Source organism: Rhodovibrio salinarum DSM 9154 (assembly GCF_000515255.1).
Taxonomy (GTDB): Bacteria; Pseudomonadota; Alphaproteobacteria; order Kiloniellales; family Rhodovibrionaceae; genus Rhodovibrio; species Rhodovibrio salinarum.
On the sequence record NZ_KI911559.1, the window covers coordinates 4,019,764 to 4,077,434 of the forward strand.

General features: G+C 62.2%; 51 protein-coding genes and 1 pseudogene (2 of these 52 only partly in view). 21 read left to right on the forward strand and 31 right to left on the reverse strand.

The genetic code is table 11. The features are described 5' to 3' along the window. Both tnpA and tnpB read left to right on the forward strand, forming a co-directional pair. Positions 1-60, forward strand: partial view of an IS66-like element accessory protein TnpA gene (gene tnpA, locus RHOSA_RS0118715; protein ID WP_200371924.1) — the final stretch only. 306 nt of this gene lie to the left of the window's left edge; only the last 60 of its 366 coding nucleotides appear in the window; the start codon falls outside the window, past its left edge; its stop codon occupies positions 58-60. A gap of 11 nt (positions 61-71) precedes the next feature. After that, positions 72-428: an IS66 family insertion sequence element accessory protein TnpB gene (tnpB, locus tag RHOSA_RS23655; protein WP_200371923.1), complete on the forward strand. Its 357-nt coding sequence runs from the start codon at positions 72-74 to the stop codon at positions 426-428. A 99-nt stretch (positions 429-527) separates the two neighbouring features. On the opposite strand, the gene RHOSA_RS0118725 is transcribed toward tnpB, so the two are convergent. From RHOSA_RS0118725 to RHOSA_RS0118735, 5 genes are all read right to left on the reverse strand, one after another. Then, on the reverse strand, positions 528-1,610 hold the full coding sequence (locus RHOSA_RS0118725) for an IS5 family transposase (RefSeq protein WP_027289866.1): 1,083 nt from the start codon (positions 1,608-1,610) through the stop codon (positions 528-530). A gap of 250 nt (positions 1,611-1,860) precedes the next feature. Continuing rightward, a complete protein-coding gene (locus RHOSA_RS24930) occupies positions 1,861-3,183 on the reverse strand; it encodes a lipid II flippase MurJ (protein WP_081728840.1) in 1,323 nt (440 codons plus the stop codon). Continuing rightward, on the reverse strand, positions 3,180-3,863 hold the full coding sequence (locus tag RHOSA_RS25310) for a hypothetical protein (RefSeq protein ID WP_156092832.1): 684 nt from the start codon (positions 3,861-3,863) through the stop codon (positions 3,180-3,182). The genes RHOSA_RS24930 and RHOSA_RS25310 overlap by 4 nt, the downstream gene beginning before the upstream one ends. Positions 3,864-4,215: 352 nt before the next feature. Continuing rightward, positions 4,216-4,962 (reverse strand): sulfotransferase domain-containing protein, encoded by a 747-nt coding sequence (locus tag RHOSA_RS24935; RefSeq protein WP_081728841.1) that lies wholly within the window; start codon positions 4,960-4,962, stop codon positions 4,216-4,218. Between the two features lie 210 nt (positions 4,963-5,172). Further along, complete coding sequence (locus RHOSA_RS0118735) at positions 5,173-6,231, reverse strand: polysaccharide biosynthesis protein (protein ID WP_322786844.1); 1,059 nt, start codon at positions 6,229-6,231, stop codon at positions 5,173-5,175. A gap of 355 nt (positions 6,232-6,586) precedes the next feature. Here RHOSA_RS0118735 and RHOSA_RS0118740 point away from each other — a divergent pair, with 355 nt between their 5' ends. The 3 genes from RHOSA_RS0118740 (at position 6,587) to RHOSA_RS0118750 (ending at position 10,224) form a co-directional block, all read left to right on the forward strand. Next, complete coding sequence (locus RHOSA_RS0118740) at positions 6,587-7,708, forward strand: polysaccharide biosynthesis C-terminal domain-containing protein (RefSeq protein ID WP_027289868.1); 1,122 nt, start codon at positions 6,587-6,589, stop codon at positions 7,706-7,708. Between the two features lie 134 nt (positions 7,709-7,842). Continuing rightward, a complete protein-coding gene (wecB, locus tag RHOSA_RS0118745) occupies positions 7,843-8,988 on the forward strand; it encodes a non-hydrolyzing UDP-N-acetylglucosamine 2-epimerase (protein WP_027289869.1) in 1,146 nt (381 codons plus the stop codon). A gap of 9 nt (positions 8,989-8,997) precedes the next feature. After that, positions 8,998-10,224 (forward strand): glycosyltransferase family 4 protein, encoded by a 1,227-nt coding sequence (locus tag RHOSA_RS0118750; protein ID WP_027289870.1) that lies wholly within the window; start codon positions 8,998-9,000, stop codon positions 10,222-10,224. Between the two features lie 321 nt (positions 10,225-10,545). On the opposite strand, the gene RHOSA_RS26090 is transcribed toward RHOSA_RS0118750, so the two are convergent. Further along, positions 10,546-10,650, reverse strand: coding sequence for a transposase (locus tag RHOSA_RS26090; RefSeq protein WP_081728842.1), 105 nt, complete (start codon positions 10,648-10,650; stop codon positions 10,546-10,548). Between the two features lie 162 nt (positions 10,651-10,812). Here RHOSA_RS26090 and RHOSA_RS0118765 point away from each other — a divergent pair. Next, positions 10,813-11,912 (forward strand): IS3 family transposase gene (locus RHOSA_RS0118765; protein WP_437123680.1). Its coding sequence is split into 2 segments (ribosomal slippage): positions 10,813-11,074 and positions 11,074-11,912, totalling 1,101 coding nucleotides; the frame shifts between segments, so codons are not numbered across the junction. 132 nt (positions 11,913-12,044) lie between these two features. Here RHOSA_RS0118765 and RHOSA_RS24505 read toward each other — a convergent pair. Further along, a complete protein-coding gene (locus RHOSA_RS24505; RefSeq protein WP_081728843.1) occupies positions 12,045-12,908 on the reverse strand; it encodes a sulfotransferase family protein in 864 nt (287 codons plus the stop codon). Positions 12,909-13,458: 550 nt separating this feature from the next. Here RHOSA_RS24505 and RHOSA_RS23670 point away from each other — a divergent pair. Further along, on the forward strand, positions 13,459-14,139 hold the full coding sequence (locus RHOSA_RS23670) for a sugar transferase (RefSeq protein WP_051432338.1): 681 nt from the start codon (positions 13,459-13,461) through the stop codon (positions 14,137-14,139). A gap of 47 nt (positions 14,140-14,186) precedes the next feature. On the opposite strand, the gene RHOSA_RS0118780 is transcribed toward RHOSA_RS23670, so the two are convergent. The 3 genes from RHOSA_RS0118780 to RHOSA_RS0118790 form a co-directional block, all read right to left on the reverse strand. Next, positions 14,187-15,359 (reverse strand): DegT/DnrJ/EryC1/StrS family aminotransferase, encoded by a 1,173-nt coding sequence (locus tag RHOSA_RS0118780; protein ID WP_027289873.1) that lies wholly within the window; start codon positions 15,357-15,359, stop codon positions 14,187-14,189. Between the two features lie 279 nt (positions 15,360-15,638). Next, a complete protein-coding gene (locus RHOSA_RS23675; RefSeq protein ID WP_051432339.1) occupies positions 15,639-17,612 on the reverse strand; it encodes a nucleoside-diphosphate sugar epimerase/dehydratase in 1,974 nt (657 codons plus the stop codon). 402 nt (positions 17,613-18,014) lie between these two features. Further along, entirely contained in the window at positions 18,015-19,100 is a 1,086-nt protein-coding gene (locus RHOSA_RS0118790; RefSeq protein WP_156092836.1) for a site-specific integrase, read from the reverse strand. A gap of 267 nt (positions 19,101-19,367) precedes the next feature. Here RHOSA_RS0118790 and RHOSA_RS0118795 point away from each other — a divergent pair, with 267 nt between their 5' ends. Both RHOSA_RS0118795 and RHOSA_RS0118800 read left to right on the forward strand, forming a co-directional pair. Continuing rightward, positions 19,368-19,709: a hypothetical protein gene (locus RHOSA_RS0118795; protein WP_027289875.1), complete on the forward strand. Its 342-nt coding sequence runs from the start codon at positions 19,368-19,370 to the stop codon at positions 19,707-19,709. Beyond that, complete coding sequence (locus tag RHOSA_RS0118800) at positions 19,706-20,782, forward strand: hypothetical protein (protein ID WP_027289876.1); 1,077 nt, start codon at positions 19,706-19,708, stop codon at positions 20,780-20,782. The genes RHOSA_RS0118795 and RHOSA_RS0118800 overlap by 4 nt, the downstream gene beginning before the upstream one ends. Positions 20,783-21,033: 251 nt before the next feature. Here the strand turns inward: RHOSA_RS0118800 and RHOSA_RS0118805 are convergent, their stop codons facing one another. The 7 genes and pseudogenes from RHOSA_RS0118805 to RHOSA_RS24950 all read right to left on the reverse strand — a co-directional run bounded on the left by RHOSA_RS0118805 (position 21,034) and on the right by RHOSA_RS24950 (position 29,104). Next, positions 21,034-22,116: an IS5 family transposase gene (locus tag RHOSA_RS0118805; protein WP_027289866.1), complete on the reverse strand. Its 1,083-nt coding sequence runs from the start codon at positions 22,114-22,116 to the stop codon at positions 21,034-21,036. Between the two features lie 109 nt (positions 22,117-22,225). Then, entirely contained in the window at positions 22,226-23,311 is a 1,086-nt protein-coding gene (locus RHOSA_RS24945; protein ID WP_081728845.1) for an EpsG family protein, read from the reverse strand. A gap of 310 nt (positions 23,312-23,621) precedes the next feature. Beyond that, positions 23,622-24,176 (reverse strand): annotated as a pseudogene (locus tag RHOSA_RS23680) (transposase); the annotation flags it as partial. A 187-nt stretch (positions 24,177-24,363) separates the two neighbouring features. After that, positions 24,364-25,392 (reverse strand): GumC domain-containing protein, encoded by a 1,029-nt coding sequence (locus RHOSA_RS0118815; RefSeq protein WP_027289877.1) that lies wholly within the window; start codon positions 25,390-25,392, stop codon positions 24,364-24,366. A 143-nt stretch (positions 25,393-25,535) separates the two neighbouring features. Continuing rightward, a complete protein-coding gene (locus tag RHOSA_RS0118820; RefSeq protein WP_027289878.1) occupies positions 25,536-26,843 on the reverse strand; it encodes an O-antigen ligase family protein in 1,308 nt (435 codons plus the stop codon). Further along, entirely contained in the window at positions 26,810-27,964 is a 1,155-nt protein-coding gene (locus RHOSA_RS0118825) for a glycosyltransferase family protein (protein ID WP_156092838.1), read from the reverse strand. The genes RHOSA_RS0118820 and RHOSA_RS0118825 overlap by 34 nt, the downstream gene beginning before the upstream one ends. Before the next feature lie 117 nt (positions 27,965-28,081). Beyond that, entirely contained in the window at positions 28,082-29,104 is a 1,023-nt protein-coding gene (locus tag RHOSA_RS24950) for a phosphotransferase (protein WP_081728964.1), read from the reverse strand. Between the two features lie 381 nt (positions 29,105-29,485). On the opposite strand from RHOSA_RS24950, the gene RHOSA_RS23685 reads away from it, so the two are divergent. Further along, entirely contained in the window at positions 29,486-30,319 is an 834-nt protein-coding gene (locus RHOSA_RS23685) for a glycosyltransferase family 9 protein (RefSeq protein ID WP_169816660.1), read from the forward strand. A 63-nt stretch (positions 30,320-30,382) separates the two neighbouring features. Further along, on the forward strand, positions 30,383-31,303 hold the full coding sequence (locus tag RHOSA_RS0118845) for a glycosyltransferase family protein (protein ID WP_027289882.1): 921 nt from the start codon (positions 30,383-30,385) through the stop codon (positions 31,301-31,303). A 25-nt stretch (positions 31,304-31,328) separates the two neighbouring features. Here the strand turns inward: RHOSA_RS0118845 and RHOSA_RS25315 are convergent, their stop codons facing one another. Beyond that, positions 31,329-31,604 carry an FkbM family methyltransferase gene (locus tag RHOSA_RS25315; RefSeq protein WP_156092842.1) on the reverse strand — a complete coding sequence of 92 codons (276 nt, stop codon included), beginning with the start codon at positions 31,602-31,604 and terminating at the stop codon, positions 31,329-31,331. An 88-nt stretch (positions 31,605-31,692) separates the two neighbouring features. Between RHOSA_RS25315 and RHOSA_RS0118855 the strand changes: the two genes are divergently transcribed. Then, the gene (locus RHOSA_RS0118855) at positions 31,693-33,075 is read left to right on the forward strand and encodes an IS1380 family transposase (RefSeq protein WP_027289740.1); all 1,383 of its coding nucleotides are present in this window, start codon (positions 31,693-31,695) and stop codon (positions 33,073-33,075) included. Positions 33,076-33,183: 108 nt separating this feature from the next. Here the strand turns inward: RHOSA_RS0118855 and RHOSA_RS25320 are convergent, their stop codons facing one another. From RHOSA_RS25320 to RHOSA_RS0118875, 3 genes are all read right to left on the reverse strand, one after another. After that, positions 33,184-33,783: a class I SAM-dependent methyltransferase gene (locus RHOSA_RS25320; RefSeq protein ID WP_027289883.1), complete on the reverse strand. Its 600-nt coding sequence runs from the start codon at positions 33,781-33,783 to the stop codon at positions 33,184-33,186. A 63-nt stretch (positions 33,784-33,846) separates the two neighbouring features. After that, on the reverse strand, positions 33,847-34,551 hold the full coding sequence (locus tag RHOSA_RS25325; RefSeq protein ID WP_156092844.1) for a sulfotransferase family protein: 705 nt from the start codon (positions 34,549-34,551) through the stop codon (positions 33,847-33,849). 204 nt (positions 34,552-34,755) lie between these two features. After that, a complete protein-coding gene (locus tag RHOSA_RS0118875; protein ID WP_027289885.1) occupies positions 34,756-35,670 on the reverse strand; it encodes an NAD(P)-dependent oxidoreductase in 915 nt (304 codons plus the stop codon). Between the two features lie 179 nt (positions 35,671-35,849). Here RHOSA_RS0118875 and RHOSA_RS0118880 point away from each other — a divergent pair, with 179 nt between their 5' ends. After that, positions 35,850-36,614, forward strand: a complete 765-nt coding sequence (locus tag RHOSA_RS0118880) for a glycosyltransferase family 2 protein (protein ID WP_027289886.1) — start codon at positions 35,850-35,852, stop codon at positions 36,612-36,614. A gap of 101 nt (positions 36,615-36,715) precedes the next feature. Here RHOSA_RS0118880 and RHOSA_RS23690 read toward each other — a convergent pair whose 3' ends face one another. The 4 genes from RHOSA_RS23690 to RHOSA_RS0118900 all read right to left on the reverse strand — a co-directional run bounded on the left by RHOSA_RS23690 (position 36,716) and on the right by RHOSA_RS0118900 (position 41,640). After that, positions 36,716-38,923: an LPS-assembly protein LptD gene (locus RHOSA_RS23690; RefSeq protein ID WP_169816661.1), complete on the reverse strand. Its 2,208-nt coding sequence runs from the start codon at positions 38,921-38,923 to the stop codon at positions 36,716-36,718. 76 nt (positions 38,924-38,999) lie between these two features. Further along, positions 39,000-40,145, reverse strand: coding sequence for an LPS export ABC transporter permease LptG (gene lptG / locus RHOSA_RS0118890; RefSeq protein ID WP_051432342.1), 1,146 nt, complete (start codon positions 40,143-40,145; stop codon positions 39,000-39,002). Next, the gene (gene lptF, locus RHOSA_RS23695) at positions 40,142-41,269 is read right to left on the reverse strand and encodes an LPS export ABC transporter permease LptF (protein ID WP_051432343.1); all 1,128 of its coding nucleotides are present in this window, start codon (positions 41,267-41,269) and stop codon (positions 40,142-40,144) included. Before lptF ends, lptG begins: the two co-directional genes overlap by 4 nt. Positions 41,270-41,391: 122 nt before the next feature. Beyond that, on the reverse strand, positions 41,392-41,640 hold the full coding sequence (locus tag RHOSA_RS0118900) for a ParB N-terminal domain-containing protein (protein WP_027289888.1): 249 nt from the start codon (positions 41,638-41,640) through the stop codon (positions 41,392-41,394). A 396-nt stretch (positions 41,641-42,036) separates the two neighbouring features. Here RHOSA_RS0118900 and RHOSA_RS23700 point away from each other — a divergent pair, with 396 nt between their 5' ends. From RHOSA_RS23700 to RHOSA_RS0118935, 7 genes are all read left to right on the forward strand, one after another. Further along, on the forward strand, positions 42,037-43,887 hold the full coding sequence (locus tag RHOSA_RS23700) for a type I secretion system permease/ATPase (protein ID WP_081728848.1): 1,851 nt from the start codon (positions 42,037-42,039) through the stop codon (positions 43,885-43,887). Positions 43,888-43,892: 5 nt separating this feature from the next. Next, positions 43,893-45,260: an HlyD family type I secretion periplasmic adaptor subunit gene (locus RHOSA_RS23705; RefSeq protein ID WP_051432344.1), complete on the forward strand. Its 1,368-nt coding sequence runs from the start codon at positions 43,893-43,895 to the stop codon at positions 45,258-45,260. A 204-nt stretch (positions 45,261-45,464) separates the two neighbouring features. Next, complete coding sequence (locus RHOSA_RS0118915) at positions 45,465-46,448, forward strand: NAD-dependent epimerase/dehydratase family protein (protein ID WP_027289889.1); 984 nt, start codon at positions 45,465-45,467, stop codon at positions 46,446-46,448. A 286-nt stretch (positions 46,449-46,734) separates the two neighbouring features. Next, on the forward strand, positions 46,735-47,370 hold the full coding sequence (locus RHOSA_RS24955) for a DUF6119 family protein (RefSeq protein ID WP_169816662.1): 636 nt from the start codon (positions 46,735-46,737) through the stop codon (positions 47,368-47,370). Positions 47,371-47,427: 57 nt separating this feature from the next. Further along, on the forward strand, positions 47,428-48,810 hold the full coding sequence (locus RHOSA_RS0118925) for an IS1380 family transposase (RefSeq protein ID WP_027289740.1): 1,383 nt from the start codon (positions 47,428-47,430) through the stop codon (positions 48,808-48,810). 103 nt (positions 48,811-48,913) lie between these two features. Next, positions 48,914-50,038, forward strand: coding sequence for a TIGR04141 family sporadically distributed protein (locus RHOSA_RS24960; protein WP_322786845.1), 1,125 nt, complete (start codon positions 48,914-48,916; stop codon positions 50,036-50,038). 259 nt (positions 50,039-50,297) lie between these two features. Continuing rightward, on the forward strand, positions 50,298-51,653 hold the full coding sequence (locus RHOSA_RS0118935; RefSeq protein WP_051432345.1) for a nucleotide sugar dehydrogenase: 1,356 nt from the start codon (positions 50,298-50,300) through the stop codon (positions 51,651-51,653). 28 nt (positions 51,654-51,681) lie between these two features. On the opposite strand, the gene RHOSA_RS0118940 is transcribed toward RHOSA_RS0118935, so the two are convergent. The 6 genes from RHOSA_RS0118940 to glmM form a co-directional block, all read right to left on the reverse strand. After that, positions 51,682-52,104, reverse strand: coding sequence for a hypothetical protein (locus RHOSA_RS0118940; RefSeq protein WP_027289892.1), 423 nt, complete (start codon positions 52,102-52,104; stop codon positions 51,682-51,684). A gap of 165 nt (positions 52,105-52,269) precedes the next feature. Next, positions 52,270-52,539 (reverse strand): hypothetical protein, encoded by a 270-nt coding sequence (locus RHOSA_RS0118945; RefSeq protein ID WP_027289893.1) that lies wholly within the window; start codon positions 52,537-52,539, stop codon positions 52,270-52,272. A 162-nt stretch (positions 52,540-52,701) separates the two neighbouring features. Beyond that, on the reverse strand, positions 52,702-53,709 hold the full coding sequence (galE, locus tag RHOSA_RS0118950) for a UDP-glucose 4-epimerase GalE (protein WP_037256667.1): 1,008 nt from the start codon (positions 53,707-53,709) through the stop codon (positions 52,702-52,704). 591 nt (positions 53,710-54,300) lie between these two features. Then, on the reverse strand, positions 54,301-54,504 hold the full coding sequence (locus RHOSA_RS24510) for a hypothetical protein (RefSeq protein WP_027289895.1): 204 nt from the start codon (positions 54,502-54,504) through the stop codon (positions 54,301-54,303). Positions 54,505-54,722: 218 nt separating this feature from the next. Then, entirely contained in the window at positions 54,723-55,637 is a 915-nt protein-coding gene (locus RHOSA_RS0118960; protein WP_027289896.1) for a S1C family serine protease, read from the reverse strand. Continuing rightward, positions 55,634-57,040: a phosphoglucosamine mutase gene (gene glmM, locus RHOSA_RS0118965; RefSeq protein ID WP_027289897.1), complete on the reverse strand. Its 1,407-nt coding sequence runs from the start codon at positions 57,038-57,040 to the stop codon at positions 55,634-55,636. The genes RHOSA_RS0118960 and glmM overlap by 4 nt, the downstream gene beginning before the upstream one ends. Positions 57,041-57,222: 182 nt before the next feature. Here glmM and RHOSA_RS23715 point away from each other — a divergent pair, with 182 nt between their 5' ends. Beyond that, a protein-coding gene (locus tag RHOSA_RS23715; RefSeq protein ID WP_156092846.1) for a polysaccharide deacetylase family protein crosses the window boundary here: on the forward strand, positions 57,223-57,671 show its start. The gene runs 607 nt beyond the window's last position; only the first 449 of its 1,056 coding nucleotides appear in the window; the start codon lies at positions 57,223-57,225; the stop codon falls past the right edge of the window.

Here is a 57,671-nt window from a genome sequence, read left to right on the forward strand (position 1 = left end):
GGCCCGGATGTCGATGCCGAGGCGCTGCGGCGCGTGCTGGCCGTGGTGGACGGACGATGATCCCGGTTCCGATGGACGTGAAGGTCTGGCTGGCCGGCGGGGTCACGGACATGCGCCGCGGCATGAACGGCCTGACCCGGCAGCTCCAGGAAGGGCTCGGTCGGGATCCGCACGCCGGGGATCTGTTCTGCTTTCGCGGGCGCACGGGTTCGCTTTTGAAGATCGTCTGGCACGACGGGGTGGGCCTGTCGCTCTACAGCAAGCGCCTCGAGCACGGCCGCTTTATCGTAAGCGCCCTGTACGCCCCATTGGCCCTGGGCGTTGACGCGCGGCCGCTGAACTCCGAGCGCATACGACGCCACCGAGAACTGTGGCCAACAAACATTGCAAATGGACACCTCCGGAAACCGGCTCCCCGGCGCGCCTGATGCGATGATCGCGGCTGCGTAGATTTGCTGGGTGCGCTGCCGGCGGGGGTTTTGGTTCGGCTTCGGTTCAACGGTCAGGCGTCTTGCCAGGATCGGCCGTCATGCGGTCGCACTTCGCCTGTCAAGCCAGCACCATCGCTTCATGTTGTAGACCATGTTGGCGAGTGTGATCGCGGCCTCGGCGCGGGCGAGGCCGATGGTGCGGATCACCAGCCTCATCGGCCCCTTCTGGTGGGCGAACGGATGCTCGATGGCCGCGCGCACCGCTGACTTCCTGGCGTTGGCCTTGGCCATCTGTCGTGGCATGGGCTTGCCCTTCGGCTTGCGCCGATGGATCCGGCTGACTTTGCCGATCCCGGCGAGGTAGCTCTCGTTCTCCACCGACCGGTAGGCGCTGTCTGCCCAGACGTCCGATGCCGTGTTGGTCGTATCGATCAGGCCCTCGCGCAAGCGGGCGCCGTCATGCGCGGCGGCATCCGTGACCTTCTGCCGGCGGATGATGCCGTGCCGGCGGTCCATGGAGATGTGCGACTTATAGCCAAAGGTCGGGATCGCGATGTCGATCCGCGGCGTGCCGTCCTCGGCTGGCTTGGCCTTGGAGACCTTCACCGTCCAGCGCGCATCGACGTCCTTCTGCCGCGCCTTTGCGGGCTTCTCCGGCCAGATCTCGCGAGCGCGCTTGCCCGCCTTGATCGCGGCCTTCTCCCCGTCGGTGTTGCGCTGGCGTGGGGCGGCGACGAGCGTCGCGTCGATGATCTGACCCGACATCGGCAGGTAACCCGCCTCCGTGATCGCTTTGTCCAGGCGCGCGAACAACGCGTCGAGGGCACCGGCGGCAATCAGTAGCTCGCGGAAATCCCAGAGCGTGTTGGCGTCCGGTACAACGTCGCCAGGTCCCAGCCGGCAGAAGCGCATCCAGCTCAGCCGGTCGCGCACCAGGTACTCGGTCTGGTCCAGCGACAGGCCATGAAGCGCCTGGAGCACAAGCATCCGGAACTTCAGCACGATATCGAATGGCGGGCGGCCGCCCTTGCTCACATCGCGCGGCCCAACGGCGGCCTTCAAATCAGGGCGAAAAAGCTCGAAGTCGACGGTCGCACTGAGCTTCTCCAGCGGATCACCACGCGCCGATAGCTGCCGCAAGCGATCCTCGACGTCCCAGAAACCCGGCTGTCCCGCCATTCATTGCCCCTGAACCTTATCCAGCCTCAGGAGCCATGGAATCACGCCCAGCGCTTCCGCGCCAGCGGGTTTCCGGAGGTGTCCACCTTACGGCGCAAGGACTTCCATGGAAGGCGGCCCTGAGCGGCCGCTTACTCCTGAACCTGGAGCAGCCAGCCATGCCGTGCTCAGGCGGCTGGAGAAAACCGACGATCAAATGGTCCGTAGGAGGCGCTTACCTTACGCCGGTGGTGCGCTCGCGCCGCTTACCTTACACCGGCCTGCAGCGCTGGTGGGAAAGCCGGGCTAACACGCCGAATAACGACAGCATCATACAACATTCCGCCACAAGTAGGCTGAGCGGCAGACTGGCTGCCCCAAACCCAGCCTCCAATAGGGCCGCGAGCGCCACAGCCTTAATTATAAACTTAACCACTGCCACACCCAATAAATAGCCCTGCATGTCTCGAAGAATCACGATTTGAGTTAAGATCAAAGAGCACACCAGAGGGCCAAGTGCTAGTGCGTGCAAAGATAATATTTCAGCTGTTAATATCGTATCACTCTCTGTGAATGCACCACGCTCTAATACGCAACTAACTACTGGCCTCGCCAAAAACGTCAAGCTGAGACCAATAAGTACAGCGCACGCGCAGATGCCAAAAATTGCTAATTTAAATTGTCTTGGAATATTCGGATGCATACCTGATCTCGAAATATTTTTCGCGATTTTTGGAGCGAGAACAATATTACTTGAAGTTGCTAATATTGCAGCAGCTGCCATCAAAATTGCGTAACTATACTCAACAGCAGCCAAGGTTCCTGGATGCATTGTACTCGCCACTGCGCGATCAATCATCCGCCCACCGGAAAGGAACAACTGGGTGACAATTACCGACATAACCGCCGCTGGGATTGTATACATCTCGTCCAACGATGGTCTCTTAAAAAATGTCAGGGCTATACGCCTACGATCGGTTGGAGCTAGTGCAAGCGCATGCAAAACAAGAACCGCCAGCCCTCCGGCGACGGCCCCTGACGCTGCGAAACTGATGGCCGTTTCGCCGGCTGCGGTTATCAGAGCGATCATCACGATGCCGAAAGCAGCAGACCGAACAAACGTGCTACTGGCGCCGGGCCATACGCGCCCTCGCACACTCATTAGCGCCCGCAAGGGCAAAGCCATGATGACAAAAAGGCTCATAACCCAACAAATCCGCCCGATCATCACAAGGAGTTCGCGCTGCGCTCCGCTGATGCCTGGAGCCAACAGCAAGGCCTGAGCAGGCATCGACACAATCCCCAGGAGCGTCACACCTGTCGCTATAAGCCCTCCTCCCCAAACTACCTGCCGCAGACCTGACATGAACGATCCACGTCGCATCGGAACTAAATTTCTAATGAGTACCGAAACCACAGATACCGCTATGGATTCCGACAAGATGCTCGGCAATGCAAACGCTACCCGAAATATTTCTACTTCGCGTGACGTACCGAAATAATATGCAATAAGGATTTCCCTAAAAAATCCGGCAACCAATCCCATAGTTACCAGGATCGGAACGAAAAAGCTTTTCTTTATCCGCACACTCATTCGCGAATCAAAGCCATAGTCGCGCGCACCCCTCTCACGGCCATACCGGTGACCGGGAGCGTATTTACCGGACTTTCCAACAACGGCAGCTTAAGCATACCAAATTGAAAATATTTTTTAGGAAGACAATCTTTCTCAAATTTTATTACGGGACTCACGAAATTTGTGATAGCGTCAACGTAGTACAGAGCAGCATTTGGAGTGCATTGACTTGGGCACATCTCTGCTACAGACGCAAAAACCCAACCACTATTTAGGGCTGCTGAAAAAAATATAGGTCCATTCACCTTCGATAAAACATGTGTATCTCGACTTTTTCTGTCATACCTATAAATATAATTCTGCTCATACTCCGCGTCGGTTCCAAAATATATAGAGTCGGGAGAAAATTCCAGACTTATAGCCCGCCATGCCTCTGTGCCAGAGCCTATCGTTTCAAAATTTTTAAAATCGCTGTCAAACGCCACGATCCGGCACTCTAAACCGATATCACCAGTGGCCACGAACGCCCGTTCAGTATATGGGTCCCAGTTAATCGAATGTATGTGACGGATTTCACCTGGGGGAAATCTGTAAACAATCTCCACATTTAATTCTCCAGGCCTGACACGATATACATTGACCGCTTCTCGTGCATGATTTGAAAAATATTCGCCGAAAACAATGCTCCCGTCAGGCATCCTCGCACATCCGCCACGAAGCACTTTCGTAGCTCTTTCCCGACCGTTTATAAAATGCACATGGTTATTTTGAATCCAACCAACGCACGAGCCAAAACTAAAAAAAACACGTCCATCCGATAATGGCAAGACGTTGTAAAAGGTTTCTCGCGACAGCCGTCGGAGCAACTGAGTCGATCCCAACAATCGACGGAGTGCTGGCCTTGGAACTACAGCAATTCGTCTAGAAGGCCCAAAAATTGTGTTACTATGAAACAAACATCGACCCGTGGACCAAAAATATCCGGATGGCCCGATGAATTCACATGTTTCAAACGGCCACTCCTTGTGGTAAGTGACTGATGGGATCAAGTCAATCATGAGCGCCCCTCAACATCCTCTCGCCAAACACTCTTTTTATTTCTTGCAACTCGTCATCCGTCAAATGATCTCGCCATATACCAATCGCGCCTTTGTGACCTGACACATGCTGCGGATGGAGCATAAGCTCTTCATCAGCAAAATTTGCTTTACGCCCAAGAACGAAATTTATACGTCGGCGGAGGTGTTCGAAAGGCACTTTCCGTTTACGTGACCGGCTATATGCCTCTTCAATATTTAACTCCTTCTCGATGTCTTGTACAATGTTCGGATCTAAGTGGACATTTAAAAAATTAGCTACATTCTTGATTGCCAATGGTAGTGAGTTAAGAAGTTCTTCATAATTTTGGACTAGTATTTCTGATTGTGGTCGCGTCATCAACCATTCCTCAAGGTCCAAGGACTCAGAAACTCGGCGTAACGCATGCTTGAAGGAAAATTTAAATTTTATTTTTAGAGACGCGACAACATCGCGAATATCGCGATGTACATATAGAAACTTCACGCTTTTAGTCTCGTCCGCAATATCGCGTGCCATCCCAGATGGCAGGTGCGTTTTTATTATGTATATTTGATCCGACAACGCCATTTGACGAAGTTCTTCCCCGGCCTTGCGCCAATCCTCCTGGCTACGCCATGGGACACGTTGACCGCTTTGAACTTCACAAACAACTCTAGACGCAATATTAAACTGAAGCGTTGAGCCAGACCTCGGCATTCCACAGCAGATCACTAACATTGGGTTCGTCCGTTCGCAGTAATATTTTTTACATTTCCACAGACATAGGTACTGCCTGCAAATCGAATTTAGAAGTGCACCGCTAACTCATGTGAATTTTGGCTACCCCTTCCCTGCAAACGATTGGTTACGCACATTCGGCGACCATTACCTCTTAACTTTTTGGGGTTTGACGGCATTCCAAAGCAGGTCGCCCCCATGTTGGTTTGATTAGAGTCGGAGATCGCGGCAGAGTTCCGGGATCTCACGTAGGACTGCCACGGCCTCATCAACGTCTAACTGCTCGGTGTTGTGCGAATGGTAGTCGTCCGGATGAGCGCCCTTCGTCACCCCTTCGTCGAAGAATGTCGTGTAGTTGAGGTCTCGCTCGTCCATCCCGATCCGCAAAAACTCGCCCATGTCCTCCGACCGCAACATTTCCTCTCCGGTGGCCAAGGTCTCGTACAGCTTCTCCCCGTGGCGGGTCCCGATGTACTTGAGCTCGGTCTCCGCGCCCGCCAGCTGCTGTAAGGCCCTCGCTAAGGTCTCGATGGTGCACGCCGGAGCTTTGCGGATGAACAGGTCGCCCGGCTGGGCGTTCTCGAACGCGAAGTCGACCAGCCGCACCGCATTCTCCAAGGATAACAGGAAACGCGTCATCTTGGGGTTCGTGATCGTCAATGGCTTGTTCTCGTTGAGCAGACGCACGAACAACGGCATCACCGATCCGCGCGAATACAGGACGTTGCCATAGCGCACACAGCACACGACCGTATCGGTGTGCCGGTATTCGCGCGCGGCCGCGATCGCCGTCTTCTCCATCAGCGCCTTGGACATGCCCATCGCGTTGATCGGGTAGACGGCCTTGTCCGTGGACAAGCACACGACCCGTTTCACTCCTTGCGCCACGCTCGCTTCGATCACGTTCTGAGAACCCAGCACGTTCGTCTGCACTGCCTCGGTCGGAAAGAACTCGCAGCTGGGCACCTGCTTAAGCGCGGCGGCGTGGAACACGTAGTCGACGCCCTCGACCGCCCGCGCGACGCGTTCGCGGTCGCGGACGTCGCCCAGCATGAACTTGAGCGCGGGATGCGCCCATTCGCGCCGGCGTTCGTCCTGTTTGGCTTCGTCCCGGCTAAGTATGCGGATCTCCCCGCAACCCTCGTCGATCAGGTGCCGGGTCATAGCACCGCCGAACGAACCCGTGCCACCAGTAATCAACACCACTTTATCCGCCATAGATCCGCCGCGCACGTCGGACGCCCGGGCGATTGGGCCACGTTCTGCCAACTTCAGAGTTCTCCGTTCCGCCATGTCCGTAAGCGTTCGTCTCCCCGCGGGTGGCTAACGGCCGCCTGCTGAGCACTTCTCCCAGGAAGTACGGTCGTTCGCAACCGTACCGACCCGCTCAGCGCGCGGGATGCAGAACACACCGACGCACCATGCAGGCCGCTGCGCGCAACGCCGGCACGCTATCTGGCGGTTGCATCTCCTAAAGCACATGTCGCCTTGCCAACAACCACCATGATCGGCAGCTTGGGCTCGCCGCCATCTCGGGGTAGGGTTCCCTTGGCGCGATGTCCACCGTACCAACGCTCCCGAACGCGCGCCCATGCGCCAAAATCGACAAGGCAACGATTACTAAATGGCAGAACAGTACGCCCCCCTGCGGATCGGAATCACTGGCGCGCGCGGCATGCTGGGCTGGCAGGCATACTGTCGGTTGAGCGCGTTGTCACACGTGGACGTCCGTACCGCCGACCGCAGCACGTTCGCCAGCGCCGACGCCCTGGCGGCGTTCTGCGCCGATCTAGATGCCGTGCTGCACTTTGCCTGCCGGATTCGCGGCACGTCAGACGAGATCGCCTCTGAAAATGAGCAGATCACTGGCCAGTTGATTGCTGGGTTAGAACGCGCCGGCAGCCAGGCCCACGTCATTCTTGCGTCGTCGACCCAGGAAGCAACGGACACCCCGTACGGCGCGGCGAAACGGCGCGCTGGGGAACAGTTGGCCGCCTGGGCGGAGCGCGGCGGTGGTGCGCTGACGACGATGGTCCTGCCCAACGTCTTCGGCGAAGGCGGGCGGCCGTTTCACAACTCCGTCGTCCACACCTTCTGCCATCAGCTCGCTCAAGGTAAAGAGCCCGAGGTCAATCGCACAGGCGAGATTTCGCTTATCGACGCAGGCACGGTCGTCGAGACGATTCTGCAGCAAGTCCGGCGCGGCGAACGCAGCCGGATGGAGCTGCCGGGCCGCGCGCTTACGGTCGGCGAGCTGTACGACAAATTGCACAGTTTCGCCCAGCTGTACCGCGACCAGGCGATCATCCCAGACGTGCGCGATGATCTAGACCTGTGCCTGTTCAACACATTGCGATACTTCCTGTTTCCCCAGGCATATCCGATCAATCCGCCGCTGCGCACCGACGAGCGCGGCACCCTGTTCGAGGCCGTGAAGGAGTTGAACGGCGGGCAGTGCTTCCTATCCACTACCGAGCCGGGTGTCACACGCGGCGATCACTACCATTTCGACAAGATCGAACGTTTTCTAGTTATCGATGGCGAGGCGATCATCCGCATCCGCCGCGTCGGCGACGACGATGTCACCACCTTTCACGTCAGCGGCAGCCGGCCGCAATTCGTCGACATGCCCACCCTGCACACCCACCACATCGTGAACGTCGGCGGCCGTCCGCTCACAACGATGTTCTGGAGCCACGAGCTGTTCGACCCGAACCGGCCGGACACCTATGCCTGTCCCGTGTAGAAAGTCATGTATGAAGGTCGCTCAAAGCTCTTGAAGGTGCATCAGGATTCGGCTGAAAGGGGGCGTTACCGGTTCGGCTCCCGCGCCCGCCTAGGGCCGCGTGCTGCAATCTCGCCACGCAGAAAGACAAAGCCATGAAGGTTATGACCATTGTGGGGACACGCCCGGAGATCATCCGGCTGTCCCGTGTGATCGCGCGACTCGAGGCGGCCGTCGACCACGTTCTGGTGCACACCGGGCAGAACTACGACCGCGAACTCAATGAAATCTTCTTCGAAGACCTCGCAATCAATCCCCCCAAGCACATCATGGGAATCTCGCCCGACAGCCTCGGGGCGGCGTTGGGCGACGTGATGCGTCACACCGAACGTATCCTACTGGCTGAGCAACCGGACGCTTTGCTGATCCTCGGCGACACGAACAGCGCGCTGTCCGCCATTGTGGCAAAGCGCATGCGCGTCCCAGTCTACCACATGGAAGCCGGCAATCGCTGCTTCGACCTCAATGTTCCCGAGGAAACCAACCGCCGGATCGTCGACCATACGGCGGATTTCAACTTGGTCTATACCGAGCACGCTCGCCGGCATCTTTTGTCCGAAGGCATGGCGCACCGGCGCATCTACCTGACCGGCTCCCCGATGCGCGAGGTTTTGAACCACTACCGCGGCCAGATCGACGGCTCGAACGTGCTCGAGCAACTGGGACTGCACCACCAAGAATACTTCATCGTCAGCGTACACCGGGAAGAGAACGTCGACGACCCAGCCAACCTGGACCGGATCCTGCAAGCGCTAGAGCAATTGCAGGCCCATTTCGGCAAACAGATCATCGTCTCAACACATCCGCGCACGCGTAGCCGACTCGATGCCTGCAATCGGCCGCTGCCCGAAAGCGTGCAGTTCATGAAGCCGTTCGGCTTCTTCGCTTACAACGCCCTGCAGATGCACGCGTTCTGCGCCATCTCGGACAGCGGAACGATCGCTGAAGAATCCGCGATCCTCGGCTTCCCGGCAATCACCGTGCGCAACGCCATGGAGCGCCCGGAAGCGCTGGACACCGGAAGTATCTTGCTTACGGGCCTTAACCCAGAAGGGGTGCTGAACGGCGTCCGCGCGGTCACTGAGCAGCACCGCGAAAGCGTGCCTGTCGACGACATCCCCGAGGACTACAAGATCGCCAACACCTCCCAGCGCGTGGTGAATCTGATCATCGGCACCGCCCACCTTAGCAACCACTGGAACAACGTCCGAGTCCCACAGACTTGGCGGCAGCAAAGCTGACCACCGGACATGCATATCCTCGCGATCTACCAGCACTACTGGCCAGACACCGCACCATACGGCACGATGCTACGCTGTATCCTGGGTCGGCTGGCCGCGGACGGCCACGATGTCACGGTCGTCACCGCCCAGCCGAACTACGCCGGCACCGGCGACGTGCGGGCCGCACCGCCGACTGAGTTGCTAGACGGAGTCGCGGTGCGCCGGATCGCCTTGCCCTGGCGCGCGCGGCGCGGGACGCTCGCACGGCTGACAAAGATTCTGGTGTTCCAGGCGCGCGCCTGCGCCTTGGTCTTGGCTGCGCCTAAGCCGGACGTCGTGTGGGTCAACACCACGCCACCGGTAGTGCAGGGGCTGATGGGTCAACTCCTCGCACGGCTTCGCGGCGGCGCGCTTCTCTACCACTGCCAGGACATTCACCCGGAACTTCTGGTCCACGCGGGATACCTGCGCAACCGATTCCTGATCCACGCCTTACGCCGACTCGACCAGTACACCTGCAGGCGCGCCGACACTGTTGTGACCTTGTCGTGCGACATGGCCCGGACGCTGGCCAAACGGTCGGACCGCCGCGGGCCGCCTGGGAATCTCTCAGTCATCAACAACTTCTGGCTTCAGGGCTTCATGCCAGACGCCGACGTGCCTGCGGACCTGCGCGAAAAGAGCGACCGATTCAGGTTCCTGTTCGCCGGCAACCTTGGGCATTTCCAGAATCTCGAACTGGTCGTGGATGCCTTCGCGCGCCTGGCCAAGCGCCGCCATGACGTGGAACTCGTATTCGTGGGCAGCGGGGCGGCTGAGAGGAAACTGCAAGCACGCGCCGGCGCTCTGCTCGGCGACCGGATCCGCTTCCTCGGTCGCCATTCCCCTGAAGCCACCCTGGCTGCCATGGACAGAGCGGACATGGGCATCGTCTCGCTGGCGCCTGGGATCTACCGCTGCGCCTACCCGAGCAAGACGAGCAGCTACCTCTCGCGCGGGCTGCCGGTCTTGGTCGTGGTCGAGGAGGAGAGCGCGCTGGCGGAGGAGATCCGCGCGCAGCGTGTCGGCGCAATCCCGGACGCGCTCGACGCAGCGGGGCTGAGTGCGACGATGGACGCCAGCGCTGCGGGTGCCCTCGCTTTGAAGAGCCGAAGCGAGATCAAGTCCTATGCGACATCCCATTTCGCGCCCGAGCGAGTGCTGGAACACTGGAGCGACCTTGTGCACAACTTCGACCGAGCGACAGCGCGTTGACATACCCTAGCCCGCATTTCTCACCAGCGGTGCCGACCTGTCGCCGCGGCTGGCGGTCAATGGTTGCCGCGTGATCGGGCACGACACAGGCGCGCCGGATCACACAGCCGCCCTCAACCGCAGCCCAAAGCCACGACTCATGAGCCCTGGTGAGAAAACCGGGCTAGTGCTGCTGTGTGGCGTCAGTCCGGCTCAATCGCGGCGGTACTGTTGAACTCGGGCAATGCGCGGTCGTCACGAGGCCTGAGCTGACTGTTCAACTTGGGTCTCACGAAAGTCCCAGAGCGTGTTTGCATCCGGCACCGCGTCGCCCGGCCCGAGTCAGCAGAAGCGCATCCAGCTCAGCCGGTCACGCACCAGGTAAGCGGTCTGATCCAGCGACAGACCGTGCAGGGCCTGTAGCACCAGCATCCGAAACTTCAGCACCAGCTCGAATGGGGGCCTTGCTCATATCGCCCGGCCCGACGGCAGCCTTCAGATCAGGGCGAAACAGCTCGAAGTCGACCGTTGACCTGCAGCCCGGAACTTGGACCGCGCGGAGTGAGAAAATTCTCGGTTAGCTTATTGGGCTGAACCGAGGAGGGTTGGATGAAGCGGTCGAAGTTCACCGAGGCGCAGATGGCGTCGATCCTGCGGCAGGTTGAGGAGGGGACGTCGGTCGAGGAGGTCTGCCGCAAGGCCGGGATCTCGATCCAGACGTTTTACCGCTGGCGCAAGAAGTACGGCGGATTGATGCCGTCGGAGATGAAGCGCCTGAAGCAGCTGGAGGAGGAGAACCAGCGACTCAAGCGGCTGGTGGCGGACCTGTCGCTGGACCGAGACATGCTGCAGGACGTGATTCGCCGAAAGCTCTGAGGCCTGCGCGTCGCCGCGCGGTGGTGGATTATCTCCGCGCGGTCTGGCAGGTGAGCGCGCGCCGGGCGTGCGCGGTCATGCAGGCCGCCCGCTCGAGCTATTGCTACCAGGCCAGACGGGACACGCAGGCCGCACTCAGACGGCGGATCCGGGAGATTGCGGAGACGCGGGTGCGCTACGGCTACCGGCGGATCCACGTTCTGCTGCGGCGGGAGGGCTGGCAGGTGAACGCCAAGCGAGTGTATCGGCTGTACCGGCAGGAGGGCCTGCAGCTGCGCAACAAGACACCGAAGCGCAAGGTGTCGGCGAAGCTGCGTGAGGATCGTCAGGTCGCCACGGCGCCCAATCAGGTCTGGGCGATGGACTTCCTGTCGGACGCGTTGTTCGATGGCACGCGGATCCGGGTGCTGACGGTGATCGACGCGTTCACCCGGGTATCGCCGGCGATCGACGTGCGGGTCAGCTACCGCGGCGCCGACGTCGTCGCCACGCTGCAGCGGGTCTGTCGGATCCATGGCAAGCCGAAGCAGATCAGGGTCGACAACGGGCCCGAGTTCGTCTCGAAGGACCTGGACCTCTGGGTCTATCTGAACGGCGTGGAGCTGGATTTCTCCCGGCCCGGCAAGCCGACGGACAACGCGTTCGTCGAGAGCTTCAACGGGAAGTTCCGGGCCGAGTGCCTGAACCAGGCTTGGTTTCTGAGTCTGGAGGATGCACGCTCGACCTGTGAGGCGTGGCGGATCGAGTACAACGAGCTCCGTCCGCACAGCGCCATCGGCCAGAAAACCCCGGCCGACATGGCGCGCGCCTCAGGGCAGGCATGCCTGCCCTGAGGCATCCGGAGCCGAGATTTCTCGCCTCGGCTGGTCCAGCATCGGGGGCAAGCTCAGTCACCGCTCTCATACCGGTATCTTCGGGATGACGATATGACCGAAGGCCCTGATAGCCTTGGCCAATCAATTGGGTCATCCCAGATAGCCATGCCGGGCAAGCTCCGGTTCGAGGATCGGCCACAGACGCGCGCGGGTGGCCTCATCGAAGGCTTCTTGCCATTTACCCCCAGTATCTCGCCGGATGTCCTCGCGGTAGCGCCGCAGCACGGGCTCCGGGTCGGTGATTCCAATCGCAGTGCACAGACGGACAATCTCTGTCTCATCCCCGACGATGTCCTCGTAGTACGCGGTCAGCTGCCGTGCTTCGGGGATCATTGACAGGCCGTCGTCGGCGGCACGCACTGTGCAAGCCCATTGGCGGGCACACACGCTCGCCAAGTCGGCACTTGCCAAGTCCTGCTCGATCCCTGGATAACGGGGCCCCCAGATTCTCGCGCCACGGCCCTGGGCGAGCCCGACAACGAAGTTGCCGGCGAACCGGGTTAGATACCGCACGTTGCTGGTGGACGTGAATGCCAGCTTGCGGACGAGATAGCCGAAATCCGGTGGCGACTGCCACAAGCGATAAGCCGATTCGGTCACGTCGCGGCCGTCGCGCACCAGGTTCACGAACTGCGCTTCGGGGAAGATTTCGTCCACGAAAGGAACCCGCAGCGGATTGGCGACCGTCTTCTCGACCATCAGTCTTACCGTCGGCGCGGCCGCGCCGTCGGACTTGCGCGCAAGTCGCGTGATCTCGTCGCGAATCTGCCCGATCTCGGAGCGCGACAGCTGGCCGGGTTGCAAGGCATCGTCCGGGTGCGCCTCCTGGCCGCGACGCCAGACGAAGTTGATATCGTAAGGCACGGCGACACACTCCGGCGACGCTGCTAGCAGGTCGCGTAGGATCTTAGTGCCCGACCGAGCGGCGCCGAGGATTATAACGGGTTCATACATTCGAACCGCACTCCTTCAAGCGATCGCCTGGGTGGCGTGCCGCGGCGCATCAACGGTTGTCGGCACTTGATCTCCTAACCGCCGCGTGGCTTGATCCGGGTGAAATCTGGGTAGGGGGTTTAGCTGCTCTCGACACCGGTATCAACCAGCGGGTCGGGTTATGCGCCGATGCCGATGCGCGCCGCGGCCAGGCCCTACCAACCTGCGCTCCACCGTCGAGCCCCCCAGCCAACACCACTCTGCCGCGGGACTTTGACGGCGACACGCATGCCTTAGGCCAAGCACAAACAGAACGACGCGGGCGCACGGACGCCGCGATTGGAACGTAAACTCGATATGAGAAGTTTTGTTGCCTACCCACCGAGCCCGGCCGGCGCCCCTTTCTGCAAGGTGCCGCGTCCTGTCGCCCCAGATCAAGAGACGCCTGCCACCCGCCGCGCGGTACGACGCCTCATGACGCGGGTACCTGGTACAGGGCCTTGAGCGCGGGCACAGCCCGACGTCACCGTTAAGCATCGCATAGCCGAGGCCAATGCTAGGAGAGCGCGTGTTGACGAAACGTCTGTTCGATATTTTGTTCGCGGGTGCTGCGATGATCGCCGCAACCCCCTTGCTTTTGCTTGCCTATGTGGGCATCCGGCTATCCTCGCAAGGCCCGGTCGTCTTCCCGGCGCAACGCACCGGGAAAGACGGCACGGTGTTTACGATGCCCAAATTCCGGACCATGCGCATCAACGATCGAAAACGCTCAGTGATCACAGCGCCGCGAGATAGCCGCGTCTTCCCCTTCGGAACGTTTCTGAGAAAAACCAAGATCGACGAACTGCCGCAGTTCTGGGCCGTTCTGGCAGGGCGCATGTCGATCGTCGGACCGCGGCCGGAAGACCCCAAGATCGTCGACAACCATTACACCGACTGGATGCTGGAAACCCTGCGCGTCAAACCGGGCATCACCAGTCCTGGCGCCCTCTTCGCCTATGCTTATCAGGACTACTTCCTGGAACAGACGACCCCCTATGAAAGCTACGTTGAGGCGTTGCTGCCGAGGAAGCTCTCGTTGGAGCGGGTTTACGTCGATCGCGTCGGGTTTGCCTACGACATGATGGTGATCGCGCGGACCCTCGTCACCATCCTGCAGATGCTGACCGGGCGGCACATCTTGGGGACTCCGCCGGAGAGCGAGGCAGCCCGTCACTGGCTGCCATCTGACATGCCGCTGCTCCCGAGGTAACGTTCTGCGTATGCGGGTGGGCTGATCGCTTGCAACTCACGACTTCCTCAAGCCTTCAACAGCAGCTTGCGAACAGTCACTATCACGCGCTCGACCTGGCTGTCGGTCATGCTGCTATATAGCGGCAGGCTGACGCAGGATCGAAAGACCGAGTCGCTGTGCGGGAACATCTCTGGGGTAAGACTGTACTTGTCGCTCCAGTAGGTGTGACGATGCAGTGGAATGTAGTGGACGCTGCAGCCGATCCCTGCCTCGCTCATAAGCTCGATAAAGCGATCGCGGTCAACCGCCGCCTCAGTGGCCAGGCGCACATTGTATAGGTGCCAGGAATGCAGACCGTTCGCCTCGGGTTGCGGCGGCCGGACTAGCGGTAGATCCGCGAAGGCCCGATCATAGCGTTCGGCGACGGCGCGACGTTTCTCAAGGAGTTCCCAGGCACGGCGCAACTGAACCAGCGCGAGCGCGGCGGCGACGTCTGGCAGGTTATATTTGTAACCTACCGCCAGGATGTCGTAACGCCAAGACGGCTTGGTCGCCGAAAAGCGATTGAAGGCATCGCGGTCTATGCCGTGCAGCCGCATGAGGCGCGCGCGCCTGGCAATCTCGGGGTTACGAGTCACCAGCATGCCACCTTCGCCCGCTGCAAGTGTCTTGTTTGCATAGAAGCTGAAAACGCTCGCCTCGCTGTCCAGCGCCCCAACAAGCCGCCCATCGAGCTTGGTGGGGAAGGCGTGCGCCGCATCCTCGACCACAGCCAAGCCATTGCGCTTAGCGAAGCGTGAGAGTGCCTCCATGTCGCAGCCAAGACCGCCAAAGTGGACGGGCACGATCGCGCGAGTCCGCGGCGTGATTGCGGCCTCGACACAGGCAGGGTCGATGCAGACCGTTTCGGGGTCGATGTCCACAAACACCGGCGTGGCGCCGAGGTAGCAGATTGCTTCAGCGGTCGCGGTAAAAGTGTGGGTGGTGGTAATCACCTCGTCGCCGGCACCCACCCCGACCGCTTCGAGCGCGAGGTGCAGCCCCGCGGTCGCGCTATTGACTGCGACCGCCTCAACGTCGCCGCCAAGGAAGTCCGCAAACTCAGCTTCCAGGGTCCTCGCTTTGGGGCCCGTGGTCAACCAACCCGAGCGAAGCGAATGAACGACCTCTTCGATCTCGGCCTCAGTGATGTCTGGGCGATAGAAATAAATGAAAGCATCGTCCGTCTGTACTGACATGACAACCTATCCAGTTTAACTCGCGACGGCATTAACCCAAGCACCACGTGATGCGCTCGGCTTGCGCGGGCGGATCAGTTCCATCGGTCCGAAAACATTCTACGAGGCTGCGTCACTATCAACGCCCACTGACCACTTAGCTGCCCGTTTTCCATCGTTTTTTCGCGAACCCGGCTCTTTCTGTAAATTCGGCGCTGAGCTTGCCGATATTTTAGCAGTAACTTCCACTCACATCGAGGAACCAATACGCTATTCAATTTAGCCGCTCGCACCAAAGCTTCACCACCTCACGACGTCACGTTGCTGCGCAGTACTGGCCCTCTGCTGGCTTCGCCTAAACTCCGGGACTTGGCGATGCACCCCCTCAATCACCTCGGCAACCGCCCCGCAAAGTGCCAGATTCTCAAGTTCCTCGATGGCCTTATGTAAAACTTCCACGTTCGCCGTCCGCGCCGCCGCAAGGCGAAGACCGCTGTAAGCTGTCTGAACCGTCGGCTCACCGTGATGGAACAACTCCTCGTGGAGCTTTTCTCCCGCCCGCACACCGGTGAACTCGATCCGGATGTCCTTGTCCGGTCGGAGTCCGGCCAGCCGGATCATCTGCCGGGCCAGATCGACAATCTTCACGGGCTCGCCCATGTCCAGGACGTAGACCTTGCCCACATCGTCGCCATCGTCACGCAGCTGGCTCAGGCTGGCGGCCTGCAGGACCAGTTGGACGGCCTCGCGGACGGTCATGAAGTAGCGGGTCATCTCGGGATGCGTGACCGTCACTGGCCCGCCGCGCTGGATCTGGCGGGTGAACAGCGGCACCACCGACCCGGCCGAGCCGAGCACGTTGCCGAAGCGCACCGTCGTGAACCGGGTCGTTGTCCCACCATTCTGCTTCGCCCGTTCCCGCTCGGCCACGTCGCAGGCCTGGGCGTAGCACTCCGCCAATCGCTTGGTCGCACCCATCACGCTCGTCGGATTGATCGCCTTATCGGTGGAGATCAGCACCATCGCCGCGACGCCGTGGCCGCAGCAGCTGTCGGCGACGTTGCGCGTGCCGATGACGTTGGTGAGCGCCGCCTCGGGAGGGTTATCCTCTGCCAGCGGGACGTGCTTGATGGCAGCCGCGTGCAACACGACTTCAGGCTGCTCTGCCGCGAAGACGCCGTCGACCGCCGCCCGGCTCCGCACATCCGCGAGGACGCTGCGCCGGTCGGTCTCAGGGAACGACTCTGCGAGCTCATGACCTACGTTATAGAGCAGCGTCTCCGAGTGATCCAAAAGCACCAACCGCCCGGCACCGAACTCACAGGCCTGCCGGGCAAGTTCGCTGCCGATCGATCCGCCCGCCCCGGTGACCAGCACGCGTCGCCCGGCAATGAACGCGCGCATCGCGTTCCGGTCCAACGTCGCTTGCGGGCGCTGCAGCAGGTCTTCCAGCGCGACCGGCCGGAGCTCGACCTTGCCCCTACCGTCGGTGCGGCTGTCCCGGAAGTCGGTCAGGTTGGGCAGGCGCGACAGCTGGGCCCCGTGCGCCTCAGCCTTGTCCAGCAGCTGCCGCAGAACCTCGGGCGTCATACCGCGCGTCTGGATGAAGCGCTGCGGGGCCCGGCCGCGCCGGGCGAGGGCGGCGACGACGCGGTCGACGTCGGCCAGATCGCCCATGACCGGGACGCCCCGGATGCGCCGGCCGACGCGCGTGCCTTTCTCGTCGACGATGCCAACAACTTCGTATGGACTGTCGGGATCCCGGGTCGTGTCCCGGATAAACAGGTCAGCAGCGTCGCCGGCGCCTACGAGCAGGACCGGCACCCGGTTGGACGCGCCCCACTCGAGGACGTGCTGGAACCCGCGATCGCGAAACACGCGGTAGATCATGCGGGGCCCGGCGAGCATCACCACGAGCAGCAGCCAGGCGATCACGAGGACCGACCGCGGCATCGCGTCGAGCCGGGTCATGAGGAAGGTGATCGGCAGGAAAATGAGAAGCGACAGCGTGACGGCCTTGACGATGGCGATCACGTCCTGGACCGAGGCGTAGCGCCAGATGCCGCGGTAAAGCCCCATGAACCAGAAGACGCCAGCACAGACGGCCGTGAAGATCCCCACGACCAGCCAGAACTCGGGATCGCGCAGATAAGCGGTAACGCCGTCGCCCAGCCGCAGCGCGAAGGCCAGCACGCACGCGAGCGCCGCCATCACCGCGTCGTGCACGAATGCGACCGCGGCCCGGCGGTAGCGCGCGGCGAACACCCCCCTCATGATACCTAACCCTCCTGCCAGCCCGGCGTCTTGTGGCCTCCGTCAGCCCACAGCCGGATTTTGTATCGCTGATCGACGGTCCCCATTCATTCTGTTACCGCAGACGCCCACCTGCTGCAAAGTGGGAACGCTGTGACCGTCTTGCGCGCGGCCTTTAATACCTAACGATGAACGACCGGGGCATCTGCCGAGCCCCCTTGGGCAGGCGGTTCGACGAGCCGCGGCCGGCACAGCGCGGTCACGCCTGCCTCACGAGAATCAAGCCGGATGCCGGGTAGTCGCCAACGCGATAACAGGTCTGGGGTAAAGGTCACCGGGGCCGCCCGCCAAGATCCTCAGCGCATCCGCATGCCGGCGGCTAACCCCCGACCTCGGGCCGACCCTGCACCGTCAGACGGCAGGTCATGTCGGCGGTCCGGCCGGCGCCGGCGCTTCGGGTTCCGATACGGGCATGGCGTCGGGGCTGTGTTCGGCACCCGGTTCCGGCGTATCTTCGGGCCATAGCACGGCCTCTGGTAAGGGCCCCTGATCTGGCGCGCCACCGTAAACAAGCGTGCTCTCGACCGTTCTGTGGCCAAGCGTCCGCCGGGCGACCTCGGTGCCGGCCTGGACCCGCAATCGGGCGGCTACAACATGGCGAAGGGTGTAGGGCGTCACCTCACCTCCCTTGACAGGTCCAAACACGGCCTCCGCCGCCGCCTTCAGATCCCGCCGCAGCCGATCCTCGGGACAGGCGACCGTGATGGTCGATCGGGCCTGCCACAACCTTTTCGCCAGATGACACATGGCGGGCTGCTCGGCGTGCAAAGGCACCCGGATCTCCTGCCGAGCCGTCCCCTTGTTCCGCGCCGGGTCATGCTTCGTGCCGGGCACCCCGAAGACCAACGCCGGCTGCGCTTTCGTGCCCGCCAGGCGGACGGCCACGCCCTGCGCCAGGGCCGCTGGCCGCGCGCCCGTAATCTCGAGGACAGCAAGCGCGTCCGGTGACCATTGATGTCGAATAGCGGTTCTCAGCAGGTCGCCCCGCCGATACCGCCGGGCCCGTGCGAGCCAACGGGCCGCAGCCCTGCCTGTTCCAGCGCTGTCTGCCCCTGCCCGCCCCGGCCGGCCCGCCGGCCGATTCCCGGCCCCGTACCGCAAGAGGATGGATACGGCTGCTTGGACGCGATCGGCTTCTCGGTTCAGAACCACGGGATCGGCTTCGTAGGCAGCGCCACCAAGATCCGTGAGGGCGCATGCGGCGGCGTAGACGGTCGCCGCGCACGCTTCGTTGAAGCGCGACCGGGATCTGGCCAGGTCCCGCGGACTGAGTCCGTTCTCCGCCATGACGTTCAACGTGGCCCTATAGGTCCGCTGCGTCTGCGGGTTATGGCCGACATCAAGGACGCGGTGGGCCAAGCTGAGGGCCCGGACAAAATCGTAGGGATCCACGGGCAGGGTATCGTTCGTCATCTGAGCCTCCAGGCTGTTCTTGGTTCCGTCCTTCAAGGAGGCACAAGAAGCTGCAAACGCCAAATTCCAGGCGTGCGTTGCCGGACACCCTATTGTCGCTTTCTGTGCTAAGCGCGTATCGGTCCAAATCGACGTCAACAATTTATCAGAACAAATTCCTGATAGCCTCTTGCGCAGCCGGATCAAAAGTGGTCGGCGGCCGGCTCCATCTCTTTCCAATCTGTCCTATAGCGACTAACCACTTGCCCATACAGCTCATATTGCTATGTGGATCCTAGCACCAACGGCAGGCGGAGATCCGGCATGGACGACCGGCAGGCGATCGAGGTGCTGTCGCGGATCTACCCCCGGTCGAGACGGGTAGATGACCGACGGGGGGCGCTGCGAAGGGCCGTCGACGCGAAGCGCGGCTTGATCCTGCAGATGCACGTTCACGGCTGCTCGCGCTCGGAAATTATCCAGCAGCTTTACCGAGAGGGTGTTCAGCGGTCCGACGGCACGCCGCTGTCGCCCAGCCAGCTGAGCTCCCTCACCACACGCTGCCGGATCCTCCACGGCGAACCCGATCCAGCCGCGCCGGGCACGACGGATCCCGTGGACCCGGCTGCTCCAAGTCGACGGCGGGGAGAGGAGGCCACCGCATGAAGGCACCAGCACCCACATACGTCGCCCTCGACACCTCGACCGAAGAGCAGGATCAGCCGCTGCGGCGGCCGCCGACCAAGCAGGAGGTCACAGTGATGGCCAGCGCCCTTGAGACCGAGGGGCTCGAAGAGCCGCTCACCGGTTTCCTCGAAGGCGAGAAGGTCAGAATCATCGACGGACGCGTTCGTCTCCGGGCGCTGTCAAAGCTGGACACGGCGGGCCGCCTGCCGCTGCCCCACGGCACCGGCCGAACCTGTATCGCCGTCCGTGTGCTCAATCCGGACGCCGCCTATCATATCGCCGCTCGCGCGAACGTCCGGATCCGGCCGCCCACTTCGAGCGAGCGCATCCGCCTGGCCCAGGTGCTGGCGGCCGACCCTTCTTACAAACAGTTTGTAGAAACTCCCGAGACCGGGCGGCCGCCCGGTCCGACCCGGGCGATCGCCAACCTATTCTCGCTGACCACCGAAGGCGCTCGGCTGATCCGCCGGACGGCAGGGGCGGTTCCGCCGTTCGGGGTCTGCCAGCTCATGGCCACGAGCTGCGACCGGGACAGCTCGCTCAAGCGGATCGGTCAAGCAGTCAAAGCTGGTACCGACGTCGACACGGCGGTGGCGGCGGAGCTGCAAGGCAATACCATGGACAGCCATGGCAATCGCGATACGGGAGCGGAGCAGCTCACCCCTGTAACCGCGGCTTCGCACGCGCCGCTGCATGACGCTGACGCCGTGCGCGAGTTCGCCATCACGCTACGTCAGCGGCTTTCACCATCCGACCGGAACCGGTTCGTCCGGGCCCTCAACGGCCGTGAGCGCCCGGGCGAGCCGCGCAGCGGAGCGCTGGTCTCACGTCAAGAGGTTGAGCGGGTGCGTCGCCGCATACGTCACGCGATGACGGATCCCAACCTCGATATGACCCACGGCGCCCTGGCGGATCTGGCGCATTGCGGCGAGGCCTCGATCAGCGAGATCGTAAATGCGAACGGGCGCAAGCGGCGGGAACTGATCACCGACGTGGACGCTGCGCTGGACAGGATCGGCCGGCCTTACGATCCGCCCGACCCGGATGCTTAGCCAACGCGAACAGGGTCACCTCTCCACAAATGTCGTCCGGTGCGGCCTGCCGCAGCTATCTTGTATTACGAGAGTCTCTCGGAACCTCGGGAGGCTTCAACGCCTGCGTCGAAAGTGGACACCTCCGGAAACCGGCTCCCCGGCGCGCCTGATGCGATGATCGCGGCTGCGTAGATTTGCTGGGTGCGCTGTCGGCGGGGGTTTTGGTTCGGCTTCGGTTCAACGGTCAGGCGTCTTGCCAGGATCGGCCGTCATGCGGTCGCACTTCGCCTGTCAAGCCAGCACCATCGCTTCATGTTGTAGACCATGTTGGCGAGTGTGATCGCGGCCTCGGCGCGGGCGAGGCCGATGGTGCGGATCACCAGCCTCATCGGCCCCTTCTGGTGGGCGAACGGATGCTCGATGGCCGCGCGCACCGCTGACTTCCTGGCGTTGGCCTTGGCCATCTGTCGTGGCATGGGCTTGCCCTTCGGCTTGCGCCGATGGATCCGGCTGACTTTGCCGATCCCGGCGAGGTAGCTCTCGTTCTCCACCGACCGGTAGGCGCTGTCTGCCCAGACGTCCGATGCCGTGTTGGTCGTATCGATCAGGCCCTCGCGCAAGCGGGCGCCGTCATGCGCGGCGGCATCCGTGACCTTCTGCCGGCGGATGATGCCGTGCCGGCGGTCCATGGAGATGTGCGACTTATAGCCAAAGGTCGGGATCGCGATGTCGATCCGCGGCGTGCCGTCCTCGGCTGGCTTGGCCTTGGAGACCTTCACCGTCCAGCGCGCATCGACGTCCTTCTGCCGCGCCTTTGCGGGCTTCTCCGGCCAGATCTCGCGAGCGCGCTTGCCCGCCTTGATCGCGGCCTTCTCCCCGTCGGTGTTGCGCTGGCGTGGGGCGGCGACGAGCGTCGCGTCGATGATCTGACCCGACATCGGCAGGTAACCCGCCTCCGTGATCGCTTTGTCCAGGCGCGCGAACAACGCGTCGAGGGCACCGGCGGCAATCAGTAGCTCGCGGAAATCCCAGAGCGTGTTGGCGTCCGGTACAACGTCGCCAGGTCCCAGCCGGCAGAAGCGCATCCAGCTCAGCCGGTCGCGCACCAGGTACTCGGTCTGGTCCAGCGACAGGCCATGAAGCGCCTGGAGCACAAGCATCCGGAACTTCAGCACGATATCGAATGGCGGGCGGCCGCCCTTGCTCACATCGCGCGGCCCAACGGCGGCCTTCAAATCAGGGCGAAAAAGCTCGAAGTCGACGGTCGCACTGAGCTTCTCCAGCGGATCACCACGCGCCGATAGCTGCCGCAAGCGATCCTCGACGTCCCAGAAACCCGGCTGTCCCGCCATTCATTGCCCCTGAACCTTATCCAGCCTCAGGAGCCATGGAATCACGCCCAGCGCTTCCGCGCCAGCGGGTTTCCGGAGGTGTCCGAATTGATTATGATGAGCGCGAACCTCATAACAAGGCTACAAAATCTAATAAGCACTCAAATACATAATTCTTATATGGAATGTACATATATGCAATATCTCTGTGAAGCCAAGCGATATAGTATATAATGCTCATAATGGAGACGACAACTACGGCCCCCTTGGAAAAATCAATTTTGTTCGAAGGATTTCTTAGCATGGCAATAACAAGGGCCGGGACTAAAAAGTATAAAGCACGGTTACGAATTACTCCGATATCGATGAAAGCGATAACGAAAATTGAAAAAAATAACGGAGCGCGTAATAAATTGAGCGAAACCGTATATTTTGATGATGTATTTAGAATTTGCACTGTTGTATATGTAATAGACAATATGCAGAATGTAATTAGGAAAAATGTTTCTGCGTCAAATGGGGCTGACGGACGTGCCAGATATATAGAAACCCGCCCAAGATACTCGGTGTATGAGCTATAATTCAATGCAATGAGCAGCATTTTTAAAATTACTGATATTGCTAAATAAATTAAAGGAGTTTGATCCCGGCGGATGGGTACGAAACAAACAGCCAGTATCCCAATATATAAAATCGCAGAAATTTGAAATAATGGGGCCATCAAAAATAATATTAGTGATGTTTTTATTTTATTTTGGTTCCAAAGTATAAATGCTATAATGCATAGCGACAGGGCCAATGCTTGTCTAGTCACACCAAAAAACACTGGAAACAAAAGAAAGTTTAATACTATAAGATAAAAAAGTCCAACATTTCTTCTTGGTATAAATTTTTCTGCATAGTAAAGCGCAATTACCATCGATATATTTGCTGTCCATAATATTACATTAGGATTTTTAAATATATAAGAAGCCATTTCCGCAATTATTATGTATCCTGGCTCTAAAAACCTGTCGACACCCACATCACCCGTCTCTCTTAACGATTCATGTATGCCAACATACAGTTGCCAATCAGTTCCGGTTTCGAGCTTAAATACAACGATTATTGCAAAGGTGAGGCGAAAAAAAATAATCCAGAAATTTCTCTGGCTTGAATAAAATGTAGCTCCAGCAAAAAAAATCAAAGTAGCTTCAAGAGCTATGTAAAAAGACATTTTGCTCTCATGTTAAATTGGGTGCCGTGGCGTGGTGTCACAGAGGTGGCGATTGGCATGGCGCCGCGATTAGCTGCGGCTACAACGCGGCGAGGGATAGCGGCTAGTCGGAGCCTTCAGGCTGGCATAGCGTCTCGATCATTTCCACTGTAAGGTGAACACCTCTGGAAACCGGCTCTCCAGCCGGGCCTGACGTGATGGTCGCAGCTGCGTAGATGGTCGCAGCTGCGTAGGTGTGCTGGGTGCGCTGTCGGCGGGGGTTTTGGTTCGGCTTCGGTTCAACGGTCAGGCGTCTTGCCAGGATCGGCCGTCATGCGGTCGCACTTCGCCTGTCAAGCCAGCACCATCGCTTCATGTTGTAGACCATGTTGGCGAGTGTGATCGCGGCCTCGGCGCGGGCGAGGCCGATGGTGCGGATCACCAGCCTCATCGGCCCCTTCTGGTGGGCGAACGGATGCTCGATGGCCGCGCGCACCGCTGACTTCCTGGCGTTGGCCTTGGCCATCTGTCGTGGCATGGGCTTGCCCTTCGGCTTGCGCCGATGGATCCGGCTGACTTTGCCGATCCCGGCGAGGTAGCTCTCGTTCTCCACCGACCGGTAGGCGCTGTCTGCCCAGACGTCCGATGCCGTGTTGGTCGTATCGATCAGGCCCTCGCGCAAGCGGGCGCCGTCATGCGCGGCGGCATCCGTGACCTTCTGCCGGCGGATGATGCCGTGCCGGCGGTCCATGGAGATGTGCGACTTATAGCCAAAGGTCGGGATCGCGATGTCGATCCGCGGCGTGCCGTCCTCGGCTGGCTTGGCCTTGGAGACCTTCACCGTCCAGCGCGCATCGACGTCCTTCTGCCGCGCCTTTGCGGGCTTCCGGAGGTGTCCGAATTTCCGCCCGCACAGCGCCATCGGCCAGAAAACCCAGCCTGAGCTGGCGCGCACCCAAGGGCCGGCATGCCTGCCTTGAGGCCTACGGAGCCGAGATTTGGTTGATCGACAGGTCCGAAATCCGGGCGCAGATTCGCCATGAGACAGGGGGTCTGCAACTCCCCTTGTATCCCTAGCTACGCGCCGGGCGGTAGGCTCGCGCTGCGGATACGAACTCGGCGAAAAATGCAGCTAGTATCCCGGCGACCAAGCCAAGAATGCCCCCCAACACGCAAATTACGGGCCACGGTGTACCCGTTGGTTTGTCACTACGCTTAAGCGGCACCACCACGCTTGTTCCGGTGAACTCGGCCATACGAGTTTCCAGGACCTCAGCCTTACCTTCGGCAACCTCCAGACGGCGCTCCAACGACGCGATCTCGTCCTGAATTTCATCACGTTGCGCTGGTAACGCGATCTTCCGCCGTTTGCGCAAGGCGCTCAAATCCTGCCTGGCTCGACGCAATTCATTGGCGATGAGCATAATAGACATAGCCTGTGAGACGTTCGGCTGCCCCCCGAACACTTCCAGTCGAGCCGCATCGGTGCGCTTAATAAGTTCCTGGATATCCTCTATTTCTTCTTCAATCAGCACCTCTTCGACCGAAACCCGATTAAATTCATTTTGTCGCGTCTCAAGAAGATCTCGGATGTTCGCGGCCTCATTTTGCGCCTCGACCACCAAATACTGCAAACGGTGACGGACGCTTTCTTGAGCCGCATCATGCGCAGCGATTAGTCGGTCAGTCGCATTCGACATCAGCTGCTCATAGGCGCTGACATACGGCTCCGAAACTTCCACGTTCATACGAACCAGCCGGGTATTATCTACAGCCTGTGCCGAGATAGACGGGTCCAGATTTGTTTGTAACTCGTTGCTCTCAGTGAGTTCGCCCTGGACCGCAGGTATATAAAGATTTTCGAGTTCGTTCGCCACACGCTCTTCCTCTTGCAATCTACCTAATAAATTATTCAAATCCGAAACTGGGCCGACCTCTACGTCCCCAATCTCGATCGTTTGTGAAAGACGATAAGTCGTCGGGCGCATGACGACGACGATCACACTGGTTACGAGCGCAAGAGCGAAAACCGTCAGAACAATCCAGCGACGGCGCACCAGGACGTTCCAAACATCAAACAGAGAAATCTCATCATCAGCCATACGCGGCTCTGCTCCGGCTCTCCTGGGATCCTGGGCACCACTGTCATTGGCCATAGGCCGCTCCTAACTCGCAGATAGGCAGAATTTCGGCAAGCCGGCTAATTCGAAAGCAGCCGACCACGTGGTGGGATCTTGATGCGACATCAGAGGGCCTCTCCGGAAAACGTCACGGCACTGGTACGGGCCGAGGCCTTTTCAGGAAGTGCCCATTGGCGCGCGCTAATGGCTGAAACGATGATCACCGGAAGCCAGAAGATCAACCAGTCACGGTTGAGCATCACCACTACCGTCTTCGTATGAAACAGAACGACCGTCAGGCCAAAAGTCAGGATTGCCAAAGCTAGACCCGATCCGCCCCGTGTCGCGTCGCGTGCTGCCTGCCAGGCGACATACGTGCAGAGTCCGACAAAAAGGCCACCGCCTACGAACCCAACGTAGTAGAATATTCCGATAAAGCCGTTGTGCGGCGAGTTCAAGGTTTTGCCGTCGCCGACAAAACCTCGCGTGTCCGCACCTCCAGCACCCAGGATAAGATGATCCGGAATCCGCCGGATCGCATCGGCCCAAAGTTCGAGCCGGTTAGCCGGCCCCCTGGCGATCCAGTCTGCGAAGTCGACAAGGCCGCCGATTTGAACGGCCGCACTGGCGATGGCGGCCACACCGAGAAGGCCGATCACAATGCGTAGGCTCTTGGTAGCACCGAGCGCAACTGCGGCCACGAGCAGCCCAAGGGCCGGCGCCCGACTCTCGGCGAGCAGAAGGTAGACCACGCAAACCGCGAATGCGCCCCAAGCTGCAGATGCCGTCAGGCGGGAACGGGTCTCGATGGCTAAAACCATCGCCACCACAGCGGCGAAACCGTAGATATCCGCCCCATTGCCGGCGTGATCGGCCCAGCCGAGTCCTTCCAGACGCCCGGCCGCCGAGTAGCCAGCCCCTGGAACGGCGACGAGCACGAAGGTCACAACCGCACAGATAGCGGCCGTGAAAACCACGGCATACGTGATCCGCACCTCGGGAAACCGGTCCCGCACCGCGAGCATGGTACAGGCGGTGAGGAACAGGGCGAGCGCGCCAGCGGTGCGGATGGCGTCGAACGCGCTCTCGAGCGTCAGCGTTGCGGACCACGCCACACTGACGGCCCAAAGCACGCAAAGAGCCATGCCGAGCCGCCATGTCCAGGCCCCCGCCACGGCCACCAAAACCCGCCGGCGCAGGTACAGCAGCATCGGCAGCAGGGCAAACAGGTAGAACAGATTGCGATGGGGACCCTTGTCCAGCACGTAGAACGCCGCGAAAACGACCGGAAGCACGACGGCGAAATAGCGGTCCAGCACCTCAAGGTCGCCGTGCACAGCCCGGCGGATGGCATCCCGGACTTGCCAGGCACGCGCGCGCAGCACGCTTGGTTTCGCGCTCATGTCAGCGGTTTTGCCGGTTCGGTCGGCCATTCATAGTCTTCCGTGTAGGGCATGCCGAACGTCGCTTCGCTCACGTAGCGGGCCAGCCGGCTGACGTTGAACAGTTGGTGGATGCGCTGACGCCCGGCCGCTGCCACCCGTCGACGCGCATCGTCGTTTTCGCAGAACCACTGGATCCGCTGCGCGAGCTCGTCCTCGTCATCGTAGAACGCGAGTTCGTCTTCCCCAAACAACTCGCCGAAGCTCGTGGCACGGTTGACGAACGTCAGGAGGCCGCAGCCGGCGTAGTGCGCCATCCGGTCACTGGAGTACAGATAGTGATGGCTGATCCGGCTCAGGTTGAGGCCCATGCGGGATCGGGCGATCGCGTCCATGTAGCGTTGCCCCCGTACCGGGGGATAATCCAAGCCGCGCACCTCGAACCGCACATCCAGCAGCCGTTCCTTCAAGCGCGTCGCGACGGCGACCCGGATGTCCTCGCCGGTTTCCGGGTCGCGCACGGATTGGCGCCCCATGAAGGCGAAGAACACATCGACGGGCAGAGCGTCGACCGGCTGTTCGTCCTGGCGCAGCACTTCGACGGACGGATCGACCGGGTTTGGTACGTGGTGAACCGCAGCCCGGCCGCCGGCGAACTTGCGCAGCTTCTCGCCCGCGGTCGTGCTGAAGATCGCATCCACGCTGTTCGTGCGGTTCATGATCCGCGTGTGGTTGTCATGTTTGAAGTCGTGGATCGGATCTACGTTGTTATACGCGATACGCACGTCCGGGAGCAGTCGCCGAATCTCATCAAGCGTATCATTGCCGATAATCTCGCAATGCCCGAGGAAAATCAGGTCGGGCTGAAAGTTACGCGCCGTTTCGACCAGTGCCTGATTGGCTGGCTTCCGGCCGAATTTACGGCTGTGCATGATCGTGGCATAGCGTGCTTCCTGCCGATCATTGAAAACGTGCACCGCATGTCCGTTCCGGACGAACCCCGCCAAGAACTTTTGCTTGGTCATGAAAAAATGATCGCCGCGGTCGGCGCCAAAGACATCGCCGACGAGAAGCACCTTCATCGAAGCGGTAATCCCTACATGCATCAGACTCGGCGGGCGTATAGCACACGCCCTGTCGCTCCGCCACACGCTGTCGGGGCTCGCGGTCACGCCTCCGATGCGACACGAGCGCCAAGCTGAACACCATGCCTGCGAAGACCATCACGCCCCGTATTTGCAAGCAAACGCGCTGTCGGCCCATGCATGGCCGGCAGGGCCATCCCGGGATCAGTCCATCGCCTGCCAGCTCTGGCGCGCAACAGGCCGAACATTCCGTTCGGTGCCAGCCAGGACTTGCGCAAGCCGCAGCGCCACCGTGTCAGCGAGGCTGAGGTCGCTGGTTTGAAAACGCGCTACCATCTTCCGGGCCCCTGTCTGCAGCGCCTTTATCCTCGGGTATTTCAGCCAAAGCCGAAGCAGGTCGTAGCCAACCAGCATCTCTCCGGCCGTTTCCCAATCGAGCAGGACGAGCCCGGTGCGCGACACGGCGATGTTGGAGGGTAACAGGTCCCCGTGACCGAAGATCGTCACGACACTTGGATTGGCCTGCACGAGGGCACGCGCGCGTTCCAGGATCGGGTCGGGTCGGGCGTCGCCAGCGATGGCGGCCGCCACCTTCACCCCCAGGGCCTCGGTCAAGGGCACCCGACGCGTCTCTTGTGCCTCGGCCAGTTGCATCAACGGCTCGACCAACCCGGATGCGATCAAACGCGCATCCCGACGGGGTGTAAAACGACGCCCATGGATCAGATCTTCCACCAAGAAGATGTAGGTATCGTCCGCCGAACTCCAGTGGACCGGGGGGAACCCCACCCCCGTGCCGGGCAGGATGGATTGGCGCACATGCAGTTCTCGCTCGGTTCCGGCGCCGTACCGACTGTCGCGGACCACAAGCTTGCTCGAAGTCGCCGCGGACAGGTCGAACGTCCGAACCCGCCCGCCGCTGGCCGCAACCTGGAGCGCGTCAGCTTCGATCCGGAGATCGACGCCATGCCCGCTGAGCGCGCCGGCGACGAGCCGCGGAGCCCGTTCGGCGGCGAGACCGGGAATGCTGCGGGAGACGAACGGGCCCAGCGCAAGCCGGGCGATCAGGCCGCGCCGAACGAGCCATGGTCCTTGCCGGACAAAGCGGCGTTCAGGGCCGGGTGTCCAAGACGCCAACGCCGTCAGGATGCGATCGGACCCGGAAGGATCGCGGGCGCCTACGCTTCCGCCGTTGCGCTCCTTACCATGACCGTCGACTCCGTTCATTTCGCTTTCCATCCATAACGGTGACGCGCTGCCCGCTCACGCGCACGTTCGCGACGAAGTGATGTGTCCGCGAGTACCGGACCTGGCTCACGGGAGCAACCTACCCAGTGGCTGGGCCCGGAAGCGAACACGCCGGCGCCGCTTCGCTTGCGCATTCCGTCCATCCGGTATAAGTCGCCGGGCGCGCGCCCACCCTTCCTACCGCTTGAGAAAGCGCCGTAGACAGAGATGCAACGCATTCTTTTCATTACATACAGTCGGGTCGGCGACTGTATTTTGTCTAGCGGGTTACTCGACGAACTTACCCGCCGCTACCCGTCGGCACGCGTGACGGTGTGTTGCGGACCCGCGAGTGCGGCTCTGTTCCAAGCGCATCCGCGGTTGGAAGAGCTGATCGTCATCCGCAAACAACGCTACAACCGCCACTGGGCGGCCCTGTGGCGTCGCCTGGTTCTGCGTCGTTGGACCGCGGTCGTCGACCTGCGACGTTCGGCCCTGCCTTGGCTGCTATGGGCGAAGCACCGCGCGACGCCATCCAAAGCCGAGGCCAACGAGCACCGCGTTCTCACGCTGGCCCGTACGTTGGATGCGCAACCGCCGCCGGCACCGACGGTCTGGACCTCGCCCCAGGATCAAACAGAGGCCGATAGGCTGATCGGAAGCGCACGGCCGGTTTTGGCGGTGGGGCCAACCGCGAACTGGCCCGGAAAGGTCTGGCCCCCGGAACGCTTTGCCGAGCTTGTGCAACGGCTGATCGCCCCCGGTGGCGCACTGGCCGGCGCCAGTGTCTTTGTGACTGGAGGCCCAAATGAGATCGATCAGGCCCAACCGGTGATCGACGCGGTCCCAAGCGAACAATTGCGTGCCGGCGTCGGTCTGAGCCTGCCTACGACGGCCGCCGCTTTGCAGCGGTGCCGACTGTTCATCGGCAACGATTCTGGGCTTATGCATTTAGCAGCAGCGGCGGGAACGCCGGTGCTTGGACTCTTCGGGCCTACGAAAGATGTCGTCTACGGGCCCTGGAGCCGCCATAGCCGCGTGGTGCGTACGCCCGAGAGTTACCAGGAACTCGTCGGACAACCAGGGTTCCAATATAAAACGGCCGGGACCCAGATGACCAATCTCACCGTGGATACCGTCGAACACGCTGCTCATGCGTTACTCGACGAGACCGCCTCCACTGTGGAAACGGGCGCAGCAACGCATCAAGAGTGACGCGGCCAAGGGAAGCATGACACCCTCGGTCCGATATCCAGACCTCTAGAGAGGCTCGCCAACGTGAATACTGTCGTTGTCACGGCCGCCGACCAGAATTTCTTCTCGATGCTGCAAACCATGGTCGAGTCCGTCGCCGCCCGCGTGGACCCTGACCATGTCAGTATCCGGGTGATCGACCTTGGCCTGCGCGCAGACCAGCGCGCCGCGTTGTCGGACAAGGTAGAGTCGTTCATCCAGGTCGATTGGGACATCGTTTGGCCGTTCACGCCCAACCTGCCGGAACACAAGAAAGCATTCACCGTATCGCCGTTCCTGCCGAAATACCTGCCTGACGCGGAAACGATCGTGTGGATCGACGCGGACGCCTGGGTACAGACCGAGCGCGCGATCCCTACCCTGGTTGCAGGCGCACAAGCGGCCGACCTCGCAATCGCCCCGCAAATCCATCCCTGCTATCCAGACGCGGTCTCACGCGGCAAGGTCCGCACGTTTAACGTTCCCCTGCTCCGCGGCCGTGCCCGTCGCATCACGAGTTGGGGGCGGACCCAGCTACGGCGGCGCTATTCACGGGCTGTGGCAAACGCTGCTTTGTTCAAACCGACTTACAACGCCGGCGTTTTCGCGGGACGCGGCGACTCACCGGTGTGGTCGGTCTGGGAACAAGCCTACCGCACGGCCCGGATCCGCCGACCACGCGACTTGAGCGACCAAGCACCGATCAATTACGCCATCCACACAGGCCAGATCAGCGTGTCGCCCTTGCCGGCCACCTTCAACTGGATCTGCGATCTTCGCCTGCCCGCCTGGGACCCGGAACGCGCACAACTCGTAACCCCCGCCGTTCCTTACGAACCGATCCACATCGTTCACGTGCTGGGTCAGTCCAAATACGCCCAGCACACCATCAAGAGCCTTGATGGCAGCCCAGCGCCGGTCGACGTCTGGGGCACGCCCCTCGCGGCGACGGCGGAACCGACGTAAGACGTACCCTGCGCTGGAGTTGCTGCTAATCAGCACGTTGAAACAGCAACACGATACGGCTGTGCGACATGCGAATTAGGCGAAAACCGCGCGCAACAAGATAGTTGATCACAGCCGGAGCTGTCTCTTCTTTCGCCAAGCCACGTTCTGGCCCGGCATCGACGACGATATAGGCACAGGAATGCAGCAGACGACCTGCCCCCTCAAGGACCTCAGGTTCGGCACCTTCCGCTTCGACCTTCAACAATTTGATGGGACCGGGAGTGATCGCGTCATCCAGACGACGGCAACTAACCCGGATCTCTCACGAAGGAAGGTGCATCGGGGTCTGAAATCGGCGAAAGTGTAAGCGCCAACAGACACTTAACCCGATCTCAGCGGAGCCCCCGATGCCGACACAGTGTAACCCGGACTCTATGCTTTTCGCACGCCTCGATCGCCGCGAGTTGGTGGCGGATTTTGGCGGTGGGGCGATCACCTCGGACGCCGGCGCGCTGCTGCTGGGCGCGACCGACAAGGCGATCAACCTGGTTGACCGGTTCGCCGCCTGCTTCACGGATGGCCGGACAGCAGGTCGCGTCGTTCATGATGTCCGCACCCTGGTCGGCCAGCGCGTGTTCGGCATCGCGCTCGGCTACGAGGATCTGAACGATCACGACGACCTGCGCCGTGACCCGGTGCTCGGGCCCGTTCTCGGCAGGCTGGAGGCGCGCCGGGCCCGCTGCGCGCCGCTGGCCGGCAAAAGCACGCTGAACCGGCTGGAGCACGCCCCGGTCGACGGCGACCGGTACCGCAAGATCGCCCACGATCCGGACGCGATCGAACACCTGTTCGTCGATCTCTTCCTGGACGCGCACGCCAAGCCTCCGGCACGCATCACGCTCGACCTGGACGCCACGGACGACCCGATCCACGGCCGCCAGGAAGGACGGTTCTTTCACGGCTACTACGACTGTTACTGCTACCTGCCGCTCTACGTGTTCTGCGGCGAGCACCTCATAGCGGCGAAGCTGCGCCGGTCCAACATCGACGCCAGCGCGGGTTCGGTCGAGGAGATGTCGCGTATCGTCAGCCGCATCCGCCAGCGCTGGCCTAAGGTCAAGATCCTGCTGCGCGGTGACAGCGGGTTTACGCGCGAGGCGCTGATGGCGTGGTGCGAAACAAACAAGGTCGACTTCCTGTTCGGTCTCGCACGCAACGCCAGGCTGGTCGACCAGATCCACATCGATCTGGCCTGGGCCGAGGATGAGGCGGAGCGGACCGGTAAGCCGGCCCGCCGGTTTGCCGACTTCCGCTGGACCACGCTGAACAGCTGGACCCGGCGCCGGCGAGTGGTAGCCAAGGCCGAGTGGATGCCGAACCGCGACGAGAACGGCGCCAACCCGCGGTTCGTCGTGACGTCCCTGCCGGCGAAAGAGGTCGATGCCCGGACGCTCTACGAGCGGGTCTACTGTGCGCGCGGCGAGATGGAGAACCGGATCAAGGAATGTCAGCTGGATATGTTCGCCGACCGCACCAGCGCGGCGACCATGAAGGCCAACCAGCTCCGCCTATGGTTCGCGTCGATCGCCTACGTCCTGCTCGCGGCCCTGCGCCGGATCGCACTCGCGCACACCCAGCTGGAGAAGGCGACCTGCGGGTCGCTGCGCCTGAAGCTCATGAAGATCGGCGCGCAGGTAACGGTCACCGTTCGTCGCATCCGCGTCGCCATGGCCTCCGCCTGCCCCTATGCTGAGGAGTTCGCCCTGGCGCACGCCCGATTGTGCCGTTGATCCGCGCGACCCGCGCTACCGTCACCCGCCAATCAACAACGCTGGACCCGAACTGACCTGGTAGCGCCCACGCGGCGCAAGGATCAGGCATGCCTGCGTCGCTCTGGATCACACAGCAACCGTCGACTGCACCCCACGACGACGGCTCAGAAGCCCTGGTGAGAAAAGCGGGCTAACATCCACGATCTCGTCATAGTCATCGATCTCGATTAAGGAAGAATCGGCGGTGACAGACTTGAGGTAAAACTTCAGGTTTCCATCAGCGTTCCACAGGCCTTCACGCCGCACATCTGCATGAGGAAGGTTGCGCACCAGGCAACTGTACTCGGCAGGTGCCGGCTCAAATGCACAGTATTCCAGACCTGGCTCCCGATCGAGCAGGTAACGTCCGATTTCACCGATGTTCGCGCCACAGTCGATCACACGATCGCCGGCAGACAAAGGAATGTCAGGCAGAAAGTACTGCTGGGCCAACTGGTTCAGGCGATGGGCTATCCCCCGCCCGTACTTTCGTGACCGTGTCTTGACCGGAAAATAAAGAAGATTGTCACCGTCGCGAACATGATAAGCCCCATCCGCGTAGCCGAGATGGATACTGTGGCCTTTAAAGCGGTTCTGCAGGTTCTGGACAGCGGTATAACGGCTGCCTTCCAGTGAATCCTTCCAGCGGCGCGGGAAACGCCGCAAACGCTTAAATAGACCAGTCATACGCCATCCCCCCTGCGTATCTACGATGGGTTACAAAATTCGGTTCCAAGGAGGTGGCGTCGTTCACAGGCTTTGTGCCTTCAAGCGTCGATAGGTCGAGAGTGTTGTCTCCGAAAGCCATTCGGAGACATCTACGTCCTCGCTACCTGCCGCACCGGCACGGCTCGCGTCGAACCCGGATCCGGGATAGCGCCGGTTGAGGCTGGGGGCATTCAAAAGCGCGTCCGTGAACTCAAGGTCCATACCGCTGCATAAGCCGCGCAGGACCGTCTCCGGATTCTGCACGAGGCGATCGAAATCAACGATTAGAGGGGGACGCCCCGGTAAACTCGATAAACCGTCCGCGACGTCTACGGAGCGATGCCAACGATACGCCGCAACCCGACTGGAGCGGTTCTCGCGGCGCCCGATGGCGCCCACCACCGCACGCGGGTCGCGCAAAACGGCGACACACTGCGTATCTCCGAACCCCGCCAGATCGGCGATCGATAGCCGACTTTTGGGGACCTTGTTCATCGTCAAAGACTTCCTGGTTGCGCCAAACCACAACCCGGGCGCGCACCAGGGCGTCCATCTGCGATGCAACTCAACGTGGTTGGGGACACAGAGCTTCAAGCCGCGGATCTTGTCGCCGACGACGCGGTTAAACGCGCCTGTCAAATCTTCATCCAAACACGCAATACGCGGATGCGCCCCCAGCGCGGTCGCAAGTAGCGTGGTGCCGCCGCGGGATACGCCGAGGATCAACAGATGTGATGGTGCCGTCATGACGTGCGAAAACCTGAGGAAGAGTAGCAGCCTATATCCGTGCGGAGCGATAGCACAGCGGTCCGCACCAGACCACTGGCTGCGGGCCAAAACACTCCGCCGACAGACGCGTTAACCGGCACCCAGCAGCTAAGCCTGATTGTGTCCCGAGCTTCTGACGCTTCAGGGCTTGAGATAGTGCGCCGCTCTGGTCGTAGAACGGACCTAGCCGTCGTTCGCCGGCAGGCGGTCGGGCTTGTCGCCCAGGCGCGCCGGGGCGTTGCGCTGTTCCAGTTCCAGCAGCAGGGCGCTGTGGTCATAACCGTCACCGCCACGCTCAGCCAGATCGCGAAACAGGTCATGCACCGTCTGCGACAACGGGAGAGTCAGGCGCGCATCCCGCGCAGCATCCAGGATGGTCGCCATGTCCTTCAGATGCACACTGACGGCCCCGCCCGGGATGAAGGTACGCTCGAGCATACGCTGGCCGTGAATCTGCAGGATTTTGCTGTCGGCGAACCCACCAGTCAGAGCCTGTTTCACCTTGGCCGGGTCGGCCCCGCCCTGCTCGGCCAGGAGCAGCCCTTCAGCAACCGCGCCGATCGTCAGCCCGACGATCACCTGATTGGCGAGCTTGGCCGTCTGGCCCGCACCGACAGAGCCGACGCGCGTGGGGGTGCCCATCGTCGCCAGAATCGGTTCACCCCGGGCATAATCCACCTCGCTGCCACCGACCATGATCGCCAGGCTCGCGCTTTCCGCCCCGGACGGGCCGCCGGACACGGGCGCATCCAGATAGCCGACCTTATGCGCGGCAAGCCGTTCGGCATGCTGACGCGCGGTCGCCGGCGGGATCGACGAGCAGTCAATGAACAACGCGCCCTCCGGCAACCCGTTGGCAACGCCCTGCCCTTCCAGGAGGTCGTCAACCGCGGGCCCGTCGGACAGCATCGCCACGGCTACATCGGCCTGTGCGACCGCTGCGGCTGGGGTGTCCGCCAACTGCGCGCCTTGCGCCACCAACGGCTGCGCTTTGGCTGGCGTACGGTTCCAGACAGTGACCTCAAACCCGGCGGCCAAAAGATTGCTCGCCATCGGCGCGCCCATCAGGCCGACGCCGAGAAAGGCAATGCGTGTCATACAGGAAGCTCCCTTTTCACCAGTCGCTCAGAAGCGGCAGGATACAGCAGCTAGTCTAGCCACGGCAGACGTCGGTGCGATAGGCGGGCCTCATCCGGCTTGAAAGGCGGTGATGCCAGCTGTCGCCGATCCATTTCCCCGATTGATTCGACGCCACGTTTCCGCTACCGCGCTACACCATGATCGAGTCCCCACGCCTTTCCTGTCTTGTCGTCGCACACAACGAAGAAGCCGATCTGCCCGACTGCTTGGCCACCCTTGGCTTTGCCGACGAGGTTCTCGTTGTGCTCGACCGCTGCACCGACCGATCCAAAGAGATCGCGCAGACAGCGGGCGCCACCCTGCTGGAAGGCGCGTGGGAGGTTCAGGGTGATCGACGCAATGAAGGAATCCAGGCATGCGCGGGCGACTGGATTCTGGAAGTCGATGCCGACGAGCGTGTCCCGGAGACGCTTGGCCGCGAGGTCCGGCAAACCATCCAGAGCTCGCAGTTCGACTACCATCGCGTGCGAATCGACAACTACGTCGGCGAGCGGCTGGTGCGCAATGGCTGGGGAGCGTCCTTCGGCCGGCGGTCTCATCCGGGACTGTTCCGGAAAGGCATCAAGACCTGGGGCAACCAACGCGTCCATCCCAGCTTGATGTTCAAAGAAGGGGCGCATGAGGGCCCACCGCTGACGGCCCCAATCGCGCATTACGGGTTCGACGGCATCACGGATCTGATCGGACGACTCAACCGCTATTCCGACCGGCACGCCGCCGATCTGCGAGACGCCGGCGACTTCGGCACGGCGTTAGACAACTACCGCCGCATCGTCTCGCGCTTCTGGAAGTGCTTCGTTGCACGTAAGGGCTATCAGGAAGGCGGGATCGGTTTCGTGATCGCCATTTGTGCTGCCCTCTATCCGATTCTGTCGTATCTGAAGGCGAAATACGATCAGTAGCCTGCCAATCGCCCCATACGCGCAGGCATCGCCCCACTAAGTTCAGGCGCAATGAGCAACGCGATGATGTTGCTCAGCACAGCCCTCCATCGGTGGCCTCGCTACTGACCACCGCCGAAAGCGCCCAGGTTCTTGAGCCCGATGGTCACCATGAAGGTCGTATCGTCATCGGCTTCGTCGCTGTTGGCGTAGTCGCGACTGGCCGAAAAGCGGAACAGGAAGCACTCGTCCTGATAGCCAATCCCGATCTCGGTATCGAGCGGTTCCTTGTCGCGGAGGTTCTGACGATGCCTGGCGCCCACGGACCAGTAGCGAGACACCCGGGAGTTGATTCGTAGTGTCAGCTGCTCCCGTTCACTGAAGCTCGATAGCTCGGACTGCTGCTCTTCAACGTAGGTATAGTCGACGCCGACCCTCAGCGTGGGTGACCCCAACGTGATCGAGTATTCGGAAAGGCTCATATCCCCGGTACTATCGTCGATCCGGAAGTCGTAACTGGCTGACGCATAGCGCACCGGAGAGAGACTCACGCGCCCCACGATATCGGAGAACTCCTCGTCCCCACCGACCGAGTCCGGGAGTGCGCTGTCGCTGTTGATGCGGTAGCTCTGCCCGATCAAGGCCGAGGCCGTGCCCCCGCCTTCCGGGGTCGTATAGACGTATTCAAGACCGTAATCGACCCGCTGACCGGAACTGACCCGGTCGCGTCCAGGGATTCGGTCGAGCGCAAACAGGTTGCCCGCCGTGAACTCGAAATTCCGGCTGGTCTCGTTGGGAATCCGCGAACTGTTACCGCCATTCGGGCCGAGAACCAGCTGCGTACGTGGGCGCAGAACCTCGGTGCCGAGCCAGCTGCTGCGCGTCAGCGGATAGGCGTATTCCACGGCCACCTGCGGGAACACACGCGCCGCTTGACCGCTCTCGTCCCCCTGATCGATGACGTCTTGTCCGTCGACGGTATCGTTATAGTTGTAGGCATCGACGTTGGCCAACCCCTTCAGGCTGACGCGGCCTCCGAGCCGCTCGACGAAGTTGCGCTCCCACCCAAGCGTCCCGGAGACACGTCGGGTGTCCCGGCCTTCCGTGCGCATCAGGTTGAGCGTGCCGAGTTCACCAAACAGCTGACCGCCCATGAAATTGGGGTCGCTGATGTAATGGTATTCCGCGTTCGGCAAGATGATCGGCTGCTGCGCATCGTCCCCCTGGCGCCGCAAGCCCTGGAACGTCATCGCCTCGGCGACGAAGTAGTTCCGCCCCTCGAACCGCTCGGCGTACAGTTCGCTTTGCAGCGGGTCGTCGAACTCGTAGCCATAGCGCTCGAGGTAGGCATCGTCGCTGACCCACCTGGCATCCCACCCCCAGCGCCAGTTTTGGTCGATGTCGAACTGGCCGGTGGTATCGATATGGCCACGAAGATCGCCCTCCTCGACGGTCGGATCGTCGAACCTCAGGTTGGCGGTCGTATCGTCGGCTGAATCCAGGTTGGTCGCCTGGGTGATCGACCCTGTCACCACGAAACGCCCGGCGCGGGTACGCCGACGGTAAGTGCCCTCCGCCACCTGTCCGGCATCGCTCGTGAGTATGGGCGAAAAGGTAAAGTCGGCCTGGTCCGACAAGACCACGTAGTAGCGCGGCTGAACCATCGCGCCCAGCGACGACGAATAGCCCATCGTCGGTGCCAGCAGCCCCGTCTGTCGCTCGGCCGTCGGATCCGGGTGCGAGAAGTATGGCGTGTAGAACAGCGGAACGTCGAACAGTTCCAGCCGGGCGTGGCGGTAGTAGAGGGTCTGCTCTTCCTGATCGTGAATCACCCGGGAAGCACGTACCTGCCAAAGCGGCGCGCTGTCCGGATCGTCCTGGCAGATCTCACACGGTGAATAAACGGCCCGGTTCATGTCCGTCCGGTTGTCATCCACCCGTACGGCGTTCGCGGCCGCCAGGCGCGAGTTGTCGGTCAACAGCATCCGGAAGGCGTCGATCGCGCCTTCCCGCAGGTCGCCGGTCACCCGAACCTCGTCCCCGAACAGCACCTCGCCGCTTGGTTGCAGCAGACTGACGTTGCCGGTGGCGGTGATCACATCGGTGCGCAGGTCGTAACTGACCCTGTCAGCGAGCAGAATCCGCTCGCCCTGCGCGATCTCGACGTTGCCGCGGGCGATCACGACTTCTCGATCGTCCTGGTATTCGACCTCGTCAGATTGCAGGACGGCAGGGACTTCGCGGACTTCATCCGCGCTGCCCGGCGCCGAAGCCGTCCCCTGCGCGAACGCCGGCGGATTCAGCGTTATCAAGAGGGCTGCCGCAGCCACACCGCCCCTCAACCAGTGCCGCCAGCCCGGCATCAGATCGCACTGCCCCATATCGTCTGTCGGTCCCCCCGCGCGGTCAGCCGTCTTCGAGATGCAGCAAGCTTGCCGCCCCAAGCATCACGATGATCAGTGATGGTGTCCAGGCAGCGATCGGCACGGGCAGCGTGGCCGATAGACCGAACGCGAAGACAAGGTTCGACAGTACAAAAACCGCGAATCCTGTAAGAACCCCTAACGTGATCGTCACGGCAACGCCACCGCGGCGATGCTGGCGCAGCGAGAAGACCGCCGCCAACAGCACCATGCCCGCGAACAACAGCGGTTTGGCGAGCAGACGATGGAACTGCAACCGGTGTGCGTCCGCCGCGAATCCTGCGTTCTCCAGCAGCTGGACGAACTCCGGCAGGCGCCAGAAGGAGATTGTCTCCGGAGGCGCGAAGCTTTGGTAGATCTTATCCGCGGTGAGTTCAGTGGGAACGCTGACGCGCGCTTCTCGCCGGGCACCTTCGCCGCCGGGTTCAGTTACCAACGCCTCGCTGAGCACCCAGCGTCCATCGTCAAGCTGAGCTCGGGTGGCATCGATGCGACCGGTGAAAGTGCTGGCGTTGTCGAACCGAAAGACGATCACGTCAAACAACGTCATGTCCGATTGGCGCACCCGCCGAGCATGGATGACCGCCCGACCGTTCTCATTCGCCTGGCGTAGCCACAAGCCGGTCTCGGATACCGAGAGCGTCGAGCCCGTGTCGCCGGTATAGCGCGCCTGCAGCTGCTCGAAGCGCCGCAACATTACCGACGACACCGGATTCAAGACGGTCGTCGTGACCACTCCGATCAAGACCGAGATCAACACCACTGGCGCAAGCATCTGCCAGACAGAGACGCCAGCCGCCCGGGCAACCACCAGCTCGTTCGTCCGGGTCAAGCGCCAGAGGGTCGCCATGCCGGTGAACAGCACGGCAAAAGCCATGATCTCCTGGGCTAGCTGCGGCAGCTTGAGCAGGGCCATCAGGAAAGCGGTCAGAACCGATGTGCCCTTCGCGGAAGCGAGCTGATCAAGCTGATCGACCGTCGTGATCAACAGCACGATCGCGCAGATCCCGGCGAACAGGACCAGGAAGCGCGCCAGAAACGTCCGGCCCACATAGAAAAGCAGCGTCGGCGCCAGGTTGACCCGCCCAATCCGGGGCAACACCCGGCGCTGCGTCTCGGCCAACGTCATGGCTGCGCCCTCGCCGTCTGATCCAGACGCGGACTGCCGGTACGCCGCCCAGGCCGACTCAGCAGCACATAGAAGGGGGCAGCGATCGCCGCGAGCATCACGAGGTAACCCACGGGCGCCAACGCCAAATTGCCGATCGTCAGGTCGACAAGCGCCAGCTGCCCGGCCTGCAGCACGGCGACTGCGAGCACACCGAGCCCGATTCGCTTGGCCTGGCCACGTCGGGAGAACTCACCCGCCAGGATCGTCGCCAGCGCGATGCCGGCGAATGCCAGTGTGTAGAGCGGGTATTGCAGGCGTCGATGCCCTTCGGCGATCAGTTCGTTGGCGTAACGTTGGTCGGCGCTGGTATCGCGCGGCCAGAGCAGGTTTTGCAGATACCGCTCTTCGGGCTGGCGCCAGCGGTCGGTCATGGCCCGCTGCAGTTGCTCGATGTCGACGGTATAGCGGTCGAAGTACAGCATGGAGAGCTTGCCCCCGGCCTTGTCGACCGACTGGCGGCTGCCGTCGATCAGCAGCACCCGCGGCCCCTCCTCGGTCTCCACGATTGCCCCGCGCTCGGCCAGGAGCGTCACCGGCGGCGTCTCCCGCGCATCGTGCACCATCACGTCCTGCAGCGCACCGTCCGCGGTACGGTTGCGGACGTAGACGGTGATGTTCTTGCCGACCGTATTAAATACGCCTTCCTGCAGCAGCACCGAAGCGTAGCTGTTCCGCATCTGGTACTGCAGGTCCTTGAATTCGCGGTAGCTGGCCGGCAGGAAGTAAAGCGAGACAGAATAGACTACCACCGTAAGCCCGATCGCCAGGATCACCCCGGGCTTGGCGATCTGCCACTGGCTCAGTCCAGCCGCGCGCATTACCGCCAGCTCGCTCTCGTTCGCCAGCTTGTTGTAGACGAACAGCACCGCCACGAAAGTCGCGATCGGGAGCACTACGCCGAAGAACCGCGGCAGCATCAGGCTCATCAGCATCAGGAAATCGCTGAGCGGCAGGCCCCGGTTGACGATGTAGTCCATGAACCGGAGCGACTGCGATAACCAGACGGCCAGCGTCAGCGCCACGGTGATGAACACAGTGACCCAGATCAGCTGACGCAGGATATAGCGATTGAGAACCGGCATGAATGGATGCTGGCCATGCGCAGTGTGATGAAGCCCCGGCGCCTGCGGCGTCACGGTTGCCCCCTCTTAGCCTTTCGCCTGCCGAAACGTCCAGCACTAGGACGTCGGCCGGCACATCCATGCTAATGCTGGCGCGGCTGTACGTGGAACGCCTCAATCTCGCTTTCACCCAATGCGCGTTGTGCCTCCAGCCGGTGCAGACCTTCGACCAACACCCAGCGGGCCTTGTCGGCGCGGACCATGATCGGAGTCTTCATACCGTCCTGCAGGATTTCCTCTGCCAGAGCCTCGATCCGGGCGTCGTCGAGCGTTTTGCGCCGCTTGGCCGGAACATAGACGTCGGCAATCGGAACGCGGATGGTCCGCTGCATGAGCCTCACTCTCTTCTCTGCCACACGCCGCCGGGCGCTTCCTCGTGGATCACTGTGCGGTGGAAAGACCATCCCGTCCAGCATCAGCCCGCCTAACGTGTACAAACGGGCGGGACGACACGCGGGCGCACCAGACCAATAAGGCGCGTCACACAATGGCCACAGCAGATCCCACGCCTTTGCGCCAGACACCAAATCCCGCAAAGCCAGGATAACCGCGCCTAAGAACGCCTGAGAGCCGCTGTGGAAAACCTGGTTTCCAGTTAAGTGTTAACAGATTTTGTTAACCAAGCCTCCCCTAGTCTGGCGTTGCTCATACCGGAGGCCTACCCCGGGCGAGGCATCCACCGGGCGGTTCGGACCGCCTGTCACAGCAGAGACCTTTGGAGATCCCCTGTGTCCCAGTTAGCAGCCGGTCCCCGGAAACGGTCGGAGCAGCTGACCGCCGCGTTTGCCAGCGTGCGCGGCACTTTTGTGGCTACCGGCGTATTCAGCTTTTTTATCAATTTGCTGATGTTCGTCGGGCCGCTCTACATGCTGCAGGTCTACGACCGCGTGCTGACCAGCCGCAACGAGATGACGCTGATCATGCTCACCATGATCGCGCTCGGGATGCTGGCGGTGTTCGGCGCCCTGGAACTGATGCGCTCGCGCATCCTGGTGCGAATCGGCGGCAAGCTTGACCGAACGCTGAAGGACAAGGTGTTCGACAGCGTGTTCGCCAACACCCGCAGCGGCGAGGGTGGATCGGCGCAGGCGCTGCGCGATCTCGACAGCCTACGCGAATTCCTGACCGGTGCGGGGCTGATCGCCTTCTTCGACGCCCCTTGGGTGCCATTGTTCCTGGCCGTGGTCTTCCTGTTCCACCCGCTGTTGGGTCTGGTCGCCCTGACCGGTGCGCTGGTCATCCTGGGGCTCGCACTTGCGAACGAGCTGGTCACGCGCAAACCCCTGTCGGAATCCTACAAGGCGGGTCACGCCGCCAACGGGTTCGTTCAGACCAGTCTGCGCAACGCCGAAGCCGTGCACGCGATGGGCATGCAACCCGGTATCTTGTCGCGCTGGTCGCACCAACACGCGCACGCGATCGGCGAGCAGGCGCGAGCAAGCGACCGCGGCGGCCTGATCATCTCAAGCTCCAAGACCGTTCGTATGGTCCTGCAGGTGGCGATGCTCGCGGTTGGCGCCTCGCTCGCGATCGCGGGGACGATCACCCCCGGCACGATGATTGCCGCGTCGATCATCATGGGTCGTGCGCTCGCGCCCGTGGAGCAAGCGGTCGGCCAATGGCGCGGCTTCGTCAACGCTCGCACTGCCTACCGCCGCCTCAACGACGCGCTGCTGGCGCGCGACGAGGTGCGTAAGCCGATGCCTCTACCCGCCCCGCAGGGAGAGGTCACGGTGGAAAAGCTCGCGGTGGTCCCGCCGGGTAGCCGGACTCCGGCGCTCAAGGGGGTCAATTTCCACCTGCGCCGGGGCGAGGCGATGGGCATGATCGGCGCCTCCGGCGCCGGCAAGTCCAGCCTGGCGCGCGCCCTGATGGGCGTCTGGCCGGCCGCGGATGGCGCGGTACGTCTGGATGCCGCCAACATCAACGACTGGGACCCGGAACGGCTCGGCGACTACATCGGCTACCTGCCACAGGACGTTGAGCTGTTCGACGCCAGCGTGGCCGAGAACATCGCCCGGCTGGGCGAAGTCGACCCCGAAGCAGTGGTACGCGCGGCCAAGCTGGCCGGGGTGCACGAGATGATCCTGCACCTGCCCGATGGCTACGACACCCAGATCGGTGCTGGCGGACATGCGCTCTCCGGCGGTCAGCGCCAGCGCGTGGCCCTGGCGCGCGCGGTTTACGGCGACGCGCGCGTAATCCTGCTGGACGAGCCGAACGCCTACCTCGATGCCGAGGGCGAGGCCGCCCTGGCAGAGGCAATCGCGCAGCTCAAGGCGCAGGGGCGCACGGTCGTGGTGATCACGCACCGGCTACAGATTCTGGCGTCGGTCGACAGCGTCCTCGCCTTGTCGCAGGGCCAGGTGAAGACCTTCGGCCCGCGCGACGAGGTCCTGGCTGCCTATAAACGACCAGCCGTGGTCGCCGGACAGCACAAGGCACCCGCGCAAGAGCCAGCCGCAAGCCCGGCCCAGCCCGAGGCCGCTGCGGCAAGCGGCAGCGGTGCCGATACCACCGTGGCCGCCTCCACGGCAGCCAAGAACCAGTCCGCGTCCGTTCAGCGAATCAAAAGGTAAGCATCGTGTCCCGCATTCAAGCCAATCCGACCCCGGAATCCGAGACCGATCGTCCGAAGCCTTACCAGCCATCGGACGCGGGCAAGTTTGTCGCGATCGGCGCGATCGTCGTGGCGATCGCGTTCGGCGCGTTCGGCACCTGGGCAGCGACCGCCCCGCTCGACAGCGCGGCCGTCGCGCCCGGCACGGTGATGGTGGAAAGCAACCGCAAGCTGGTCCAGCACCCGGACGGTGGCGTGGTGAAACGCATCGCCGTTAAGGAAGGGGACATGGTGCGCCGCGACGATGTCCTTCTGGAACTCGACACCACCGAATCGCGCGCCCGCTTCGATGCGGTCCGTCAGAACTTGATGGCCGCGCTGCTGCGCAAGGCCAGGCTGCAGGCCGAGCGCACGGGCGCAGAGGAAATGCAACTACCCGATGAGCTCCAGAATCCCGCCAACGCCGAACACGCCCGTGAGATCGAAGCCGCGCTCGCCGCCGAACGCGCACAGTTCGCTGAACGCCGCCGGTCCCTTGACGGCAAGGTGGCGATCCACCGGGAGAAGATCACCCAGCTCAAGGACCGGATCGCCGGTGTGCAGGCCGAGAAGGAGAGCGCCGAGCAGCAGATGCAGATCATGCGCAACGAACTCGTCGGCCTGCGCGAACTGCATGAGAAGGGCTACTATCCACGCACGAACATCCTGAAGATGGAACGTCAACTGGCCCAGCTGGGCGGCAAGTCTGGTTCGGCTGAAGCCACGATCGCCGAGGCGCGCACCCAGATCGGCGAGGCGCGCCTGCAGATCGAACAAGTCCGCCAGCAGTTCTCCGAGCAGGTCTCCAATGACCTGACGGAGGTCCGCAACAAGATCGCCGAACTGCGCCAGCGCTTCGTCATGGCGGCGCACAAGCTGTCCGTTTCCAAGGTGCGCGCGCCGCAGGACGGGGTCGTGCAGAACCTGAACGTGCACACCGTCGGAGGCGTAATCCAGCCGGGTAAGGAGATCATGGAGATCATCCCGACCGACGACCGCCTGGTGCTGCAGGTCGAGGTCAAACCGACCGACATCGACGTGGTCGCCGAGGGCCAAGATGCCGAGGTGCGCCTGACCGCCTTTTCCGGGCGGACGACCCCCAGCCTGATCGGGCGTGTCACCCGCCTCTCCGCCGACCGGATCACACGCGCGCAGGGGCAAGGCATGCCGCCGCGCTCGTTCTATCAGGCCCGGGTCGAGATCCCGCCGCAAGAACTGGACAAGCTCGACGACCAGAAGCTGCAGGCCGGCATGCCGGCGGACGTGCTGATCAAGACCGGCGAGCAGACCCTGCTGGCCTATCTCGCCCGGCCGATCACCGATGCCATGTCGACGGGCCTGATCGAGCAGTAGCGGGGCGGCGGGACCATCGTGCCATTGGGGCTAGCTCGAATGGCCGGTTCGCGCTGGACGACGGCGGGGGGATAAACTACCCCGTCCTGCAGGAACCTGCATATCCGCCACAGCCTCCTGGAAGTCCAGCATGCCCGTCCCGCCTGTGAACCGGCATCCGGCCCCCCGCGCCATCTTGCAACCCGCGACCGGAGACCAGCAGCCATGACGGTGCTCGTCACCGGCGCGGCCGGGTTCATCGGCTCGCACGTCGCCGCCGCGCTGCTGGACCGCGGCGAGCGGGTCGTCGGGCTGGACAACCTGAACGACTATTACGATCCAGCGCTCAAACGCGCCCGGCTGGAGCGCCTGCAGGCCCGCGACGGGTTCGCCTTTCACAAGGCGGACGCACACGTCCCCGAAGCGGTTAACGAGGTGGTTGACCGCTATCCGGATATGGACCGGATGATCCACCTCGCCGCCCAAGCGGGGGTGCGCTACTCGCTGGAAAACCCGTGGGCGTACATCGACGCCAACGTTCACTCCCAGGTCACGGTGATGGAGGCCGCCCGGCGCCTGCCCAACCTGCGCCACCTGGTCTACGCCTCCTCGTCCAGTGTCTATGGCGGCAATACCAAGCTACCGTTCTCGGTCGACGATCCGGTCAACCAGCCGGTGTCGACCTACGCCGCCAGCAAGCGGTCGGCCGAGCTGCTGTCGGAGAGTTACGCCCACCTCTACCGCTTGCCGATGACCGGCCTGCGCTTCTTCACCGTTTACGGCCCATGGGGCCGACCGGACATGGCGGCCTATCTGTTCGTCAAAGCGATGTTCGAGGATCGGCCGATCCAGGTGTTCAACGCCGGCCAGATGAAGCGCGACTTCACCTATATCGACGACATCGTCGCCGGCGTTCTGGGCGCGCTGGACAGCCCACCCGAGGACCCGGGCGCGCCGGCGCGCCCGCATCGGCTGTACAACCTGGGCAACCACCGCTCGGAAGACCTACGGCACTTCATCGAAGTCCTAGAGCAGGCTGTGGGCAAGACGGCGCAGAAAGAGATGCGCGAGATGCAGCCGGGCGACGTGCCAGCCACTTACGCCGACATCGACGCCTCGATCCGCGATCTCGGTTTCCAGCCCAAAACGACCATCGAAGAGGGCTTGCCCAAGTTCGTGGAGTGGTTCCGGGAGTATCATGGGGTCTAGCCAAGAACCCGCAAGGCTCCGCGACTTAGGTAGCCCAAAAGACAGCTGAATACCTGTGTTTCAGTTCAAAACAATTCGACAAATACCATTAATATATAAGTGATATTCGGACAATTTCATCCCGGATGAATGACCTATGATCGATAATGATCCGGCAACCGGGAAAAACTGAATACCTCTATAGACACCAGCCATTCTCATTTCATAGTAAATGCGACATTTCGTTGCTGAATATGGTATATTAACTGGTATTGCCGCCTTAGAAGGGAGAAAGAAGGGGGATAGAGTGCGCAAGAAGACCTTTACGCTGTATTTAGCAAAAGAAGACACTGGCGACTTCAATGCCCTCTTGTCTGAAGGGGCTTTAGAGCGATTGAACGAACCTTCAACCCGTGTCGTTGAGGTGGATGAATTCGGTGATGGCGCCAAGGTATTCGTGTTCACCGGAAGCGAGCACGAACCACGTTGGCTTACTGAACTCCGCAACGAATTCGGAATCGCTCAACCAATTCAAACTAAATCTACGTGTGCTCTAGTCATTTTCCGCACGGCGGAGAGAACATTTGCCGCAACGTTTGGTCATGGCTGGATGTACCTCAAAGAGGAGAATCTGGAGGGGGATTTTGGCCTTAGAGTTGCCTTAAACGCGTTGGACGAAAGCAAGTTAAAGCGGTTAGAAAGAGCCAATCTAGGTGACGCGTTGCGCGGCGTCGCACTCTCCCCATTTCAGAGAAACTTTAGCTCTTTTGGTCTAGATGATGCTTTAGACCTCGTTCGGAAAGTAAGCGGCAACACCCGGGACGAGGCATCAGCTGAAGCGGTCACCGGCTCTCGATCGTTGAAGGTTTCCGGCGAGTTTGAAATCTCGAATCTTCCAGAATTAGCCCGGATCTCTCACGAAGGAAGGTGCATCGGGGTCTGAAATCGGCGAAAGTGTAAGCGCCAACAGACACTTAACCCGATCTCAGCGGAGCCCCCGATGCCGACACAGTGTAACCCGGACTCTATGCTTTTCGCACGCCTCGATCGCCGCGAGTTGGTGGCGGATTTTGGCGGTGGGGCGATCACCTCGGACGCCGGCGCGCTGCTGCTGGGCGCGACCGACAAGGCGATCAACCTGGTTGACCGGTTCGCCGCCTGCTTCACGGATGGCCGGACAGCAGGTCGCGTCGTTCATGATGTCCGCACCCTGGTCGGCCAGCGCGTGTTCGGCATCGCGCTCGGCTACGAGGATCTGAACGATCACGACGACCTGCGCCGTGACCCGGTGCTCGGGCCCGTTCTCGGCAGGCTGGAGGCGCGCCGGGCCCGCTGCGCGCCGCTGGCCGGCAAAAGCACGCTGAACCGGCTGGAGCACGCCCCGGTCGACGGCGACCGGTACCGCAAGATCGCCCACGATCCGGACGCGATCGAACACCTGTTCGTCGATCTCTTCCTGGACGCGCACGCCAAGCCTCCGGCACGCATCACGCTCGACCTGGACGCCACGGACGACCCGATCCACGGCCGCCAGGAAGGACGGTTCTTTCACGGCTACTACGACTGTTACTGCTACCTGCCGCTCTACGTGTTCTGCGGCGAGCACCTCATAGCGGCGAAGCTGCGCCGGTCCAACATCGACGCCAGCGCGGGTTCGGTCGAGGAGATGTCGCGTATCGTCAGCCGCATCCGCCAGCGCTGGCCTAAGGTCAAGATCCTGCTGCGCGGTGACAGCGGGTTTACGCGCGAGGCGCTGATGGCGTGGTGCGAAACAAACAAGGTCGACTTCCTGTTCGGTCTCGCACGCAACGCCAGGCTGGTCGACCAGATCCACATCGATCTGGCCTGGGCCGAGGATGAGGCGGAGCGGACCGGTAAGCCGGCCCGCCGGTTTGCCGACTTCCGCTGGACCACGCTGAACAGCTGGACCCGGCGCCGGCGAGTGGTAGCCAAGGCCGAGTGGATGCCGAACCGCGACGAGAACGGCGCCAACCCGCGGTTCGTCGTGACGTCCCTGCCGGCGAAAGAGGTCGATGCCCGGACGCTCTACGAGCGGGTCTACTGTGCGCGCGGCGAGATGGAGAACCGGATCAAGGAATGTCAGCTGGATATGTTCGCCGACCGCACCAGCGCGGCGACCATGAAGGCCAACCAGCTCCGCCTATGGTTCGCGTCGATCGCCTACGTCCTGCTCGCGGCCCTGCGCCGGATCGCACTCGCGCACACCCAGCTGGAGAAGGCGACCTGCGGGTCGCTGCGCCTGAAGCTCATGAAGATCGGCGCGCAGGTAACGGTCACCGTTCGTCGCATCCGCGTCGCCATGGCCTCCGCCTGCCCCTATGCTGAGGAGTTCGCCCTGGCGCACGCCCGATTGTGCCGTTGATCCGCGCGACCCGCGCTACCGTCACCCGCCAATCAACAACGCTGGACCCGAACTGACCTGGTAGCGCCCACGCGGCGCAAGGATCAGGCATGCCTGCGTCGCTCTGGATCACACAGCAACCGTCGACTGCACCCCACGACGACGGCTCAGAAGCCCTGGTGAGAAAAGCGGGTTAGCCTCGGAGGCCTTGGAATTTTTTCACTCTAATTACTACCAAAGCACGAATTTTCGTATTATTGACGTCGTGACGCCGATCGCCGATCGCCGGAAAGTTGATTTTCTTGATGGACTTGCAGCAGAACGCATACGAAATGGTCATGCCGACTTCGAGTTAGGGCTTCCTGCGAGCTACGAGGACGAAGGGGTCGCCTATGCATTCTGCGGGCCTGGCCTGCGCGGTCGACACCCAGACCTTCTCCTTAGTCATTACACGGCGGCAATGGGCGAGCAACTACCGACCCTGGACGCACAAAAGTTAAAGAGCCACAAAGTTGTGGCAATCTACGAAGACGGTGCACGGCCAAAGCAACGATGGGCAATTCGAACGGCTTTGGTTGGATCTATTATCTACGACGGCGACCTGTACGCGATCAACGAGGGCGAATGGTATCAGGTCGATGAGGCTTATAAGCAATCTATTGAGGATTCTTTTTGGGCCCTTAAGAGCGAGTGGGAGGGCGAGCCGCCACCACCGTTACGGAAGATTTACGATGAAGGTGGAAGGAACGGGAAGTACCAGAACGAAGCACTGTATAATCAGGAACTCGCGGAACAGTATGGCTACATCCTACTCGATCAGAAAGAAGTTAGAATAGAGGATGTTCAGCGGTCCGGTTTCGAGCCGTGTGATCTGCTCGACATCGAAGGAAAGAGATTTATTCATGTAAAGAAAAGCTCTCGCCGCTCCTCAATTCTAAGCCACTTTTTCAAACAGGGCGCTAACTCTGCACAACAGTTTCGACGATTCCCGTCAGCAATGACATCCCTTGAGGCTCTCGTGCGGAGAACAGCGGGGAATAATGCGGCGGACAGGTTAATCGAAGCACACAATGATGATCATCGAAACTGGAGCGTCGAATTTTGGATCGCAGATAATCCACGCGCTACCGGAGAGTTCAACATCCCCTTCTTCAGCAAGATTTCGCTCCGGGATGAAGCCAGCAGCCTAGAGGCTATGGAATACCAAGTGACCGTCCGGTTCATATGCTTGGATACCCGCATCATATGAGAGCACGATACGTCCTTGAGGCACCGGCAGTGAAGGTTGCCCGTGGTACACTGACCGGCAGTGCTACCAGGAAAAGGTAGGTGTCTGCGCGAGTCCTCTCCGTCTACAGGGTGCAATTATGAATGAAAGGCACCCCAACCGATATCCTCCGGACGCGCCCGCATCTGCTCCTTTCGCGCCATCCGCCCGCTGGCCAGTACAGCTAGAGTGACCCTCCCGACTATATTCAATGCCAACTCCGCGAGGCGAAGGAACCGCGATGTCTGACAGCACCGCCAACACGACCGAACCGCTGAACGCGCTGCTCCGCCGGATCGAGACACGCGATTTCGCCGTGGGCATCGTCGGCATGGGTTACGTTGGCTTACCACTCGCGATGACATTCGCGGCAAACCAGTTTCCCGTCATGGGCTTCGATTCCGATCCCAAAAAGGTCAACGCCCTGGCTGCGGGACGGTCCTACATCAAACACATCAGCGATGCGCAGCTCGCCGAAGCACGCGCGGAGAACTGCCTGTCCGCCACCACGGACTTCACGCGCCTGGGCGAGCCGGATGCGGTGCTGCTGTGCGTGCCGACCCCGCTGAACCGCAACCGCGAACCCGACATGACCTACGTCGAGGCGAGCGCGCGGGCGGTCGCCAAGCAGTTGCGCCCCGGGCAGCTGGTGATCCTGGAGTCGACAACCTATCCGGGCACGAGCGACGAGCTGATCCGTCCAATCCTGGAGGAGACGGGCCTGACCTCGGGCACCGACTTCTATCTCGCCTACTCGCCGGAACGCGAGGACCCGGGCAACAAGGACTTCGCCACCGGCAAAATTCCCAAGGTTGTGGGCGGCGACGGGGCCGACGCGCTCAAGCTCGCACAAACGCTGTACGACGCGATCGTGCCGCAGACCGTGCCAGTGCGCGACCTGCGCACCGCCGAAGCGGTGAAGCTGACCGAGAACATCTTCCGCTCGGTCAACATCGCGCTGGTGAACGAGCTGAAGCAGGTTTACGGCGCGATGGACATCGATGTCTGGGAGGTGATCGACGCCGCCAAGACCAAGCCGTTCGGCTTCATGCCCTTCTATCCGGGTCCGGGCCTGGGCGGACACTGCATCCCAATCGACCCCTTCTACCTGACCTGGAAGGCGCGCGAGTACGACATGTCGACCCGCTTCATCGAGCTGGCGGGCGACGTCAACGTCTCGATGCCGCGCCAGGTGATCAACCGGCTCGCCGAAGCGCTGAATGCCCGCCAGCGCCGCGCCCTCAACGGCGCGCGGGTGCTGCTGGTGGGACTGGCGTACAAGAAGAACGTCGACGACCCGCGCGAGAGCCCGTCGTTCAAGCTGCTGGAGCTATTGACCGAAAAGGGAGCCGGGGTCGACTACCACGATCCCTACATCCCGCAGATTCCGGCAATGCGCGAGTATCCGCAGTTCACCGGCCGACCGTCGGTCGACCTGACCGCCGAAACGGTGGCCGACTATGATGCCGTGCTGATCGCGACCGACCACGACGACATCGACTACGCAACGATCGCGGAATCCGCGGCGCTGGTGATCGACACGCGCAACGCGATGGCCAAGCACGGCTACCGGACGCCACGGATCGTCAAGGCGTAAGCGACGCTGCGGCGCCGGCCATGCTCATCTATGCCGGCCGCCGCAGCCAGCCCTTGGCCACGAAGTAGCTCAGGATCAGCAAACCGGTCCCGAATCCCCAGATGCCGTTGAGAACCAGCCCGCCGACGATCTTAACGGCATCCACCGGAATGCCCTTGAGCGGGAACACCACCAGCATCGCCACCGCCGTCGGCCCGACCGCACCGACGAGAATGCACGTGCCCCAGTACTTCAGCCCGCGGGCGTTCCGGATCACGGGCCAGAGCACGAGCCCCCAGACGCCGCCCCAGAAGGCGAGCGAGACGACCTGCGGTACGCCGAACGGCCAGGTCGGCTGAAGCGGATAGGGAGCGATTGGGATCACTCCGGCACCATGCAGCAGCGCGATGGCCCCCTGGTGGAAGATCAGTGTTGCGAGAAAGCCGGCGACGAAGGCGATCAAAAAGCGCATCGCAAACCCTTGCTATGTCATGACGCAGCCAATAGCTGGCTATGCGTGAAGCTGGGGAGGAAATGGGCCCTCACTACCGGACGGCGATATCAAAAGGATGTGAACGGGGCTTAGTCCAAAGTCGCGCCTGCAATCGCCTCTAACGCAAGAGAGTGGTGCCGGGCGTCAGCGCTGTTGGCCGTCGCGGTCCTGCTGGACCCGCAGGAAAGCCACCACCGCCGCAAGGCCCGCGACGATAAACGCACCGGCCACGGCGATCACAATCGCCCAGGCCGCCGCCCAAATCAGCCCGACCGCCAGCACGACCCCGGCGACCGCCAAGCCAACCAGAACGAACGGCAACAGCGCGATTCCGGCGACGACGGACGCCCCCTTGCGCTGGGCCGATCCCCGGCCAGGTTGCGTGCGTTCCTGTGATGGGGTGATGTTTTTCATGAGGGACTCTCAAGGCTGCGGGCACCCCGTTATCTGGGGACGCCTGCATCCCTAAACAACGCGCGCTACGACACAAGATACCACCCCATGAGGGGCCGACCCGGCAAGCCAGGTTGAGCCGCGACAGTTCGTACAATATAGGCGTGCGCGAGAACTGCGCGGCTACGCGCTTTCGGCGAGCCGCGGGCGCGCGCTCTGCTGCGCCCGCTCCCAGGCGAGCGCCGTCGCCACAATGTCGCGCAAATCCGTGTAGCGCGGCGACCAAGGCAGCGTGTTCCGCAAGGCCCGCGTATCCGCGACCACACTGGGCGCATCGCCCGGTCTTCTGGATGCGTGGCGGGCCGCGATCGGCCCAGCCAGCGCGGTGACCGTGTCCAGCACCTGACGCACCGAATAGCCGCGTCCGTAGCCGCAGTTGAGCAGCAACTGACCGCCGTCCGCGTGCAGCCGCTCAAATGCCAGCACGTGCGCCTCGGCCAGGTCGGACACATGGATGAAGTCGCGCACGCAGGTGCCATCGGGCGTGTCGTAGTCGTCGCCGAACACCTCGATCGCCGGGCGCGCGCCGACCGCACACTCCACCGCCACCTTGATCAGATGGGTCGCCCCACGGGTCAACTGGCCTGTGCGCAGTTGCCCATCCGCTCCCGCGACGTTGAAGTAGCGCAGGATGCCCGCGCTCATGCCGCGCGCCTGGGCGATATCCTGCAGCATGCGCTCGGTGAACAATTTCGACCAGCCGTACGGGCTGATCGGGGCCGTCGGTGCGGTTTCCGCCACGGGCGCGCTCCCCGTGATGCCATAGACGGCGGCGGTGGAGGAGAAGATCACCGTGCCCACGCCGGCTTCGGCACAGGCATCGAACAGGGCCAGGCTGTTCGCGGTGTTATTGGTGTAATAGCGCGCCGGCTCGGCCACGGACTCCGGCACGACGGTACTGCCGGCGAAATGGATCACGCCGGCCGGCCGCTCGGCGGCCAGCACTTCCCGCACACTGCCAATATCGTCCAGACGGGTGCGCACGAAGCGTGCGGAGGCCGGTACGCTGCTTTCGAAACCGGTCGACAGATCGTCGAGAACGACAACCCGATAGCCGCGGTCCAGGAACGCCCAGGCGGTATGGCTACCGATATAGCCGGCCCCGCCGGTGATCAAAACTTTGTCGCTCACGCGTGGCACCCCGAAGTTGGCAAATCGACTGTCAGATCTCAGGGTATCGGGGCACAGCGGCCGGCTCGGGCACGCTTCCGGGGTAGCTAGCGACCCGTCCTCGCCAGCGATCTCAACCGGCCTATTTCTTCGGGGGGAGTAGCCGCTCAGCGACCCCGCACGGATAGCTCCGCTTCATACGCGTGAGCGATTGCTCGGCCGGTGCCAGCCGTGGCCCGCCGTTCCAAAAAGCGAAACTGCGTCACTCACATTCGCTTTGCCACAGAAAAAGCTTGTGCAAAGCTACAGACTGAGTCCCCACACTCCAGGCGGAAGGTTGGCGGCGTGACACATCCAGGCGGCAACCAAATTCTCGATCGGCACCCGCAGATGTCCGGACCCAACAACTCTAAAAAAATCGGGAAACGCCTAGGCTATCCAGCAGCCGTCGCCGTTTGGGTCGGAGCCGGCCTGCTGGGCTGGGGTCTCGTTGCCTGGCTCGTCATGGCGCTGACGTAACCGCTCAAAAAACTTATGAACCATGTGACGTGCTATCGCGTCTCTTGAACAGCCGCCCAGCCCGGAGACGGCGTGTTCTCAGCTTGCGGGGATTTAAGCTGTCCGCCGGTGTGGCCCCTGGACCTTCTCGACCGGCGTAACCCGCCAGCCAAAATAACTCGCCGCAGCGGCCGCGGGCAGCGACAGCACCACGGCCATGGATGGCTCCAGACCGCCGGCCAGCGCCAGACCGGCGCCCACCCCGCCCCCGGCGAACGCACACAGGAGTCCAAGGGTAGCGATCGCGAGCAGGGGCATGGCATCCCTCCATCCGTTGGGCCGAGCAGCCGATAGCAGGATCGACCGGCTTGGCTTCCGTTCAACAGGCTCGAGTCTACGCATCAGCACGGTCGGCCTGAACAGTTCTGAAGGGGAAGGGCGCAGCGCAGCCGGTTAGACCCGAACAGTTAGCTGGAGACCTGTATGCGTAGCTCACTACCCCGTTTGATTGCACGCACAGCGCAACCCTGCGGGCGTTAAGGCTGACACTCGACCCGCACGCTGGCGCCAAGCGCATCCTGCAGACCCCGGCCCGGTCCACCGATCGGCGTCACCGACACCTCGGCCGCATCCATCAAAGCCGCCACCGACCGACCGGTCTCGGCGATCGCCATGTCCGGCGGCAGTTCGCCGACCCGCGCGAACACCGCCGAACGGTCCAACTTGGCGATTAGGATGCCGATCAGCCGACCTTCGGAATCGACCACCGGACCGCCGCTATTCCCCGGGTGCACGCGCGCCTGCAACACCAGCCGCGGGACCGGGCTCGGCGGTAGCGGGCGGGTTCCCAACACCGGCGCACGCGTGCTGACCGGGCGGATGACCACCCGGCCCAGCGATGGAAAGCCGATCGCTGTGGCCTCACGGATTCCCTTGCTCAGATCGGCATTCGGGCTACCCCCCGGCAACGGGGCGAGTTCAACGATCGCCAAGGGGGCGTGGTCGACTTTGAGCAAGGCAAGGTCGGTGTCGGCGGCCATCCGGACCACCTCGGCTGCGGTTGCCCGCGCATCGGGAAGCTGGACCGTCACCGCCCGGCAGCCATCGACGACATGCTTGGCCGTGACCAGATAGCCATCGTCGCTGACGAATACCGCACTGCCGGAGCGGTGCGCACGCTTGAGTTCTTCGCGCTTCTGTTCGGTCGCGCGGAACCGGGCCGCGCGGGCTTGCCGGCGGTCGCGGTCGATTTCCTCGGCGCGGCTTTCATCGACGATCTCGCCGGTGCAGGCACTGGGCACCATGCGCTGCACCAACCCACGGGCGGGGTCATAGCAGTTCACCAACTCCGGCGCGGACGCTCCGTGCGCACCGGATGGCACGCCAGCCAACAGGGCCAGCCCGGTGGCGGCCGCCCACACCGGCACCATGGCGCGCCCGCGCGGCATCATGCCGTGACCTGGCGGCGATCCGCCGGCTCGGTTTCCGTCTCGGTCTCGGCCGCGGCGGCGTGCAGTTCGGCGCTCAGCGGGTCGACCACGCGCGCAAGCAAGCCGGCGTCGTCGCCCTCCGCCATGATTCGCACCACGGGCTCGGTCCCGCTCGGCCGCACGACCAATCGGCCACCGCGACCGCCAGCCTTCAGCGCCTGCTCCGCAGCCACCAGCGCGCGACGTACCGGAGCAAAGCGCAGCAGACGCGCCGGTTCATCCACGCGCACGTTCGTACTGCGCTGGGGAACCGGGTCGAACACCGCCAGCATCTCGCTCGCCGGCCGGTCTGCCTCGGCGATCGCGGCCAACACCTGCAGCGCCGCGATCACACCGTCGCCGGTAGTGGTGTAGTCGGCGAAGACCATGTGGCCGCAGCTTTCCCCGCCGACGTTATAGCCGCCCAGACGCATGCGTTGAACGACGTGCCGGTCGCCGACCGGTGTCCGAATCAACTGCAGCCCGCGCGCCATCAGGTCACGCTCCAGGCCGAGGTTGGCCATCAGCGTCGCCACCACGCCGCCGCCTGCAAGCGCGCCACGGGCGTGCAGCTGCCGGGCGATCAGCGCCAGCATCTGGTCGCCGTCGGCCACCTGCCCGCGCTCATCGACCAGGATCACCCGGTCGGCGTCGCCGTCGAGCGCGATGCCAATGTCCGCCTGCCGGTCGCGAACCGTGCAGCTCAGCTTTTCGGGCGCGGTCGCACCGCAGCCGTCGTTGATGTTGAGGCCGTCCGGCGCGTCCGCGACCGCGATCACCTCCGCACCCAATTCGTAGAAGACGCGCGGGGCGGCCTTGTAGGCGGCCCCGTTGGCGCAATCGACCACGATACGCAGCCCGTCCAGACGCAACCCGCGCGGGAAGGTCGCCTTGGCGAACTCAATATAGCGACCGGTGGCATCCTCCATCCGCCGCGCACGGCCCAGCGCCTCCGGCGTCGCGCGGGAGAGGGCGTCCGGGCCAGACTCCATCAACCGCTCGATCTTGGATTCCAACTGATCGGAAAGTTTGAATCCATCGGGACCGAAAAGTTTGATCCCGTTGTCGCAGTAGGGATTGTGGGACGCGGAAATCATCACGCCCAAGTCCGCGCGCAGCGAACGGGTGAGCATACCCACCGCCGGGGTCGGGATCGGGCCCAGCAGCACCACGTCCATGCCCATCGCGGTGAACCCGGCGGTCAGGGCCGGCTCCAGCATGTAGCCGGACAGCCGCGTATCCTTGCCGATAACGACGACATGACGGTGATCGCCGCGGCGGAACAGGGCGCCCGCCGCCATGGCGAGGCGCAGCACGGTCTCGGCGGTGATCGGCTCGCTGTTGGCCCGCCCGCGCACCCCGTCAGTCCCGAAAAGTCCGGTCATAGCTGTCCCTTGTCATCTCTTGCCCGCGGACGACTGACCGCTGCGGGTGTGTCAGAGCGACAAGTGTACGCACCCCACACTGCGCGCCCATTCCCCGTTGGTGGGGTTGCGGGCGGCCAAATGCCCCTTTTGTCCCTCCTCCGGTCCACCCCCTGCGAGCTTTCAGCGGTTAGACTTCGGGCATGACCACGGACCCTTTGCCAACTCCCTGGATTCCCGAACCTTCCACCTTGCAGCCGATTCCACGCGCCACACAGCGCGCGGCATTCGACCGGCCAAGGCTGGTCGTCGTGATCGATACGGAGGAGGAGTTCGACTGGGCCAAACCGCTCGCGCGCGAAAACGTCTGCGTGCGCAACATCGCCGAACAGCCACGTGCGCAAGCGCTCTTCCGCGCCCGCGGCGTGGTCCCGACCTACGTCACCGATCATCCCGTCGTCGCCACCCCCGACAGCGCGTCGGTGCTGCGCAGCTTTGCCACGACCGGTGAGGCGGTGATCGGGGCGCACTTGCACCCCTGGGTCACGCCGCCGGACGACGAAGCGGTGACGCCCGTCAACTCCTACGCCGGCAACCTGCCGGCCGCGCTGGAACGGGCGAAGTTGCAGACTCTGACAACCGCGATCGTGCA

What these genes read in the sequence shown, in the direction of transcription:
- tnpB (WP_200371923.1), top strand. Translation starts at nt 72, where the DNA reads ATGGACGTGAAGGTCTGGCTGGCCGGCGGGGTCACGGACATGCGCCGC.
- lptF (WP_051432343.1), bottom strand. Translation starts at nt 41,269, where the DNA reads ATGCCGGTTCTCAATCGCTATATCCTGCGTCAGCTGATCTGGGTCACT.
- RHOSA_RS0118805 (WP_027289866.1), bottom strand. Translation starts at nt 22,116, where the DNA reads ATGGCGGGACAGCCGGGTTTCTGGGACGTCGAGGATCGCTTGCGGCAG.
- RHOSA_RS24510 (WP_027289895.1), bottom strand. Translation starts at nt 54,504, where the DNA reads ATGCCCCTGCTCGCGATCGCTACCCTTGGACTCCTGTGTGCGTTCGCC.
- RHOSA_RS0118820 (WP_027289878.1), bottom strand. Translation starts at nt 26,843, where the DNA reads ATGGCCGACCGAACCGGCAAAACCGCTGACATGAGCGCGAAACCAAGC.
- RHOSA_RS0118815 (WP_027289877.1), bottom strand. Translation starts at nt 25,392, where the DNA reads ATGGCTGATGATGAGATTTCTCTGTTTGATGTTTGGAACGTCCTGGTG.
- RHOSA_RS0118875 (WP_027289885.1), bottom strand. Translation starts at nt 35,670, where the DNA reads ATGACACGCATTGCCTTTCTCGGCGTCGGCCTGATGGGCGCGCCGATG.
- RHOSA_RS0118855 (WP_027289740.1), top strand. Translation starts at nt 31,693, where the DNA reads ATGCCGACACAGTGTAACCCGGACTCTATGCTTTTCGCACGCCTCGAT.
- RHOSA_RS0118880 (WP_027289886.1), top strand. Translation starts at nt 35,850, where the DNA reads ATGATCGAGTCCCCACGCCTTTCCTGTCTTGTCGTCGCACACAACGAA.
- RHOSA_RS24930 (WP_081728840.1), bottom strand. Translation starts at nt 3,183, where the DNA reads ATGAGTGTGCGGATAAAGAAAAGCTTTTTCGTTCCGATCCTGGTAACT.
- RHOSA_RS0118750 (WP_027289870.1), top strand. Translation starts at nt 8,998, where the DNA reads ATGCATATCCTCGCGATCTACCAGCACTACTGGCCAGACACCGCACCA.
- wecB (WP_027289869.1), top strand. Translation starts at nt 7,843, where the DNA reads ATGAAGGTTATGACCATTGTGGGGACACGCCCGGAGATCATCCGGCTG.
- RHOSA_RS25320 (WP_027289883.1), bottom strand. Translation starts at nt 33,783, where the DNA reads ATGACTGGTCTATTTAAGCGTTTGCGGCGTTTCCCGCGCCGCTGGAAG.
- RHOSA_RS0118740 (WP_027289868.1), top strand. Translation starts at nt 6,587, where the DNA reads ATGGCAGAACAGTACGCCCCCCTGCGGATCGGAATCACTGGCGCGCGC.
- RHOSA_RS0118800 (WP_027289876.1), top strand. Translation starts at nt 19,706, where the DNA reads ATGAAGGCACCAGCACCCACATACGTCGCCCTCGACACCTCGACCGAA.
- RHOSA_RS24945 (WP_081728845.1), bottom strand. Translation starts at nt 23,311, where the DNA reads ATGTCTTTTTACATAGCTCTTGAAGCTACTTTGATTTTTTTTGCTGGA.
- RHOSA_RS0118935 (WP_051432345.1), top strand. Translation starts at nt 50,298, where the DNA reads ATGTCTGACAGCACCGCCAACACGACCGAACCGCTGAACGCGCTGCTC.
- RHOSA_RS0118945 (WP_027289893.1), bottom strand. Translation starts at nt 52,539, where the DNA reads ATGAAAAACATCACCCCATCACAGGAACGCACGCAACCTGGCCGGGGA.
- RHOSA_RS0118940 (WP_027289892.1), bottom strand. Translation starts at nt 52,104, where the DNA reads ATGCGCTTTTTGATCGCCTTCGTCGCCGGCTTTCTCGCAACACTGATC.
- RHOSA_RS0118725 (WP_027289866.1), bottom strand. Translation starts at nt 1,610, where the DNA reads ATGGCGGGACAGCCGGGTTTCTGGGACGTCGAGGATCGCTTGCGGCAG.
- RHOSA_RS0118925 (WP_027289740.1), top strand. Translation starts at nt 47,428, where the DNA reads ATGCCGACACAGTGTAACCCGGACTCTATGCTTTTCGCACGCCTCGAT.
- RHOSA_RS0118900 (WP_027289888.1), bottom strand. Translation starts at nt 41,640, where the DNA reads ATGCAGCGGACCATCCGCGTTCCGATTGCCGACGTCTATGTTCCGGCC.
- RHOSA_RS25310 (WP_156092832.1), bottom strand. Translation starts at nt 3,863, where the DNA reads ATGCCTGACGGGAGCATTGTTTTCGGCGAATATTTTTCAAATCATGCA.
- glmM (WP_027289897.1), bottom strand. Translation starts at nt 57,040, where the DNA reads ATGACCGGACTTTTCGGGACTGACGGGGTGCGCGGGCGGGCCAACAGC.
- RHOSA_RS0118915 (WP_027289889.1), top strand. Translation starts at nt 45,465, where the DNA reads ATGACGGTGCTCGTCACCGGCGCGGCCGGGTTCATCGGCTCGCACGTC.
- RHOSA_RS25325 (WP_156092844.1), bottom strand. Translation starts at nt 34,551, where the DNA reads ATGACGGCACCATCACATCTGTTGATCCTCGGCGTATCCCGCGGCGGC.
- RHOSA_RS24950 (WP_081728964.1), bottom strand. Translation starts at nt 29,104, where the DNA reads ATGAACGGAGTCGACGGTCATGGTAAGGAGCGCAACGGCGGAAGCGTA.
- RHOSA_RS24505 (WP_081728843.1), bottom strand. Translation starts at nt 12,908, where the DNA reads ATGTATGAACCCGTTATAATCCTCGGCGCCGCTCGGTCGGGCACTAAG.
- RHOSA_RS23675 (WP_051432339.1), bottom strand. Translation starts at nt 17,612, where the DNA reads ATGAGGGGGGTGTTCGCCGCGCGCTACCGCCGGGCCGCGGTCGCATTC.
- lptG (WP_051432342.1), bottom strand. Translation starts at nt 40,145, where the DNA reads ATGACGTTGGCCGAGACGCAGCGCCGGGTGTTGCCCCGGATTGGGCGG.
- RHOSA_RS24935 (WP_081728841.1), bottom strand. Translation starts at nt 4,962, where the DNA reads ATGTTAGTGATCTGCTGTGGAATGCCGAGGTCTGGCTCAACGCTTCAG.
- RHOSA_RS0118960 (WP_027289896.1), bottom strand. Translation starts at nt 55,637, where the DNA reads ATGATGCCGCGCGGGCGCGCCATGGTGCCGGTGTGGGCGGCCGCCACC.
- RHOSA_RS0118795 (WP_027289875.1), top strand. Translation starts at nt 19,368, where the DNA reads ATGGACGACCGGCAGGCGATCGAGGTGCTGTCGCGGATCTACCCCCGG.
- RHOSA_RS0118780 (WP_027289873.1), bottom strand. Translation starts at nt 15,359, where the DNA reads ATGTCAGTACAGACGGACGATGCTTTCATTTATTTCTATCGCCCAGAC.